General features: G+C 66.3%; 57 protein-coding genes, 1 tRNA gene and 3 riboswitches (2 of these 61 running past the window's edge). Of the genes, 39 read left to right on the forward strand and 19 right to left on the reverse strand.

The annotated features are described in order from the left end of the window. The 7 genes in view from topA to WJU17_RS00305 are tightly spaced (at most 42 nt apart) and all read right to left on the reverse strand, a layout consistent with a single transcriptional unit that may run on beyond the window. Window positions 1-95 carry the start of a type I DNA topoisomerase gene (gene topA, locus WJU17_RS00275; RefSeq protein WP_346325347.1) on the reverse strand. Its footprint begins 2,551 nt before the window's first position, so the window shows 95 of its 2,646 coding nt (coding positions 1-95); the start codon lies at window positions 93-95; its stop codon lies off the left edge, out of view. Between the two features lie 30 nt (window positions 96-125). Beyond that, window positions 126-1,229 carry a DNA-processing protein DprA gene (gene dprA, locus WJU17_RS00280; protein ID WP_346325348.1) on the reverse strand — a complete coding sequence of 368 codons (1,104 nt, stop codon included), beginning with the start codon at window positions 1,227-1,229 and terminating at the stop codon, window positions 126-128. A 3-nt stretch (window positions 1,230-1,232) separates the two neighbouring features. After that, complete coding sequence (gene plsY / locus WJU17_RS00285) at window positions 1,233-1,823, reverse strand: glycerol-3-phosphate 1-O-acyltransferase PlsY (protein WP_346325349.1); 591 nt, start codon at window positions 1,821-1,823, stop codon at window positions 1,233-1,235. A gap of 1 nt (window position 1,824) precedes the next feature. Next, on the reverse strand, window positions 1,825-3,099 hold the full coding sequence (gene pyrC, locus WJU17_RS00290; RefSeq protein WP_346325350.1) for a dihydroorotase: 1,275 nt from the start codon (window positions 3,097-3,099) through the stop codon (window positions 1,825-1,827). Further along, a complete protein-coding gene (locus WJU17_RS00295) occupies window positions 3,099-4,046 on the reverse strand; it encodes an aspartate carbamoyltransferase catalytic subunit (protein WP_346325351.1) in 948 nt (315 codons plus the stop codon). Before WJU17_RS00295 ends, pyrC begins: the two co-directional genes overlap by 1 nt. A 42-nt stretch (window positions 4,047-4,088) precedes the next feature. Beyond that, entirely contained in the window at window positions 4,089-4,553 is a 465-nt protein-coding gene (gene ruvX / locus WJU17_RS00300; RefSeq protein ID WP_346325352.1) for a Holliday junction resolvase RuvX, read from the reverse strand. After that, the gene (locus WJU17_RS00305; RefSeq protein WP_346325353.1) at window positions 4,546-5,094 is read right to left on the reverse strand and encodes a GrpB family protein; all 549 of its coding nucleotides are present in this window, start codon (window positions 5,092-5,094) and stop codon (window positions 4,546-4,548) included. Before WJU17_RS00305 ends, ruvX begins: the two co-directional genes overlap by 8 nt. A gap of 149 nt (window positions 5,095-5,243) precedes the next feature. Here WJU17_RS00305 and gatC point away from each other — a divergent pair, with 149 nt between their 5' ends. From gatC to WJU17_RS00325, 4 genes are all read left to right on the forward strand, one after another. Further along, complete coding sequence (gene gatC, locus WJU17_RS00310) at window positions 5,244-5,531, forward strand: Asp-tRNA(Asn)/Glu-tRNA(Gln) amidotransferase subunit GatC (RefSeq protein ID WP_346325354.1); 288 nt, start codon at window positions 5,244-5,246, stop codon at window positions 5,529-5,531. Further along, on the forward strand, window positions 5,531-7,012 hold the full coding sequence (gene gatA / locus WJU17_RS00315) for an Asp-tRNA(Asn)/Glu-tRNA(Gln) amidotransferase subunit GatA (RefSeq protein WP_346325355.1): 1,482 nt from the start codon (window positions 5,531-5,533) through the stop codon (window positions 7,010-7,012). The genes gatC and gatA overlap by 1 nt, the downstream gene beginning before the upstream one ends. Next, window positions 7,012-8,466: an Asp-tRNA(Asn)/Glu-tRNA(Gln) amidotransferase subunit GatB gene (gene gatB, locus WJU17_RS00320; RefSeq protein ID WP_346325356.1), complete on the forward strand. Its 1,455-nt coding sequence runs from the start codon at window positions 7,012-7,014 to the stop codon at window positions 8,464-8,466. The genes gatA and gatB overlap by 1 nt, the downstream gene beginning before the upstream one ends. A 419-nt stretch (window positions 8,467-8,885) precedes the next feature. Then, window positions 8,886-9,344, forward strand: a complete 459-nt coding sequence (locus WJU17_RS00325) for a nuclear transport factor 2 family protein (protein ID WP_346325357.1) — start codon at window positions 8,886-8,888, stop codon at window positions 9,342-9,344. A 1-nt stretch (window position 9,345) separates the two neighbouring features. Here the strand turns inward: WJU17_RS00325 and WJU17_RS00330 are convergent, their stop codons facing one another. Further along, the gene (locus tag WJU17_RS00330; RefSeq protein ID WP_346327361.1) at window positions 9,346-10,701 is read right to left on the reverse strand and encodes an MBL fold metallo-hydrolase; all 1,356 of its coding nucleotides are present in this window, start codon (window positions 10,699-10,701) and stop codon (window positions 9,346-9,348) included. Between the two features lie 211 nt (window positions 10,702-10,912). Here WJU17_RS00330 and WJU17_RS00335 point away from each other — a divergent pair, with 211 nt between their 5' ends. The 10 genes from WJU17_RS00335 (at window position 10,913) to cobO (ending at window position 20,924) form a co-directional block, all read left to right on the forward strand. Continuing rightward, window positions 10,913-11,677, forward strand: a complete 765-nt coding sequence (locus WJU17_RS00335) for a glutathione binding-like protein (RefSeq protein WP_346325358.1) — start codon at window positions 10,913-10,915, stop codon at window positions 11,675-11,677. Window positions 11,678-11,827: 150 nt separating this feature from the next. Further along, the gene (locus WJU17_RS00340) at window positions 11,828-12,106 is read left to right on the forward strand and encodes an SEL1-like repeat protein (protein ID WP_346325359.1); all 279 of its coding nucleotides are present in this window, start codon (window positions 11,828-11,830) and stop codon (window positions 12,104-12,106) included. Between the two features lie 101 nt (window positions 12,107-12,207). Then, window positions 12,208-13,146 carry a methyltransferase gene (locus tag WJU17_RS00345; protein ID WP_346325360.1) on the forward strand — a complete coding sequence of 313 codons (939 nt, stop codon included), beginning with the start codon at window positions 12,208-12,210 and terminating at the stop codon, window positions 13,144-13,146. Window positions 13,147-13,157: 11 nt separating this feature from the next. Beyond that, window positions 13,158-13,589, forward strand: coding sequence for a DUF6524 family protein (locus tag WJU17_RS00350; RefSeq protein WP_346325361.1), 432 nt, complete (start codon window positions 13,158-13,160; stop codon window positions 13,587-13,589). A 60-nt stretch (window positions 13,590-13,649) separates the two neighbouring features. After that, window positions 13,650-13,742 (forward strand) — tRNA-Ser (locus tag WJU17_RS00355). Between the two features lie 223 nt (window positions 13,743-13,965). Next, window positions 13,966-14,547 (forward strand): histidine phosphatase family protein, encoded by a 582-nt coding sequence (locus WJU17_RS00360; RefSeq protein WP_346325362.1) that lies wholly within the window; start codon window positions 13,966-13,968, stop codon window positions 14,545-14,547. Next, complete coding sequence (bluB, locus tag WJU17_RS00365; RefSeq protein ID WP_346325363.1) at window positions 14,544-15,185, forward strand: 5,6-dimethylbenzimidazole synthase; 642 nt, start codon at window positions 14,544-14,546, stop codon at window positions 15,183-15,185. Before WJU17_RS00360 ends, bluB begins: the two co-directional genes overlap by 4 nt. A gap of 24 nt (window positions 15,186-15,209) precedes the next feature. Then, window positions 15,210-15,411, forward strand: a riboswitch (cobalamin riboswitch). 112 nt (window positions 15,412-15,523) lie between these two features. Then, a complete protein-coding gene (gene cobW / locus WJU17_RS00370) occupies window positions 15,524-16,561 on the forward strand; it encodes a cobalamin biosynthesis protein CobW (RefSeq protein WP_346325364.1) in 1,038 nt (345 codons plus the stop codon). Further along, window positions 16,561-20,310 (forward strand): cobaltochelatase subunit CobN, encoded by a 3,750-nt coding sequence (cobN, locus tag WJU17_RS00375; RefSeq protein ID WP_346325365.1) that lies wholly within the window; start codon window positions 16,561-16,563, stop codon window positions 20,308-20,310. Before cobW ends, cobN begins: the two co-directional genes overlap by 1 nt. Continuing rightward, on the forward strand, window positions 20,307-20,924 hold the full coding sequence (cobO, locus tag WJU17_RS00380; protein WP_346325366.1) for a cob(I)yrinic acid a,c-diamide adenosyltransferase: 618 nt from the start codon (window positions 20,307-20,309) through the stop codon (window positions 20,922-20,924). The genes cobN and cobO overlap by 4 nt, the downstream gene beginning before the upstream one ends. Here the strand turns inward: cobO and WJU17_RS00385 are convergent. Further along, complete coding sequence (locus tag WJU17_RS00385; RefSeq protein WP_346325367.1) at window positions 20,921-21,742, reverse strand: ABC transporter substrate-binding protein; 822 nt, start codon at window positions 21,740-21,742, stop codon at window positions 20,921-20,923. The genes cobO and WJU17_RS00385 overlap by 4 nt on opposite strands. Here WJU17_RS00385 and WJU17_RS00390 point away from each other — a divergent pair. The 10 genes from WJU17_RS00390 (at window position 21,741) to cbiB (ending at window position 32,162) form a co-directional block, all read left to right on the forward strand. Further along, window positions 21,741-22,760: an iron ABC transporter permease gene (locus WJU17_RS00390; protein ID WP_346325368.1), complete on the forward strand. Its 1,020-nt coding sequence runs from the start codon at window positions 21,741-21,743 to the stop codon at window positions 22,758-22,760. The two genes, WJU17_RS00385 and WJU17_RS00390, sit on opposite strands and share 2 nt — an antisense overlap. Before the next feature lie 59 nt (window positions 22,761-22,819). Then, a riboswitch (cobalamin riboswitch) is annotated at window positions 22,820-23,035 on the forward strand. A 174-nt stretch (window positions 23,036-23,209) separates the two neighbouring features. Next, entirely contained in the window at window positions 23,210-25,099 is a 1,890-nt protein-coding gene (locus tag WJU17_RS00395; protein ID WP_346325369.1) for a TonB-dependent receptor, read from the forward strand. A 17-nt stretch (window positions 25,100-25,116) separates the two neighbouring features. Then, window positions 25,117-25,692: a hypothetical protein gene (locus WJU17_RS00400; RefSeq protein WP_346325370.1), complete on the forward strand. Its 576-nt coding sequence runs from the start codon at window positions 25,117-25,119 to the stop codon at window positions 25,690-25,692. After that, the gene (locus WJU17_RS00405; protein WP_346325371.1) at window positions 25,685-26,533 is read left to right on the forward strand and encodes an ABC transporter substrate-binding protein; all 849 of its coding nucleotides are present in this window, start codon (window positions 25,685-25,687) and stop codon (window positions 26,531-26,533) included. Before WJU17_RS00400 ends, WJU17_RS00405 begins: the two co-directional genes overlap by 8 nt. Before the next feature lie 65 nt (window positions 26,534-26,598). Further along, entirely contained in the window at window positions 26,599-27,540 is a 942-nt protein-coding gene (locus WJU17_RS00410; RefSeq protein WP_346327362.1) for an iron ABC transporter permease, read from the forward strand. After that, entirely contained in the window at window positions 27,537-28,334 is a 798-nt protein-coding gene (locus WJU17_RS00415) for an ABC transporter ATP-binding protein (RefSeq protein ID WP_346325372.1), read from the forward strand. The genes WJU17_RS00410 and WJU17_RS00415 overlap by 4 nt, the downstream gene beginning before the upstream one ends. Beyond that, complete coding sequence (locus tag WJU17_RS00420; RefSeq protein ID WP_346325373.1) at window positions 28,334-28,732, forward strand: DUF1636 domain-containing protein; 399 nt, start codon at window positions 28,334-28,336, stop codon at window positions 28,730-28,732. The genes WJU17_RS00415 and WJU17_RS00420 overlap by 1 nt, the downstream gene beginning before the upstream one ends. A 3-nt stretch (window positions 28,733-28,735) precedes the next feature. Beyond that, complete coding sequence (cobD, locus tag WJU17_RS00425) at window positions 28,736-29,740, forward strand: threonine-phosphate decarboxylase CobD (protein ID WP_346325374.1); 1,005 nt, start codon at window positions 28,736-28,738, stop codon at window positions 29,738-29,740. After that, on the forward strand, window positions 29,737-31,221 hold the full coding sequence (locus WJU17_RS00430; protein WP_346325375.1) for a cobyric acid synthase: 1,485 nt from the start codon (window positions 29,737-29,739) through the stop codon (window positions 31,219-31,221). Before cobD ends, WJU17_RS00430 begins: the two co-directional genes overlap by 4 nt. Then, window positions 31,203-32,162 carry an adenosylcobinamide-phosphate synthase CbiB gene (gene cbiB / locus WJU17_RS00435; protein WP_346325376.1) on the forward strand — a complete coding sequence of 320 codons (960 nt, stop codon included), beginning with the start codon at window positions 31,203-31,205 and terminating at the stop codon, window positions 32,160-32,162. The genes WJU17_RS00430 and cbiB overlap by 19 nt, the downstream gene beginning before the upstream one ends. Here cbiB and cobU read toward each other — a convergent pair. The 8 genes from cobU to WJU17_RS00475 all read right to left on the reverse strand — a co-directional run bounded on the left by cobU (window position 32,146) and on the right by WJU17_RS00475 (window position 40,680). Beyond that, window positions 32,146-32,655: a bifunctional adenosylcobinamide kinase/adenosylcobinamide-phosphate guanylyltransferase gene (gene cobU, locus WJU17_RS00440; protein WP_346325377.1), complete on the reverse strand. Its 510-nt coding sequence runs from the start codon at window positions 32,653-32,655 to the stop codon at window positions 32,146-32,148. The genes cbiB and cobU overlap by 17 nt on opposite strands. Continuing rightward, entirely contained in the window at window positions 32,652-33,413 is a 762-nt protein-coding gene (gene cobS, locus WJU17_RS00445; RefSeq protein WP_346325378.1) for an adenosylcobinamide-GDP ribazoletransferase, read from the reverse strand. Before cobS ends, cobU begins: the two co-directional genes overlap by 4 nt. Further along, window positions 33,403-34,431 (reverse strand): nicotinate-nucleotide--dimethylbenzimidazole phosphoribosyltransferase, encoded by a 1,029-nt coding sequence (cobT, locus tag WJU17_RS00450; RefSeq protein ID WP_346325379.1) that lies wholly within the window; start codon window positions 34,429-34,431, stop codon window positions 33,403-33,405. Before cobT ends, cobS begins: the two co-directional genes overlap by 11 nt. After that, on the reverse strand, window positions 34,428-34,988 hold the full coding sequence (locus WJU17_RS00455) for a hypothetical protein (protein ID WP_346325380.1): 561 nt from the start codon (window positions 34,986-34,988) through the stop codon (window positions 34,428-34,430). Before WJU17_RS00455 ends, cobT begins: the two co-directional genes overlap by 4 nt. A 105-nt stretch (window positions 34,989-35,093) precedes the next feature. Next, window positions 35,094-35,305: riboswitch (cobalamin riboswitch) on the reverse strand. 126 nt (window positions 35,306-35,431) lie between these two features. Continuing rightward, a complete protein-coding gene (cysD, locus tag WJU17_RS00460) occupies window positions 35,432-36,352 on the reverse strand; it encodes a sulfate adenylyltransferase subunit CysD (RefSeq protein ID WP_346325381.1) in 921 nt (306 codons plus the stop codon). A gap of 46 nt (window positions 36,353-36,398) precedes the next feature. Beyond that, on the reverse strand, window positions 36,399-36,749 hold the full coding sequence (locus tag WJU17_RS00465) for a P-II family nitrogen regulator (RefSeq protein ID WP_346325382.1): 351 nt from the start codon (window positions 36,747-36,749) through the stop codon (window positions 36,399-36,401). A 2-nt stretch (window positions 36,750-36,751) separates the two neighbouring features. Then, window positions 36,752-39,304 carry a DUF2309 domain-containing protein gene (locus WJU17_RS00470; protein ID WP_346325383.1) on the reverse strand — a complete coding sequence of 851 codons (2,553 nt, stop codon included), beginning with the start codon at window positions 39,302-39,304 and terminating at the stop codon, window positions 36,752-36,754. Further along, on the reverse strand, window positions 39,301-40,680 hold the full coding sequence (locus WJU17_RS00475; RefSeq protein ID WP_346325384.1) for a proton-conducting transporter membrane subunit: 1,380 nt from the start codon (window positions 40,678-40,680) through the stop codon (window positions 39,301-39,303). Before WJU17_RS00475 ends, WJU17_RS00470 begins: the two co-directional genes overlap by 4 nt. A 108-nt stretch (window positions 40,681-40,788) precedes the next feature. Here WJU17_RS00475 and WJU17_RS00480 point away from each other — a divergent pair, with 108 nt between their 5' ends. The 10 genes from WJU17_RS00480 (at window position 40,789) to soxA (ending at window position 48,409) form a co-directional block, all read left to right on the forward strand. Continuing rightward, window positions 40,789-41,655 (forward strand): LysR substrate-binding domain-containing protein, encoded by an 867-nt coding sequence (locus WJU17_RS00480; protein ID WP_346325385.1) that lies wholly within the window; start codon window positions 40,789-40,791, stop codon window positions 41,653-41,655. A gap of 99 nt (window positions 41,656-41,754) precedes the next feature. Continuing rightward, window positions 41,755-41,916, forward strand: coding sequence for a hypothetical protein (locus tag WJU17_RS00485; RefSeq protein ID WP_346325386.1), 162 nt, complete (start codon window positions 41,755-41,757; stop codon window positions 41,914-41,916). A gap of 193 nt (window positions 41,917-42,109) precedes the next feature. Beyond that, complete coding sequence (locus tag WJU17_RS00490; RefSeq protein WP_346325387.1) at window positions 42,110-42,580, forward strand: (2Fe-2S)-binding protein; 471 nt, start codon at window positions 42,110-42,112, stop codon at window positions 42,578-42,580. Then, on the forward strand, window positions 42,577-44,763 hold the full coding sequence (locus WJU17_RS00495; protein WP_346325388.1) for a molybdopterin cofactor-binding domain-containing protein: 2,187 nt from the start codon (window positions 42,577-42,579) through the stop codon (window positions 44,761-44,763). The genes WJU17_RS00490 and WJU17_RS00495 overlap by 4 nt, the downstream gene beginning before the upstream one ends. Next, a complete protein-coding gene (locus WJU17_RS00500; protein WP_346325389.1) occupies window positions 44,760-45,095 on the forward strand; it encodes a cytochrome C in 336 nt (111 codons plus the stop codon). The genes WJU17_RS00495 and WJU17_RS00500 overlap by 4 nt, the downstream gene beginning before the upstream one ends. Window position 45,096: 1 nt before the next feature. After that, the gene (locus tag WJU17_RS00505) at window positions 45,097-46,359 is read left to right on the forward strand and encodes an FCSD flavin-binding domain-containing protein (RefSeq protein ID WP_346325390.1); all 1,263 of its coding nucleotides are present in this window, start codon (window positions 45,097-45,099) and stop codon (window positions 46,357-46,359) included. Further along, window positions 46,359-46,808: a sulfur oxidation c-type cytochrome SoxX gene (gene soxX / locus WJU17_RS00510; protein WP_346325391.1), complete on the forward strand. Its 450-nt coding sequence runs from the start codon at window positions 46,359-46,361 to the stop codon at window positions 46,806-46,808. Before WJU17_RS00505 ends, soxX begins: the two co-directional genes overlap by 1 nt. A 10-nt stretch (window positions 46,809-46,818) precedes the next feature. Then, on the forward strand, window positions 46,819-47,286 hold the full coding sequence (locus tag WJU17_RS00515) for a thiosulfate oxidation carrier protein SoxY (RefSeq protein WP_346325392.1): 468 nt from the start codon (window positions 46,819-46,821) through the stop codon (window positions 47,284-47,286). Between the two features lie 14 nt (window positions 47,287-47,300). Further along, a complete protein-coding gene (gene soxZ / locus WJU17_RS00520; protein ID WP_346325393.1) occupies window positions 47,301-47,624 on the forward strand; it encodes a thiosulfate oxidation carrier complex protein SoxZ in 324 nt (107 codons plus the stop codon). Next, window positions 47,621-48,409 (forward strand): sulfur oxidation c-type cytochrome SoxA, encoded by a 789-nt coding sequence (soxA, locus tag WJU17_RS00525; RefSeq protein WP_346325394.1) that lies wholly within the window; start codon window positions 47,621-47,623, stop codon window positions 48,407-48,409. Before soxZ ends, soxA begins: the two co-directional genes overlap by 4 nt. Window positions 48,410-48,474: 65 nt before the next feature. On the opposite strand, the gene WJU17_RS00530 is transcribed toward soxA, so the two are convergent. Continuing rightward, window positions 48,475-49,458: a calcium/sodium antiporter gene (locus WJU17_RS00530; protein ID WP_346325395.1), complete on the reverse strand. Its 984-nt coding sequence runs from the start codon at window positions 49,456-49,458 to the stop codon at window positions 48,475-48,477. Between the two features lie 355 nt (window positions 49,459-49,813). Here WJU17_RS00530 and WJU17_RS00535 point away from each other — a divergent pair, with 355 nt between their 5' ends. After that, window positions 49,814-50,722: a YihY/virulence factor BrkB family protein gene (locus tag WJU17_RS00535; protein WP_346325396.1), complete on the forward strand. Its 909-nt coding sequence runs from the start codon at window positions 49,814-49,816 to the stop codon at window positions 50,720-50,722. 254 nt (window positions 50,723-50,976) lie between these two features. Continuing rightward, a complete protein-coding gene (locus tag WJU17_RS00540; RefSeq protein ID WP_346325397.1) occupies window positions 50,977-51,597 on the forward strand; it encodes a TIGR02281 family clan AA aspartic protease in 621 nt (206 codons plus the stop codon). A gap of 33 nt (window positions 51,598-51,630) precedes the next feature. Here the strand turns inward: WJU17_RS00540 and WJU17_RS00545 are convergent, their stop codons facing one another. Next, window positions 51,631-52,437 (reverse strand): TlpA disulfide reductase family protein, encoded by an 807-nt coding sequence (locus WJU17_RS00545; RefSeq protein WP_346325398.1) that lies wholly within the window; start codon window positions 52,435-52,437, stop codon window positions 51,631-51,633. A 232-nt stretch (window positions 52,438-52,669) separates the two neighbouring features. Here WJU17_RS00545 and WJU17_RS00550 point away from each other — a divergent pair, with 232 nt between their 5' ends. The 3 genes from WJU17_RS00550 to WJU17_RS00560 all read left to right on the forward strand — a co-directional run. Further along, complete coding sequence (locus WJU17_RS00550; protein WP_346325399.1) at window positions 52,670-53,098, forward strand: DUF2231 domain-containing protein; 429 nt, start codon at window positions 52,670-52,672, stop codon at window positions 53,096-53,098. Continuing rightward, window positions 53,098-54,438 carry a sorbosone dehydrogenase family protein gene (locus WJU17_RS00555; protein WP_346327363.1) on the forward strand — a complete coding sequence of 447 codons (1,341 nt, stop codon included), beginning with the start codon at window positions 53,098-53,100 and terminating at the stop codon, window positions 54,436-54,438. The genes WJU17_RS00550 and WJU17_RS00555 overlap by 1 nt, the downstream gene beginning before the upstream one ends. Window positions 54,439-54,580: 142 nt before the next feature. Next, window positions 54,581-54,862, forward strand: the beginning of a protein-coding gene (locus tag WJU17_RS00560; protein ID WP_346325400.1) for a DUF2786 domain-containing protein. The gene runs 435 nt beyond the window's last position; only the first 282 of its 717 coding nucleotides appear in the window; the start codon lies at window positions 54,581-54,583; its stop codon lies beyond the right edge, outside the window.

Consider the following 54,862-nt stretch of genomic DNA (forward strand, 5'->3'; position numbering starts at 1 on the left):
ACGTGACCGAAACTGGCCAGCACCTTGAAGTTGCTGCCCAGATATTTGTTGATGGTCTTGGCCTTCGCCGGGGATTCGACGACAACGAGATTCATGAATTTCCGTTCTTGTCCGCTCGCCTGGGCTCAGGCCAGCGAGACTTTGTTCCCTGCATGCCGGTCGAGGCGACCGGCTAATTCGAGTTCCAGCAAAATGGTCAAAACCAACTCGGGTGTCAAACCGCTTTGCCGGATGACCTCGTCGACCTCGGTGGGCGTGGGCCCTAGTTTCTCCAGCACCGCGGCCCGCGCGGTGTCGTCCGCCTCGGCCGCGACTGGCGCGGGACCAAGGGAAAGCTCCTGCTGGCGCGGTATCGAAATGGCCCTCGGCGCCAGATTTTCCAGAATGTCTCCGATGCCTTCCGTCAGCACGGCGCCCTGACGGATCAGGTTGTTCGTTCCCCGGCAGCGCGGGTCCAGCGGCGATCCCGGCACGGCGAAGACTTCACGACCTTGCTCGAGCGCGTAGTTGGCGGTAATCAGCGAACCGGACTTCAAGGCCGCCTCGATCACGACCACGCCCAGCGACAGCCCCGAGATCAGCCGGTTGCGGCGGGGGAAGTGCCGTGCCTGCGGCTTCGTCCCCATCGGCATTTCGCACACCAGCGCGCCCTGGGCCGCCATGCTTTCATACAGGGCCTGGTTCTCGGGCGGATAGACGACGTCGATACCGCCGGCCATCGCGGCGACCGTACCCGTCGCCAGCGCGGCGCCGTGCGCCGCCGTATCGATGCCCCGGGCCAGGCCTGAGACCACCACATAGCCCTGCGCGCCCAGATCCTCGGCCAGCTGACGGGTAAAACGGATACCGGCCGCCGATGCATTGCGCGCGCCCACCACGCCGATGGCCGGCGCGCCGAGCAGCGCCGTGTTGCCCCGCACGGTCAGGATCGGCGGTGCTGTCGACAGGTCCGCGAGCAGCGGCGGATAGTCGGGCTGGTCGAAATGCAGCAGGACCGCGCCAAGCTTGCCGAGGGCGGCGATCTCGTCTTCCGCTTCATCCGCCGAGCAGAGCGTCATGCCCTGTCCATGGCCACCGCGCCGGATGAGATCGGGCAGGGCCTCGAGCGCCTTGGCCGCCGTGCCATAGCGCCCCAGCAACTGCCGGAAGACGATCGGTCCCACATTGGAGCTGCGAATCAGCCTCAGTCGGTCGCGCTGTTCCTTGTCCGAAAGCGCGGCGCCGGGCATGGACTATTTCTGCCCGATCTTGGGTTCCTCGCCGCGCAGCAGGCGGCGGATGTTCGAGGTGTGGCGGAGGAAGATCATCAGCGCGAGCAGGATGAACAGCACCCCCTCCAGCAGGCCGACGAGGGCCATGGCATAGACGGGGGCGATGGCCGCCGCCGCCAGCGCCGCCACCGAGGAATAGCGGAACATCACGCCGGTCAGCAGCCAGACGCCACAGCACAGCAGGCCGAGCCACAGATTGATGGCGAGCGCGATGCCGAGGAAGACGGCGACGCCCTTGCCACCCCTGAAATTGAGCCACATGGGATGCAGATGGCCAAAAAAAGCGGCGGCCGCGGCGATCAGCACGGCATCCGGCGTGATCGAGCGGGCAATGAAAACCGCCGCCGCGCCCTTGCCCGCATCCAGCAGCAGGGTGGCGAGCGCGAGCCACTTGTTGCCCGTCCGCAGAACGTTGGTGGCGCCGATATTGCCCGAGCCGATGCCCCTTATGTCGCCGAGCCCGGCTGCCTTGGTCAGCAGCAGACCGAACGGGATCGAGCCGAGCAGATACCCGACGAAGGCCGCGAGGATGACCCCTGGAATGCCGTCCATCTCAACCTGCCTGATACACGGTGCGCCCGCCGACGATGGTGCGCACGACCTTGCCCTGGGCGGGCCTGCCTTCGAACGGGCTGTTCTTTGCCTTGCTGTGGAACGCGGCGGGGTCGATGACCAGCGGCGCGTTGGGATCGAACAAGACCAGATCCGCGATCTCGCCCTTGCACAGCCGGCCGCCGGTGATACCGAGGATTTCCGCGGGCCTGGACGTCAGCGCCGCCAGCAGCCGCATGAGCGGCACGTGCCCGCCATGCAGCAGTTCCATCGCCATGGGCAGGATCGTCTCCAGCCCGATCACGCCGGACGCCGCCAGATCGAACGGCAGCCGCTTGCTTTCCACATCATGCGGATCGTGCGAGCTGACGATCACGTCGATGGTGCCGTCCGCCAGTCCCTCGACCACCGCCCGACGGTCCGCTTCCGCGCGCAGCGGCGGCGACGTGCGGGCGAAGGTGCGGTACTCGGCGATGGCGAGCTCGTTCAGGGCGAAATAGTGCGGCGCGGTGCCGCAGGTCACGGGCAGCCCCTCGGCCTTCGCCCGCCGGATCGCGGCCACGGCGGCGGCGGTCGTCACCAGCGCGACGTGATAGCGCCCGCCGGTCAGTCCGACGAGCCGCAGATCCCGTTCGATCATGATCACTTCGGCTTCGGCGGGAATCCCCGGCAGGCCCAGCCGCGTGGCGATCTCGCCCTCGTTCATCACCCCTTCGCGAGCCAGCGCCGGATCCTCGGCGTGCTGGATGACGAGCGAATCGTGCGCGCCGGCATAGGTCAGGATACGGCGCATCACCTGGGAATCGGCGATCGCCTTGCGGCCGTCGCTGAAGGCGAGGGCGCCTGCCTCGCGCAGCAGGCCGATCTCGGTCATCTCCTCGCCGCCCAGATCCTTGGTCGCGGCGGCGATGGGATGGATGCGCACGCTGGCGTCGCGCGCCAGCCGCTGGATGTAGTCCACGAGGGAAACCCGGTCGAGAAGCGGGTTCATGTTGGGCATGGCGGCGATGGTCGTGACGCCGCCGGCGGCGGCCGCCCTCGCGGTGGTCTCCACCGACTCGCCCAGGAAGACCTGCATGTCGATGAAGCCCGGTGCCAGGCACAGGCCCCGGCAATCGACCACTTCGCTGCCGTCCGTGATGCCGTCGGCGAACAGGTCGGCGCCCACGTCCCAGATCTTGCCGCCCACGGTCAGCAGCGCGCCGCGCTCATCCCGGCCGCTCGCGGGATCGAGCAACCGGGCGTTCATGTAGACGACGCGGCGGTCGGCGGCCATCACTCGTCCTCCTCCGCGTCCAGGTCGCGGCACAGGGCGTCCAGACAGGCCATGCGCACGGCCACGCCCGTCTCCACCTGTTCGCGGATTGCGCTCCGGTCGATGTCGTCGGCGACGTCCGTGTCGATCTCCACGCCCCGGTTCATCGGCCCCGGATGCATGATCAGCGCGTCGGGCTTGGCGGCGGCCAGCTTTTCCGCGTCCAGCCCGTAGAAATGGAAGTACTCGCGCGGCGAGGGGACGAAGGCGCCCTTCATGCGCTCGGTCTGCAGGCGCAGCATCATGACGATGTCGACGCCGTCCAGGCCGCTGCGCATGTCGTGAAACACATCGACGCCCAGCCGGTCGACGGCCACCGGCAGCAGGGTCGGCGGCGCGACCACCCGGACGCGCGCGCCCATGGTGTTCAGCAGATGGATGTTCGAGCGCGCCACCCGGCTGTGCAGGATGTCGCCGCAGATGGCGACCTTCAGCCCCTCGATCCGGCCCTTGCGGCGGCGGATGGTCAGCGCGTCGAGCAGTGCCTGTGTCGGGTGCTCGTGGCGGCCGTCGCCCGCGTTGATCACCGAGCAGTTGACCTTCTGCGACAACAGCAGCGCCGCGCCGGATGACGAATGCCGCACCACCAGAAGGCTCGGCCGCATGGCGTTCAGCGTCATCGCCGTGTCGATGAGCGTCTCGCCCTTCTTGATCGAGGATGTGGAGGTGACCATGTTGATCACGTCGGCGCCCAGCCGTTTGCCGGCCAGCTCGAACGAGGTCGACGTCCGGGTCGATTCCTCGAAGAACAGATTGATCTGGGTACGGTTCTTCAGGACCTTCTTGATCTTCCGGCCGCCCCTGTAGCGCTCCAGATAGGAATCGCCCAGGTCCAGGAGAGCGTTGATCTCCTGCGCTTTCATCCCCTCGATGCCGAGAAGATGTCTGATGCCGTCGGTTTTGGTCATTGGGGCCGGGTGTATAGGCGCACGTCGGGTCTCCGGCAAGCGTCAGTTACGGCGCAAGAAATCGAGCGCGCCCTGCAGAATATACCCGGCGGCCATCTGGTCAACGACCTTGGCGCGCTTGGCGCGGGTCAGGTCGGCGTCGATCATGGCGCGCTGCACGGCGGCGGTGGAAAGCCGCTCGTCCCAATAGGCGACAGCCACGTCGCGGACCCCCAGCAGATTGCGCACGAACTGGCGGGTCGACTGGCACCGTGGCCCTTCCGTACCGTCCATGTTGACAGGAAGGCCGATGACGAAACCGGCGATCTTGCGCTCGTCGGCGATAGCCAGCAGCCGCGCCGCGTCGGCGGTGAACTTGGTGCGCCTGATCGTCTCGATCGGGCTCGCCACCATCAGCGCGCCATCGCTGACGGCGAGGCCGATGGTCTTGGTCCCCAGGTCGAGACCCAGCAGCCGCCCGGCGCGGGGCAGCGCGGCTTTCAGCTCGGGCAGGCTCAGTTCAGGCAATGGACGTGCTTTCTCTTCCGGCCCATGCCAGCGCGCGGGCTTCCTCACGCGCCACCCAATCCCATTTCTCGCGATTGTACGCCATGGAATCTTGCGGATGAAGCGCGGCGGCGCGGCGTTTCTCGGCATCATAGGCGCGCGCCCTGTCGGGATGCGCGCGCAGATAGTCCCGGAAGATCAGATGGCGTGCGATCTGCGGCGAATCCTGCTGGAAGAAATGCAGATGGACCGCGGGCCTGCCCTCTTTCATCAGGATGCAGAAGCGGCGCCCTTCGATGCCGAACGCGCCGAACCAGTCATAGCCCAGCGCCTCGATCCTGGGCCGTTGCCAGTCCAGATCCTCAAGGCTGGCGACCACCGGAAGCAGATCGACGATCGGCTTGGCCGCGAGGCCGGGCACCGAGGTGGATCCCATATGCTCGGTTCGGAGCAGGTTGGATGTCAGTGCCGCGGTCAGCCGCGCCGCCTCGAACGCCGCCAACGCGGGCCATTCGGGGTCGTAGGGGGCAATATGGACGTCATGGGGTGCCGGTTCGCGCATGGCGTGACCATAACCCCACTTGCCGTGCCGGAGAAAGCCGCCCGGTTTCCGGCCACCACCCTGGCACCTTGCCGCGCGGTGCCATCCGGGCTAATTTCCGCGCCTTCGGAACACGGGGGCGCCAGCGCCCCAGACAATGTGGAACATCCATGTCGGTTGATACGAAAACGGTCGCACGCATCGCCCATCTGGCGCGCCTGAAACTGCCGGAAGAAAAACTGGAGCCGCTCGCGGGCGAGCTCAACCAGTTGCTGGCGTGGGTCGAGCAATTGTCCGAGGTGAATACGGATAATGTGGCGCCGCTGACCAGCGTCGTGCACGTCAAGCTGCCGCAGCGCCCCGACGCCGTCACCGATGGCGACCGCCGCGACGATGTCCTGTCCAATGCCCCGGATGCGCAGAACGGCTTTTTCGCCGTCCCCAAGGTGATCGAATAATGAGCAATCTGACCGACCTGACCATCGCCGCCGCCCTGTCCGGGCTGGAAAAAGGCGAGTTCACCGCGCGCGAGCTGACCCAGGCCTATGTGACCGAGGTCGAGAAGGGCCGCGCCCTCAACGCCTACACCACCGAGACGCCCGAGAAGGCGCTGGAGATGGCCGACGCCGCCGACGCGGCGCGCCGCGCTGGCACGGCCGGGCCGCTCAGCGGCATTCCGCTCGCCATCAAGGACCTGTTCTGCACCAAGGACGTGCTGACCACGGCCTCGAGCCACATCCTTGACGGCTTCAAGCCGCCTTATGAATCGTCGGTCACGGCCAATCTCTGGCGCGATGGCGCGGTGATGCTGGGCAAGGTCAGCCTGGACGAATTCGCCATGGGCTCGTCCAACGAAACCAGTTTCTACGGCCCGGTGGAAAATCCGTGGCGCACCACCGACGGCAAGTCCCGCGTCCCGGGCGGCTCGTCGGGCGGCTCGGCCGCCGCCGTCGCCGCCCATCTGGCGGCCGCCGCCACCGGTACCGACACCGGCGGCTCGATCCGCCAGCCGGCCAGCTTCTGCGGCCTTGCCGGCATCAAGCCGACCTATGGCCGATGCTCGCGCTGGGGCATCATCGCCTTCGCGTCGTCCCTCGACCAGGCCGGCCCCATCGCCCGCACCGTCGAGGACGCGGCGATCATGCTGCGCTCCATGGCGGGCTACGATCCCAAGGATTCCACCTCCATCGACACACCCGTGCCCGACTATGCCCGGGCGCTGACCGGCGACATTCGCGGCCTGCGCATCGGCATTCCCCGGGAATACCGCATGGACGGCACGCCGCCGGAGATTCTCGACCTGTGGGATCGCGGCATCCAGTGGATGAAGGACGCGGGCGCCCAGATCGTCGACATCTCGCTGCCCCACACCAAATACGCGTTGGCGACCTACTATATCGTCGCCCCCGCCGAAGCCAGCTCCAACCTGGCGCGCTATGACGGCGTGCGCTACGGCCTGCGCGAGCAGGGCGGCAGCCTCAACCAGATGTACGAGAACACGCGCGGCGCCGGCTTCGGTCACGAGGTGCAGCGCCGCATTCTGATCGGCACCTACGTGCTGTCGGCTGGTTACTATGACGCCTACTACCTGAAGGCGCAGAAGGTCCGCACCCTGATCGCCCAGGATTTCGAGCAGGCCTTCGGCAAGGTCGATGCGATCCTGACCCCGACCGCGCCATGCTCGGCCTTCTCGCCGGGCGAGAAGTCGGCTGATCCCATCTCCATGTATCTCAACGACGTCTTCACCGTGCCGGCCTCGCTGGCCGGCATCCCCGGCATGTCGGTGCCCGCGGGCGTCTGCGGCCAGGGCCTGCCGCTCGGCCTGCAGATCCTCGGCCGTCCGTTCGAGGAGGAAACCGTGCTCAAGGTCGGTCACGTCATCGAGCAGGCCGCCGCCTTCGCCGGCCGGCCCACTGCCTGGTGGAAGGAGGCCGCGTGATGTCCAAGCTCATTTCTGGCGCCACGGGTGATTGGGAAGTCGTTCTGGGTCTCGAGGTTCACGCCCAGGTTACCTCCAACTCGAAACTGTTCTCCGGCGCGGCCACCGAATTCGGCGCTGAACCGAACACCCAGGTCAGCCTGGTCGACGCGGCCATGCCCGGCATGCTGCCCGTCATCAACCACTATTGCGTCGAGCAGGCCGTGCGCACCGGCCTGGCGCTCAACGCCCAGATCAATCACTACTCCATCTTCGACCGGAAGAACTACTTCTACGCCGACCTGCCGCAGGGCTATCAGATTTCCCAGTACAAGCAGCCCATCGTGGGCGAGGGCATCGTCACCCTCGACCTGAAGGACGGCGAGACCAAGGAAGTCGGCATCGAACGCCTGCATCTGGAGCAGGACGCGGGCAAGTCCATGCACGACCAGCATCCGACCATGACCTATGTCGACCTGAACCGGTCGGGCGTGGCGCTGATGGAGATCGTGTCCAAGCCGGACATGCGTTCGTCGGAGGAAGCCGGCGCCTATCTGAAGAAGCTGCGCACCATCCTGCGCTATATCGGCACCTGCGACGGCAACATGGAGCAGGGCTCCATGCGCGCCGACGTCAACGTGTCCGTGCGCAGGCCCGGCGGCCCGCTGGGCACGCGCTGCGAGATCAAGAACGTCAACTCGGTGCGCTTCGTCCAGCAGGCCATCGAGTACGAGGCGCGCCGCCAGATCGACATCCTCGAGGATGGCGGCACCATCGTGCAGGAAACCCGCCTCTATGACGTGGCGCAGGGCGTGACCCGCTCCATGCGCTCGAAGGAAGAGGCCCACGACTACCGCTATTTCCCCGATCCGGACCTGCTGCCGCTGGAGCTCGATCCCGCCTGGGTCGAGACCATCAAGGCCGGCCTGCCCGAGCTGCCCGACGACAAGAAGAACCGGCTGATGCGCGATTTCGGCCTGTCCGTCTATGACGCCGGCGTCATGGTGTCCGAGCCCGAGATCGGCGTCTATTTCGAGGAAGTGGCCAAGGGCCGCGATCCCAAGCAGGCGTCCAACTGGGTGACCGGCAGCCTGTTCGCCGCGCTCAACGCCAAGGGTGTCTCCATCACCGAAAGCCCGGTCAGCGCCGCCAATCTGGGCAAGCTGATCGACCTGATCGCCGACAACACCATCTCGGGCCGCATCGCCAAGGACGTGTTCGAGATCATGGTCGAAACCGGCGGCGACCCGGCGGTCATCGTCGAGGAAAAAGGCCTGAAGCAGATCACCGACACCGGCTTCATCGAAGGCATCGTCGACCGGATCATCGCCGAGAACCCCGGCCAGGTCGCCCAGTACGACGGCGGCGCCAACCCAAAGGTCATCGGCTGGTTCGTGGGCCAGGTCATGAAGCAGAGCCAGGGCAAGGCAAACCCGGCCCAGGTGAACGAGCTGCTGAAGAAGAAGCTGGGGTGACTTGCCTCTTCAGCCGTCGTCCCGGCGAAGGCCGGGACCCAGACTAGACAGTCCGGCGCGCTTCGCGCCGGCCTTTTTAGCCGGGACTGGATACCGCCCTTCGGCGGTATGACGATTGTTATGAGGCCGCTGCAAATGTCTCCGAGAACTCGATCAGTCTTGACGCCATTGATGACCAGGCAACGCAGAAATCGCCGGAAGACCGAGAATCCGACGTCTCCCCAAACAGGAGGTGGTCTTGCGGGTGCTTTTTGGGCCTTGGCCAATCTTCCAGAAGACTTTCCGGCTCGTGTAGACGACCCGCCTCAATAGCGGGAATTGGAATAGACACGGCGGCCCCCGTGAAAATTCACGCGTGAAGGCTTGGCCCGCTTCCGTCCATGCGGTAGGCTCCCCGCCGCATTGAAGGGGAGCGACCCATGACCATCGAGGAACTGCTGGAGATCGAGGCCATCAAGCAGATGCGCCATCTCTATTCCCACTATTACGACGGCAACAAGCTGGACGAGCTGGTCAGCCTGTTCACCGACGACGCCATCTGCGAGTTCGGCCCCAATTTCGGTGGCGACTGGGTCGGCAAGGATCACATCCGCGCCCGCTATCACGATTTCCTTTATGGCAGCGGCCGGCTGGAGCATTCCCAGATGCACGCCGTGACCAATCCGTGGATCAGGCTGATCAACGAGGACACCGCCAATGGCCGCTGGTACCAGCTCAACCTGAACGTGTCGCCCGGCGCGCCCAATCCACTCACGCTGTTCGGCGTCTATGACGACGTCTACAAGAAGGTGAACGGCGAGTGGAAGATCCACCGCACCCGCATCGACTTCCTGTGGCCCAAGCGAGAGTTCTACGGCATCCGCGACAGTTTCGACTGAGTTAGGCCAAATCGTAGCGGTCCCGGTAGTCCGGGACCATGCACGTCCAGCCGAGCTGTTCCTCGATCCGGTGGCGCAGGGCATCCGACGCCGCCGGTTCGCCATGGGTGACGAAGGTCATCTTCGGCGGCTGGCGGAACTGCCCCAGCCAGCCCATGATCTCGTCCGCGTCCGCATGGGCCGAGAACATGTCCATGTTTCTCACCTCGGCCTTCACCGGCACATAGCGGCCGAAGATCTTGACCTCCTCGGCGCCGGCCACCATCGCCGCGCCGCGCGTGCCGCCGGCCTGATAGCCGGCGAACACGATGGTGTTGCGCGGGTCGGGCGCGAAGCGGATCAGATGGTGCAGCACCCGACCGCCCGTCGCCATGCCGCTGGCCGATACCAGGATCATCGGCATGTTCGACCGGTCGAGCGCCTGCGAGTCCTCCGGGCTATGCACATAGGTGGCGCCGCGAAAGGCATGGCGGCATTCCTCACGGCTCAGCTTGTGGTCGCCCATGTGACGCGCGAACAGTTCCGTGGCGTCGATGGCCATCGGACTGTCTAGGAACACCGGCAGGTCCGGAATGCGTGCCGACTGCTTCAGCCGCCAGATATGGTAGAGCAGCGTCTGCGCCCGGCCCACGGCGAAGGCCGGCATCACCACCGTGCCGCCCCGGCCGCATGTCTTGTTGATGATCGCGGCCAGCTCTTCCTCGGGGTCGCCTGTGTCGTGACGCCGATCGCCATAGGTGGATTCCACCACCAGATAGTCGGCGGCCTCCACCGTCGCGGGTGGCGGCATCGTCGCCGACTCCAGTCGCCCCAGATCGCCGGAAAACTGGATGCTGGTGCCTTTCCAGCTCAACCGGGCGAGGGACGAGCCCAGGATGTGACCAGCCGGGTCCAGCCGTAGCGTCACCCCGCCGATCCGCGTCTCCTCGCCATAGTCCACCACCCGCAGCTGGGTCAGCGCCCGCTCGGCGTCCTTGCGTGTATAGAGCGGCTGTGCCGGCTTGTGCCGCGAGGTGCCGTGCCGGTTGGCGAACTCGGCATCCTTCTCCTGCAGCATGGCGCTGTCGGGAAGCAGGATGTGGCAAAGATCGATGGTGCCGGGCGTGGCGAGGACCGGCCCGCGAAAGCCGTTGCGCACCAGCAGCGGCAGATAGCCGGAATGATCCAGATGCGCATGGGTCAGCACGACCGCGTCCAGCGACGCCGGATCGAGCGGCAGGGACGCCCAGTTGCGCAGGCGCAGATTCTTGAAGCCCTGGAACAGGCCGCAATCCACCAGGATCCGCGCCTTGCCCGCCCGCACCAGATACTTCGATCCCGTGACGGTGCCGACGGCGCCCAGGAAGGTGATCCGCATCGATCCGGTGGCTGGCATGCTGTAACCCCAGGTAGGACAGGGGCGCAGTATGCGTTGCCCGCCCGGCACCACCAAGCGCCATGGCGTTGCCCGCGCATCGCCGCACCCGGTCATTGCGAGCCTGCACGGGTGAAGGTTCTCGCTCCGGTTGCCAGCATCGGCCTGGTCGGCCATCCTGTCGCCCGAGACAGACCTTTATCGGGAGCGATCCATGATCGATGTACATTACTGGCCGACGCCGAATGGCTTCAAGGTCACCATCATGCTTGAGGAGACCGGACTGGACTATCGTATCGTCCCGGTCGACATCGGCGCCGGCGATCAGTTCAAGGCCGAATTCCTGCGCATCTGCCCCAACAACCGCATGCCCGCCATCATCGACCACGATCCCATCGGCGGCGGCGCGCCGCTGTCCATCTTCGAATCCGGGGCGATCCTGGAATATCTGGCGGACAAGACCGGCCAGTTCCTGCCCAAGACCGGGCCCGAGCGCTACAAGGTGCTGCAATGGGTGCACTGGCAGATGGCCAATCTCGGCCCGATGATGGGCAATGCCAACCACTTCAAGAACTACGCCAAGAACCTGATCGACGACGCCTCGCAGCTGGAATATGGCACGAAGCGTTTCGTGGGCGAGGTCGACCGGCTGTCGGGCGTCATGGATGCCCAGCTGTCGGTGAACAGATATCTCGCCGGCGCCGACTACAGCATCGCCGACATGATCGCCTGGCCCTGGGCCATGCTGCTGCCCCGTCTGATTCAGGAAGACGTGCTGAAGGATTTCCCCCATCTGAAACGCTGGATCGACGAAGTCGCCGAACGTCCCGCGGTGCAGAAGGGCCGTAAGGTCGGCAAGGAACTCACCGAGCGCAAGCTGACCGAGGAGGAAGAGGCCGCGCGCCGTAAGCTCCTGTTCAACCAGACCAATGACAAGGTTCGGGCGGCACGCGAGGCGGCGGCCAAGGCCGTAGCCTGATACCTTCAACCATCGCGGTCGGAATGGCGGGCTCGGGGCCCGCCATTTTTTTTGCGCGGCGCTGCAAAAAGTCGTTTCGTTAACATTCCGTTCAGGCTGGCGGCCCCAAAGTCTCCTTGTTGTTGAATCGAAGACACGGAGACATCAGTCATGTTCGATACAACCCACAGCTTCTCGCACAGCGCCCCCGCGGCGCCGGCGCCCTCGACCCTGGACGGCGCCGAGGCGCTCTTCGAGCTGGGCCTGGCCTACGCCACGGGTCACGGCGAGCCGGTCGATTACGTGCGCGCCCACAAATGGTTCAACCTCGCCGCCATGATGGGCGACGAGCGGGCCCGTGAGGAACGCGCCGACCTCGCTGAACTGATGAACCCGGCCGAAATCGCCGAGGCACAGCGCCTGGCCCGGGAATGGGTCCTGCACCACTGAGCGCGAATTGGCCGGCGCCATCCGGGGAAGCCCACCCGGGTGGCGCGTCGGCGGCTGGCGGAGTATGCTCCTGGATCTGAACGGCAAGAACGGGAAGATCCATGCATAAATCGCTTAGTTTCGCCGCCCTGCTCGCGGCCTCGCTCCTCGTAGCCTGCGACAATGGCGCGGACGACGCCAAGCCTGGCGATGCGCCTCCTGCCGGCCCGGCCGCCACGGACACCTCAGGCGCGGTCAGCGGCTCGAGCGTCACGCCCGCCGCGCCACCCGCTGCCGGGTCGCTTGAGGCCGTGATCGCCGGCAAGCACCGCCTCCCCGAGGACACGGCGCGCGACAAGTACCGGCACCCTGAACAGACCTTGGCCTTTTTCGGACTGCAGCCCACCATGAATGTCGTCGAGATCTGGCCGGGACGCGGCTGGTACACCGACATTCTCGCGCCTTACGTGGCGGGGAAGGGCAAGTACACCGCCGCCATCTTCGACGAGGGCGATGGCACCGGTTATGGCCCCAAGCTGAACAAGGCACTGAAGGACCGTGTCGCCGCCGATCCGGCGCTGTATGGCACTGTGACCTTCACCGCGTTCGGCCCGGGCAAGACCGATATCGCGCCCGAGGGCTCCGCCGACATGGTGCTCACCTTCCGCAACGTCCACAACTGGATGGCCAGCAATTTCGCGGCCGAGGCCTTCGCCGCCATGTTCAAGGCACTGAAGCCGGGCGGCGTGCTCGGTGTCGTCGAGCATCGGGGCGATCCCGAACTGCCGCAGGACCCGGTGGCCGCCAATGGCTACGTCACCGAAGAGACGGTGATCAAGCTGGCCGAGAGCGCCGGCTTCCAGACCGCCGAACGGTCCGAGATCAACGCCAATCCGCTGGACACCAAGGATCACCCCAAGGGTGTGTGGACCCTGCCGCCCAGCTTCCGGCTCGGCGATCAGGACCGCGAACGCTACATGGCCGTCGGCGAAAGCGACCGCATGACCCTGAAGTTCGTCAAGCCCACCACGACGGGAATGGCCTCCGCCGACTCGCAATAAGGATCAGCGCCATGGCCGCCAGCGGACTTTCCTGGAAAGGTTTCCTCATCCGCTGGCTGGCCGCCGCGGTGCTTGTCTTCGCCACGTTCAACCCCTTTGGCCTGTCCTATTTCCATTGGGTCAGCGCCTTCGGAGAGGCCGAGGGCAGTGGGGACATTCCGCTCAAGATACTGATCGGCCTGCTTTTGGTCGCCGGCTTTGGCATTTACTTCCGCGCCACCTGGCTGTCGCTCGGGCCGATGGGTATCGCCCTGATCGTGGCGGTGTTCGCCGTCTTCATCTGGCTCCTCGTCGATTATCGGATGTTGGACGTGGAGACGCCCTGGGTGCTCGCCTTCCTGATTCAGATCGTTCTCAGCATCGTCATGGCGGTCGGCATGTCCTGGTCCCACGTACAGCGCCGGCTCAGCGGACAGGTCGATGTGGACGATATCGAGCCCTGATCCTGCATTCGCTCGGCTAAACCGTTGACACCCCGCCGCCTCTTGAGTACGAACGGCGGTGGAGAGGTGGCCGAGTGGCCGAAGGCGGCGGTTTGCTAAACCGTTATACGGTCAAAAGCCGTATCGTGGGTTCGAATCCCATCCTCTCCGCCATTCCCCCTGCCTGCTAACTCGTGGTTTTTGCTGCGTAATGTCTACGGTTGGTGGGCGTATCTCTCGATCTCGGATCAGCGTCGCCGGCCCAGCCACCTTGCGTGAGTCCATGCCAGCGCTGTCTCAGAATCGGTTCAGTTTTCTCGCCTGATCACGCCATCCGCGTCATGTCGCGTCAGCGTGGCGTCGTGAAGGTGCGAACGGTTCAAAAGAAGGACGTCCGGTGTCAGCCACCAGATGGATATGGTTTCGCCATGCGGCGACGGCGCCCTCTGCCGGCTTCTGCGGCAGACTGGACGTGGATGTCCTTCCGTTTCAGGCCACCCTCGTCGGCGAATGGGCCGTATCCCGGCCTGATGCTCTGCTGGTCAGCCCGCTCCGGCGCGCCCGCTCCACGGCGGCGGTGATCTGCCAATCCCTCGGCTTGCCGCAGGACCTTCGCGACGGCTTGGTCGAGCAGTCGTTCGGTGACTGGGAGGGGAGGGACTACACGGTGTCGCAGGGGCTGATGCCGGATACTCTCGATGGCATGGCCGCGTTTCGGCCGCCAGCCGGAGAAAGCTTCGACGACGTGGTCGCGCGTGTCAGGGCCGCCATGCGGGAGATCGAGGCCGATCATGCGGGCAGGACGCTATGGCTGATCGCCCACGCCGGAACCATCCGCGCCGCGCTCGCCGTCGCCCTCGATATGCCCGCGGGCAGGGCGCTCGGCTTCGCCGTCGATCATTTGTCGGCTACCGCCATGACCTCGTTCGGCGGCGCGGGTTGGCGAGTCGACTACGTGAACCGGCCCGCTTGCGCATGACCGCCAGGGAACCCGGTCCCGGACAGGATGCTCTTGAGAACCTGGAATCGCTCCTTGCCTGGCGTCGTGACGTCAGGCGGTTCCGGACCGATCCGGTGCCGGATATGCTGGTGCGGCATCTGCTCGACTTGGCGGCGCTCGCTCCCAGCGTGGGCAACAGCCAGCCCTGGCGCTTCGTCCGCGTGACGACGCCTGCGCTCCGCGAGGCGGTAGCCGAGAATTTCCGCGCCGCCAACTATGCCGCGTTGGCCGGCTACGAGGGCGAGAAGGCGGCGCTCTACCAGTCCCTGAAGCTTGCTGGCCTCGATGCGCCTGTTCATCTGGCGGTGTTCACCGACATGGAGCCGCGGGCCGGGCACGGTCTCGGTCGCCGGACCATGCCGGAGACGCTGGTCCATTCGACCGTCTGCGCCATCCACACGCTATGGCTGGCGGCTCGGGCGGCGGGGTTGGGTATCGGCTGGCTGTCCATCCTCGATCCGGAGCGTCTGGCCCGGGACCTTGCCATGCCCGCCGCGTGGCGCTTCACCGGCTATCTTTGCGTGGGTTATCCGGAAGAGGAACATCTCGACCCGGAGCTGGAGCGCCACGGTTGGCAGGCGCGAAACCCTGCCGAGACCTTCATCTTCGACGCCTAGATTGACCGCCCGGTGCTGCCGGGCGTATGACTGAAGCATTCGAGCGGACGGAAACGTCCAACGGGAATGCGGTGCGCGACGAGGGTCGCAATGCCGCGGCTGCCCCCGCAACTGTAAGCGGATAGCCATTCTGCCGTGGATGCCACTGGCGCGCAGGCGCTGGGAAGGCGGGCAGGGTGGCCGTGACCCGCGAGCCAGGAGACCGGCTCGAATCATCGATAGCGTAAGGCCCGGGCGGGGTGCACCGGGGCACGTAGTGTCCATCGGTTGCCCGTGTCGCGGCGCCTTTGGTCCATGTGTCCCGTCCTTTCCCATGCCGTTCATGAAGGACAGGACGAATGACCGCCAAGATCCCCGCCACCGTCATCACCGGCTTCCTCGGCGCCGGCAAGACAACGCTGATCCGGAACCTGCTGCGGAACGCGGGCGGTCGCCGCCTGGCACTGATCGTCAACGAATTCGGCGACGTGGGTATCGATGGCGATCTGCTCAAGGGCTGTGGCGAGGAGACCTGCCGCGACGAGGACATCGTCGAACTGGCCAACGGATGCATCTGCTGTACCGTCGCCGATGATTTCCTGCCCACGATCCAGATGTTGCTGGACCGCGCCGCGCCGCCCGATCACATCATCATCGAAACGTCGGGCCTCGCCCTGCCAAAGCCACTGGTGCGCGCTTTCAACTGGCCCGAAATCCGCACCCGGGTCACCGTGGACGGCGTGGTGACCGTGGTCGACGCGGCGGCTGTTTCCGAGGGCCGCTTCGCGGATGACGAGGACGCACTGGCGGCCCAGCGCGCGGCCGACGGCGCGCTGGATCACGACAATCCGCTGGAGGAACTGTTCGAGGACCAGTTGGCCTGCGCGGATCTGGTCCTGCTCAACAAGACGGATCTGCTGCAACACGCCCCGCTGGAGGACACGCGCGCCCTGTTGCGCACGATGCTGCCCCCCTCGGTCAAGCTGCTCTCCGTGGTCCAGGGCAAGCTCGACGCGGATGTACTGCTCGGGCTGAAGGCCGGGGCCGAGGACGATCTGGACTCTCGCCCCTCCCATCACGACGCCGACGGCGATCACGACCATGATGATTTCGACAGCTTCGTGCTGGAGGGCGGCACGGTCGCCGATCCGGCAAGGCTGATCGCGGCGATGCAAACGGTTATCGAGACCCATGACATCCTTCGCCTCAAAGGCTTCGCCGCCGTGGCGGGGCGGGACATGCGGATGGTGATCCAGGCTGTCGGCTCGCGTATCCAGCATCATTACGACCGGAGCTGGGACCCGAGAGAGATGCGCACGACCCGCCTGGTCGTGATCGGTGAAACCGGTCTCGAGCGCGATGTCATCAGCGCGGCGCTGTTGGCCGCGATGACCTGATGCATCTTCTTGCGACACAGCCAGGGACCGTGGACGACGGCGCCGAGGCGGTCGATCTGGGGCAGACACGGGGCGATATCGTCGTGTTGTCCGCCGCTGATACCGAACTGGCGTGCCTAGCGCGCGCGGCGGACGATCTGGGCGACGGGTTCCCCCGGGTGCGCCTCGCGAACCTGCTGCGCCTGCGGCACAATCTGTCGGTCGATCTCTACGTCGAAAGCGTGATCGTCCATGCCCGTCTTGTTGTCGTGCATCTTCTCGGAGGTCGTTCCTACTGGCCCTATGGCCTCGAGCAGCTCGCCGACGCCTGCCGCGCCCGCGACATCGTTTTCCTGGCCTTGCCGGGCGACGACCGGCCGGAACCGGAATTCGAGGCCATGTCCAGCCTTCAGGGCGCGCCGTATCAGCGCTTGTGGGCCTATCTGCGCCATGGTGGCATTCGTAACGCGGGAGAATTTTTGCGGTATGCCGCCGCTCTGGCGGGATGCGCCGCGGGCCCGTGGCTTGAACCGGCGCCGCTTCCCAATGCCGGCTTGTACTGGCCGGGCGAGGGCCAGCCTGATCGCGACGCTCTCGAGGCGCGCTGGATCGGCGGTGGCGGCCGGGTGCCGGTGCTGTTCTATCGCGCGCTGGTGCAGGCGGGGAACACGGAGGCCATCGACGCGCTGATCTCGGCGCTCGTTGCGAGAGGCCTCGATCCGGTGCCCGTGTTTCTCCAGGGGTTACGGGACCCGGAGTCGGCGGCGATCCTGCGTGATCTGCTTACCCAATGGCCACCCTCGGCGGTGCTGAACTGCACCTCCTTCGCAGTCTCGGCGCCGGGTGGCGCGCGCGGCATGTCGCCGCTGGACGACACCGATTGCCCCGTGTTGCAGGTCATTCTCTCAGGCGGCTCGGAAGTGGCCTGGGCCTCAGGCAATCAGGGTGTGTCGCCCCGCGACATGGCCATGAACGTCGCCTTGCCCGAGGTGGATGGACGGATCATCAGCCGGGCCGTCGCTTTCAAGGCTGAAACGCGGTTCGATGCGCGCACCCAGTGCCCCATCGTCGCCCACAGGCCGCTTGCGGACCGCGTCGATTTCGTCGCCGATCTCGCCCTGGCCTGGACAAGGCTCGCGGCGACGCCCGCGCCCTCGCGCCGCGTGGCGCTGATCCTCGCGAACTACCCCAATCGCGATGGCCGGCTGGGCAATGGGGTAGGGCTCGATACCCCGCAAAGCGCCGTGGTCATCCTCCGGGCGATGGCCGATGCTGGTTACGATGTGCCTGACGTTCCCGCGAGCGGAACGGCGCTGATGGCGCTGCTGTCGCGTGGTCCGACCAACGCGCTGCCTGACCGTGCGACACGCGAGGGCGGCGTCTTTTATCCGCTGACGGCGTACCAGGCGTTCTTCGCCGGTCTTCCCGGCTCCAGCCAGGCGGAGGTGGCCAGCCGCTGGGGCGCGCCGGAGAGCGACCCGTTCTTCAGCGAACGGCATGGAGAGCCCGGCTTCGTCCTGTCCGTGCTCATGTTCGGCTCGGTGGCGGTCTGCGTGCAGCCCGCGCGCGGCTACAACACCGATCCGGCAGCGACCTATCACGACCCCGATCTGGTGCCGCCGCACAACTATCTGGCCTTTCATGCGTGGTTGCGCCACGAGTACCGCGCCCATGCGGCCGTTCACTTGGGCAAGCACGGCAATCTGGAATGGCTGCCGGGCAAGGCGGTGTCGCTCTCCGCCGGTTGCTGGCCGGAGGCTGCGCTGGGGCCCATGCCCAATCTTTATCCGTTCATCGTCAACGACCCGGGCGAGGGAACCCAGGCCAAACGCCGCGCTGGCGCCGTCATCATCGATCATCTGACGCCGCCGCTGACCCGGGCCGAGAGTTACGGAGCGCTGAAGGACCTGGAAGCGCTGGTGGACGAATATTACGAGGCGTCGGGCATGGACCCGCGCCGCCTCAAGATCCTGCGCCGTGACATCCTCGATCTGGCCGCGCGTAGCGGCCTCGACAAGGACTGTGGCGCCGTGGGCGACGGAGACGAGGCATTGGCCGCGCTGGACAATTACCTGTGCGAGCTGAAGGAACTGCAGATCCGCGACGGCCTGCACATATTCGGCAGGGCGCCGGACGGCCGGCAGCGGGTGGACCTGCTCGTTGCCCTCATGAGGACGCCGCGGCTGGATGGCAAGGGCGCCAACATGTCCTTGTTGCGGGCGATGGCCGGCGATCTGGGACTGGCCGGGTTCGATCCGCTCGACTGCGTGATGGGCGATCCGTGGTTTGGCCCAAGGCCTGACATCCTGCGGGCCCTGACCGCGGCGCCCTGGCGGACGTGCGGCGATACGGTAGAGCGGCTGGAACTACTGGCGAGCGGCCTGGTGTCCGGCTGCCCCATCCCGCCGGAGTGGAACGCCACGACCGCGGTTCTCGGTTGGCTGGAGCAGGTGCTGGCGCCTTCCGTCGCGGCCTGCGGCGAGGCCGAACTGGATGGCCTGTTGCGGGGACTGGATGGGCGCTTCGTGCCGCCCGGGCCGTCCGGCGCGCCGACGCGCGGCCGGCCCGACGTGCTGCCGACCGGGCGCAATTTCTATTCGGTGGACACCCGCGCCGTTCCCACGCAGGCCGCCTGGGCGCTGGGGTGGAAGTCAGCGCAGATGCTGGTCGAGGATTTCCGCCAGCGCGAGGGCGCATGGCCGCGTGCCATGGCGATTTCGGCCTGGGGAACCTCCAACATGCGGACCGGTGGCGACGATATCGCGCAGGCCCTCGCGCTGATGGGCGTCCGGCCGACCTGGGACGACACCACCCGCAAGCTTACCGGTTTCGAAATCATGCCCCAGACGGTGCTGGGGCGCCCGCGGGTGGATGTGACGTTCCGGGTATCGGGCTTCTTTCGCGACGCCTTCGGGGCGCAGATCGACCTGCTGGACTCCGCCGCGCGTGCGGTGATGAACCTGGACGAGTCCGACGAGGCCAATCCGCTCGCGGCGTGCTTCCGTCGGGATCGCGATGCACGCGTCGCGGCGGGGCAGTATCCCGCGCTGGCGGAGCGCCGGGCGGGATACAGGGTCTTCGGGTCGAAGCCGGGCGCCTATGGCGCAGGCCTCCAGGCGCTGATCGACGAGAAGATCTGGGACACCCAGGCGGATCTTGCCGATGCCTATCTGGAATGGGGCGCCTGGGCCTATGGAGCGGGCAGTGAGGGCGTCGCCGACCGTCAAGGGTTCGAGACACGGCTCGCCGCCGCCGAAGCGGTCATCCAGAACCAGGACAATCGCGAGCACGACCTGCTGGACTCCGATGATTACTACCAGTTCGAAGGCGGCATCGCCGCGGCGGTAAGCGCCCTGCGCGGCGGTGAACCCGTGATCTACCACAATGACCATTCCCGCCCCGAGACACCCCGGATACGAACCCTGGCCGACGAGCTCGGGCGCATCGTCCGGGGCCGCGCGGCCAACCCCAAATGGATCGAGGGCGTCATGCGCCATGGATTCAAGGGCGGTTTCGAAATGGCGGCCACGGTCGATTATCTGTTCGGCTTCGCGGCGACGACCCGGGCGGTGAAGGACCACCATTTCGACCAGTTGTTCGATGCCTACCTGGCCGAGCCGGCGGTGCTGGACTTCCTGCGCGGACACAATCCCGCTGCCTTGCGCGAAATGGCCGAGCGTTTCAGAGAGGCGCTGGACCGCCATCTCTGGAAACCGGCCCGGAACGATACGCGCCTTTTGCTCGACCACATCAACGGAGATATCTCATGAGCCATGTCGACGACGCGGCGGCGAACGACCGCCACAACCAGAAGATGCGCAAGCTCAAGGCCTCCCACGACAAGATCGTCGCAGGCAAGACCATCGAGAAGGGCTTGCTGATCGTTCACACCGGCGCGGGCAAGGGCAAGACGACGGCCGCGCTGGGCATGGTCTGCCGGGCTATCGGCCACGGCTTCAAGGTCGGTGTCGTTCAGTTCGTCAAAGGGGCGTGGGACACGGGAGAGATGGCGGTGCTGAACGCCTTTCCCGATCAGGTCACGGTCAAGGTGCTGGGCGAGGGCTTCACCTGGGACACGCAGGACCGCGCCAAGGACATCGCTTCGGCCCGCCGCGCATGGGACGAGGCCAAGGCCATGATCATGGACCCGGCCAACAAGCTGGTGCTGTGCGACGAACTCAACATCGTGCTCCGCTACGAGTACCTGCCGCTCGAGGAAGTCATCGATTTCCTGCGCCGCAAGCCGGCGGATACCCACGTCATCGTGACCGGACGCAATGCCAAGGCCGAACTGATGGAAATCGCCGACCTGGTCACCGAGATGACGCTGGTGAAGCATCCGTTCCGTGCCGGCGTCAAGGCGCAGCCCGGAATCGAATTCTAGGAGTGCAGCTGACGGTGCAGCACGCGTACGGCGTCGGGAAACGACGGGCCGCCACACATGGTGAGCGCCTGCGGCACATAGAGTCGCCGCGAGGGGCCATATCGTTCCATCAGCGCCGGGTGGAGCAGCAGGTCCGTTCCCATATCCGTGCCCGGGGCGGGCTGTTCGGTGTAGAGGAGGTAGTCGGGCCGCGCGGTCAGGATTTCCTCCAGCGTGATCCGGGAGACGGCGCTTCGGCCCAGGCGTCGGGCCAGATTGTCCGCGCCGGCCCGGGTCATGACCTCGTCGAGCAGCGTGCCGGTACCGGTAACGAATCCCCGGCGCTGGTAGTGCGCGACGACGGGAGCCCGGCGGTCCGGCGCCGGTATGGCCGCCAGTTCGGCGCGCATGCGCGCGATCAGCGCCTCGCCCCGTTCGGGATGACCGATGGCGGCGGCGATTTCCCGCGTCTGGTCGATGATATCCTCGAAGTTCCGCGCGGGCCTCAGCTCGATGGTCGTGTAGCCATAGGGCTTGAGAATGGACTGGGTCTCCTGGCGCCGGAACCTGTTCACGATGACCAGATCGGGCTTCAGGGTCATGACCGCTTCCGCCGCGCCCGTCGCGACCGGGTACGATCTGGCGGCCTCGGACTGGTACGACATGGCCGGATCGCGCGCCCATTCGGAGAGCGCGGCGATCTGATCCCTGTCGGCCAGCGCGATCAGATACTGGTCGGCGCACATGTTGAGCGACACGATACGCTGCGGGGCGCCGAAGGCGGGCGCCGCGACCGCGAGGAGCGCCGTGGAACAGATGACGGCAAGGAGGGTTTTCATGACGCCTCCTGATACCCCTGTTTCGCCGCGGCGCTCAAGCGGCATCGGCATTCTGGTTCTGGTCGCGCTGTGCATTTTTGCAGCGGGGCTGTCCCTCGTCACGGGACCCGCGCCGATTGGCTGGGGCGACGTGTCGCGGGCGGTGCTGGGCCAGGGCGATCCCGTGATCCGGTCGGTGGTCATGGAAATCCGCTTGCCTCGATTGATCCTGTCGCTGTCGGTGGGCGCGACGCTGGCGCTGACGGGCGCCGCCCTGCAAGGCTATCTGCGCAATCCCCTGGCTGATCCATCGGTGCTTGGCGCCTCGGGCGCGGCCGCGCTCGGCGCGGTGGTGGCGCTATATTTCGGCCTCGCGGCCGTCACACCCGCCGCGCTGCCGTTGATGGCCATCGGCAGCGCCGTCATCGGCCTGTCTTTCGTGATGGCCCTGTCGCGGCGGGCGGACAGCCCGCTGACCCTGATTTTGGCTGGTATCGCGGTGGGCACGCTGTCGGGCGCGGCGATTTCCCTGGCGCTGAACCTGTCCGCTAACCCGTTCTCGGGCATGGAGATCACGTTCTGGCTGCTCGGCTCCCTGGAGGACCGGAGCATGACCCATGTGGCGCTGGCGCTGCCGTCCATGGTCGCGGGCTGCGCCCTGCTGATGTGGGACGGGCGCGGTCTGGATGCGCTGGCGCTTGGCGAGGACGCGGCCGAGGCCCTGGGTTTCAATCTGAGCCATGTCCAGTGGCGGGTCGTGGCGGGCGTCGCCCTGGCGGTCGGCGGCGCGGTCGCGGTTTCAGGCACTATCGGATTCGTCGGCCTCGTCGTGCCGCATATCATCCGCCTGCTCGGCAACGTGCCGCCCTCGCGCATATTGCTGCCCTCGGCGCTCGCCGGCGCGGCCCTGCTCACCGTGGCGGATGTGGCCGTCCGTCTCGTGCCGGCGACCACGGAACTGCGGCTTGGCGTCGTGACCGCCATGCTCGGCGTGCCCTTCTTCCTGCACCTGCTGACGCGCCGCCGCGCGCCGGCGTGAGGCGGTATCGACGCCGCGACGCTGTGCAAAAATCCACATTGCCCGTGTTTGCAAATGTACGTAACGTTGATGCCGGTGGTCCTCCGAGAGGAGGTTCAAAAGGGAACTCAGAACACGACGCCGCATCGCGTGCGGTCAAGTGAAGCTGGGGCTGTACCCGCAACTGTGATCGGGGAGCTTCCGTCACACGCAGCCACTGGGGCTTTTGCCCTGGGAAGGCGTGACGAAGTGAAGATCCGAGAGCCAGGAGACCTGCCACCTTCGTCGCTCGTCTTTCGGTCGGGAAGAACTGGAAGAGCGGTCCTCCGTAGAGGCGACACCTTGTGTAACTGCGGGTGGGCCGTGCGGACGTCTGGCTTGAAAGGCCGTTTCGTACTCCTTCCATGAACCATCGTTGGCTCAGTCCGTCCCGCGACTGATAACGGGGCGTCGCCCCCGATGGAGGAACTATGACTGCGCGTTCAATGCGAGCGCGGGCAGCGGGGTATTCGTGCGCCCTGATCGCTCTCGCCATGCCGGGTACGGGATTTGCTCAGACCCTCGATACGACAGCGTTGGAAGAAGTGGTGGTGAGCGCGAGCCGCACCGGCCTCAAGCCGCGCGAGATCGGCAGCTCGTTCAGCGTCATCGATGCCGAAGACCTGCAGGCCAACCAGGTAACGGTGCTGCGCGATCTGCTGCAGGATCTGCCGGGTATCCAGATCAGCAACAATCGCCCCGGCGGTTTTTCGAACCTCAGCATCCGGGGCTCGGACAATGATCAGGTTCTCGTGCTGATCGACGGCATCGAGCTGGGCGATCCCAGCAGCACCAGCACCCAGTTCCAGATGGACCATCTGACCGCGCTCGACGTGTCTCGTATCGAGGTGCTGCGCGGCAATCAGAGTTCGCTCTATGGCAGCGATGCGATCGGCGGTGTCATCAACATCGTCACCAGGCGTGCGACCGAGGACGGCCTTACCCTGAACGGCGAAATGGAGGGCGGCTCCTTCGGCACCTTCAACGGCGGCGCGTCGCTGTACGGCAAGACCGGGCCGCTCGATGTGCGTCTTTCGGTGACCGGCCATCGCAATGACGGTCCGTCGCTGGCGGCGCCGACGGCCGGTCCGTCGGTCGAGCCTGATGCCTATAGCCGCTACGGCTTCAGTGGCCGCATCGGATACCAGATCACCGATAATCTGGAAATCGTCGCGACGGGGTTCCTCAGCCGGACGGATTCCGATCTCGATGGCACTGGCACCGATGTGTCGAGCAATGACAACGTGGAGAAGGACGAGGACGCGGCGGCCATCCAGGTCAATCACAAGGCCTTCGACGGAAGATGGCGCAACAGTCTGCTTGCCAGTTACTACCAGGCCGAGCGCCTCTATTTCGGCCGGTCTACCCGGCCTGAAGGCGATCAGTATCTCGGCAAGAAGCGTAACCTCAACTACACCAGCGCCTTCGATGCGACGGAATGGCTCAGCGTCGTCGTGGGCGGTAACCTGGAAGAGGAATCCACCGACCAGATCACGTCCTTCTCCGGTGACTTCATCGAGAAAGTCGATACCAAATCCGTGTTCGGGGAAGTGGCGCTGAAGCCACTCGAAAACCTGACCCTCACCGGCGCCTTCCGATATGACGACAACAGCCAGTTCGGCGGTTTCGACACCTACCGCGGCACCGTCGCCTATGTGTTGCCGGCGGCGCTGGCAGGCGGCGATCTCAAGCTGCGGGCGAGCTATGGCACCGGGGCCAAGGCGCCGGGCCTGTACCAGCTCTATGATCCGACTTACGGCAATCCGAACCTGACCGTGGAAGAGAGCCAGGGATGGGACGCCGGATTCGACCTGAATTGGGCCGACCCTCAGATCAATCTGACGGTGAACTATTTCGAAAGCCACGTCGAGGATGAGATCGAGTTCATTCTGAACGGCTATCGGATGGGCGGCGAGTCCAAGTCGAAAGGCGTCGAGTTCGGCGCCACCGCGCAGATCACGCCCTGGCTGAGCGTCAGCCAGAGTTACACCTACCTCAGCTCGCGCAAGCTGCCGGCGAACACCTGGAAGGGCCGGCCGCGTCATTCGGGAGCGACCTCGGTGACCATCTATCCGCTGGAGGACCTGTCGATCACTGCACGCGCGCGGTTCAAGAGCGAAAACCTGTCGAGCGGCGTCAATCGGCCGGTCGACGGCTTCGTCACCGTGGACCTGCTGGTGAGCTACCGGGTCAACGACCAGCTCGAGCTCTATGGCCGCGTCGTGAACCTGTTCGACAAGGATTACATGCTCAACTGGGGCAACAGCACCTATGGGCTGAGTGGTTTCGTCGGCGTCCGCGCGTCGCTCAACGTCCTGTAACGAGGGAGAACAGATCCATGACCCAGCCCATTCCCATGGTGTCGATCATCGAAAGCGGGGCGACGGAACAGGTTTGGCCGTTGCCGTTGGACGAAGCGTTCCTCGAGCGGCTGCTCAGGGATCTGTTCGAAAACCATTACGCTGCCTTGACGTTCGGGCCGCTGATTCCCGGCGCCGCCTATGAAATGAAGGCGCCGGGCGCGCCGGAGCGCGTCAGCTGCCAGGGCGGATATCTCACCGTTCACTGGGGCGGCAAAGGGCATTTCCATCTGTGCATCGGCACCAATCGGGGGCCTGCCAGCAACCCCAATCCGCCGGAGCTGATTGCCCACCGGCGGCCCAGCCGGGCGGAATTCTTCCGCCGGCTGGACAAGCAGGGTCATCCCGTTTCCTGGGGCTACCGGATGTTCAACGGCAAGGGCGAGCCCCAGATCACCATCTTCTTCGCCAACCCGTTCATCACCGACGCGGATCAGCTCGCGGATGCGCCCGACTGGTCGCGGCTGGCGACCTGGGACGCGATCATGGCCGACTACGCGGGCCACCAGCCGGACGGGCTGGATCGGCTTGGCAAGGGGTTCCGGGGTGCGTGACACCTCGCGGCTCGCGGTGGCCATCGGGGTTGCGGTCGCCACCCTTTGCGGCGGCGCGTCGGCGCTGCCGCGGGTCGCATCGACCACCATATGCGGCGACCAGCTTGTTCTGACGTTGGCGGACCGGGCGCAGATCGCATCGGTCAGTCAGGAAGCGACCGGGCCACTGTCCCTTCACGCCGACGAGGCGGCGGGTCTGCCGCGCAACCGGAAGACAGCGGAGGAACTGCTGGGGGTTGGCGCCGACGTGGTGCTGATGGATGCGCGCGGCGAACCCAAGCTGGAAGAGATGCTCACGCGCCTCGGTATCCGCGTGATCCGGCTGAACCTCAGTTCGGAATTCGCCGACATCGAGGAGACCGTGATGCATGTGGCCGAGGCCTTCGGCCAGCGTGCGCGGGGACTGGCGATGGTGGCGGATATGCGCCGCCGGCGCGCGGCGGTCGCCGCAACCGTGCCGCCAGGACCGCGTCCGCGCTTCGTCTATTACCGCCCCGATGGCGGCAGCGCCGGGCTGAACACCTTCGTCGATACGGCCATGCGGGCAAGCGGCTTCGACAATTTCCAGGCGGATCGCGGCCAGGTCGGCTGGGGAACCCTGCCCCTCGAGGTGCTGGTCAACGATCCGCCTGACGGCTTCGTCGTCAGCTTCTTCGACACGTCGCAAAGTTCGATCCGCCGCACCTTCATGACGCATGCCTATCTGCACCGGCTCATGGACGAGAAGCCTGTAATCGGCGTGCCCGGCAAGCTCTGGCCTTGTGCCGGGCCCATGGTCGTCGATGCCGCCGAGCTGCTCGCATCCGAGCGCGTCCGGGGCATGCCGGAGGAAAGACCGTGAAGGCGCCGCTGTCGCTCCATTACGTCGTGCTGCTCAATGTTTCTCTGACACTGGTGGCGCTGGGCATGGCCATCATGTCGCTGCGTTTCGGCTATGTGCCATTGCCTGCATCGGATGTTCTCGCGGGACTGCTGGGCAGCGCGGACGAAAAAATCGTCACCATCATTCGCGACCTGCGCCTTCCCAGGACCATACTGGCCTTGCTGATCGGCGCGGCCACCGGATTGGCGGGCGCCGTGCTGCAAAGCCTGCTGCGCAATCCGCTGGCCGAGCCGAGCGTGGTCGGCATTACCGGCGGCGCGAGTCTCGGGGCCGTGATCGCCCTCTACTTTGGTTTGTCGGCGGTCTTCCCGTTCGCCTTGCCGCTGTCCGCGCTGACGGGCGCCGCCATCGCGACCATCGTGCTCTATCTGGTCGCGGCGCGGGATTCGAGCACGCTGACCCTCATTCTCGTCGGCATGGCGATTGGCGGCATTTCCCTGTCGTTGATTTCGCTCGCCATGAACCTCTCGCCCAATCCCTGGGCGGTGAGCGAGATCATCTTCTGGCTGCTGGGCTCCGTCCGTGACCGCAGCTTTGCCGATGTGACGCTGGCGGCGCCCTTTATCGTCACCGGCATCGCGGTGCTGTTGACCCTGGGAAAGCCGCTCGATGCGCTCAGCCTGGGCGAGGAAGCGGCGCAGAGTCTTGGCATGGACCTCACGCGAGTGCGGGTGCTGGCGATCGTCGGCACCAGTCTGGCGGTTGGTGCCTCGGTCGCGGTCGCCGGAACGATCGGGTTCGTGGGACTGGTGGTACCGCATCTGCTGCGTCCATTGGTCGGGCAGATGCCCAGCCGCCTGCTGTTGCCGAGCGCGCTGGGCGGGGCGGCGCTGCTGGCCGCCGCGGATGTGGTGGTGCGCCTTATTACCGTGGGACCGGAGCTGCATCTGGGCATCGTCACCTCGCTGATCGGTGCGCCGTTCTTCCTTTACCTGATCCTCAAGACCAGAAAGATCGTGCGATGACCGAACTGACGGCTCACGGGATCGATGTGTCGATCAATGGCAAACCGATCCTCGAGGATATCGGCTTCACGGTGGGCTCCGGCGGGCTGATGGGACTGATCGGTCCCAACGGGGCGGGCAAATCCACGCTGATCCGTGCGCTCGCGCGCCTGCAACAGATGGTGCGCGGCACCGTATCGATCGACGGCAAGAGCATCGCGGATCTGCCGCGCAAGGAACTGGCGCGGCGGATCGCCTACCTGCCTCAGGGGCATACCGTGCACTGGCCGCTCGATGTCTATCATCTTGTGGCGCTCGGCCGGCTGCCGCACCTGTCGCCCCTCGCACGCGTGTCCGCGCGGGATGACGCGGCCATCATGAGCGCCATGGAGCGTGCCGATGTGACCCGGTTCGCCGACCGCACTGTGACGACCTTGTCCGGCGGCGAGCGGGCGCGTGTCATGCTGGCGCGGGCGCTGGCGGTCGAGACGCCGATTCTGCTCGCCGACGAACCGGTCGCTTCGCTCGACCCGTTTCATCAGCTTCAGGTCATGGAACTGCTGCGGGGCATTGCCGAGGATGGCCGCCTCGTCATCGCCGTCCTGCACGATTTGCCGCTGGCGGCCCGGTTCTGCCGCCGGTTGTTGCTGATGGAAGGTGGGCGTCTTGTGGCGGATGGGACGCCCGAGGCGGTGCTGGCGCAGAACCATCTGCGCGACGCCTACGCCATCGAAGGCATTCATGGCGCGGAGCAGGGCGAGCACTTCGTCCTGCCCTGGCGCCGTCTGGGTCACAACGGCGCGAGGATCGGCTGATGTTGAAGAAGATTGGCGGTGAGGCTTCCATCATTGTCTGTTCCACCTGCCGCTATACGGCGGATGAGCGCGACAGTCCCGACGGCGTGCGCGGCGGGGTCCTGATGGCGCGGGCCGTGCGAGAGGCTGCCGCGGCACATGATGACGTCGAGGTGCAGGAGATGGCCTGCCTCTTCGCCTGTTCCCAGCGCTGCGCGGTCCATCTGCGCGCCGCGGGCAAGATCGGCTATGTGCTGGGCAAGTTCGAGCCATCGCCCGAGGCGGCACGGGCGATCGTCGATTATTTCCGCCTCTACACCGCGTCCGATGAAGGCGTGGTGCCCTACAAGGACTGGCCTGAGGAGATCAAGGGGCACTTTCTGGTCCGCGTGCCGCCCGCTGGTTTCGTGACGGATTAACCCGTGCCGCCCTTGTTTCCGACGGGTCATCATGGGGGTTCGGGCGCGGACTATCTCCGCCGCTTTCACCCCGGCGCGCCGCGGCCCTGGCTGGATCTGTCGACGGGCATCAACCCTTTTCCGTACCCTGTCGGTACCATCGGGACGGCGGCCTGGACCGCATTGCCGTCGCCCGAGGCCGAGCACGCCTGCCGCATGGCCATGGCGGCCTATCTGGGCACCGCGCCGGACGCGCTGGCGCTCTTGCCCGGCTCCCAGGCGGGCATCGCCCTTGTCCCCCGCCTGTTCGCCCGAGGAGACGTGGACATCGTCGAACCCACCTATAACGAACACGCGCGGGCCTGGCGTGACGCGGGACACGACGTCCGGGGCATTTCTGTGGAAGAGATGGCGGGCAGCACGGCCGCTGTGCTGGTGGTGGTCAATCCCAACAATCCCGATGGCCGGGTTTACAGCGCCGAGGCGTTGCTCGTGCTGGCGCGGCACCGGTCGGCCGCCGGGCGCTGGCTGGTGGTCGATGAGGCGTTCGCCGACCTGACTCCAGAGCACGCCGTCGCGTCCGATGCGCGGGCGCTGAACCTGATCGTCTTGCGGTCTTTCGGCAAGTTCTTCGGCCTGGCGGGTGTCCGCCTGGGCGCGGTCGCCGCGCCGCCTTCGGTGGTGGCGCGGCTCGAGCGCCTGATCGGTCCCTGGGCGGTTTCCGGCCCGGCGCTCGAAATCGGCGCGCGCGCCTATGCCGATACGGTCTGGCATGAGATGGCGAGACGTGCGCTGGGCCAGCGGGCGCGACAGATGCGAGAACTCCTGGCCGCCGCGCGACTTCAACTGCTCGGCGGCACCGACCTGTTCCATCTCACGGGCCATGACCAGGCCCCGATCATTTTCGAGCGGCTCGCGAACGCCGGCATCTATGTCCGGCGGTTCCGGCGCAATCCCCGGTGGCTGCGCTTCGGCCTGCCGCCCGACGAGATGGCGCAGGTCCGGCTCGCGGAAGCCCTCGCGCCATGACCGCGCGGGCGCTGATGTTCCAGGGTACCGGTTCGGACGTGGGCAAGTCGGTGATTGTCGCCGGCCTGTGCCGTGCCTTGCGGCTGCGCGGCATGCGTGTAGTGCCGTTCAAGCCGCAGAACATGTCCAACAATGCCGCAGTGACGGCGGAGGGCGGCGAGATCGGGCGGGCACAGGCGTTGCAGGCGCGCGCGGCGGGCATTGCGGCCAGCGTGCACATGAATCCAGTGCTGCTGAAGCCGGAAGGGGATCGGGGCTCGCAGGTCGTGATCCACGGGCGGGTATCGGGCGCGATCGCGTCGCGCGACTGGTCGAGCCGGCGCGACCGCTTCATGACGCCCATTCTCGACAGTTTCGGGCAGCTCGCGTCGTCTCATGAGATGATCCTGGTGGAAGGCGCGGGCAGCCCGGCCGAGACCAATCTGCGGGCCGGCGACGTGGCCAATATGGGGTTTGCCCGCGCCGCCGGTGTGCCGGTGGTCTTGATCGGCGATATCGACCGGGGCGGGGTCATCGCCAGCCTGATCGGCACGCATGCGGTGCTCGATGATGCGGACCGCGCGCATATCCGCGCCTTCATGGTCAACAAGTTCCGGGGCGATCCGGCCCTGTTCGCCGATGGGCTGCGAACAGTGGCCGAGATGACGGGCTGGCATTCCATGGGCATCGTGCCGTGGCTTGCCGCTGTATCCCGGCTGCCCGCCGAGGATGCTGTCCCGCTGGAACAAGGGGCGATCAGCGCGGCGCATGGTCTGAAGATCGCCGTCCCGATGCTGTCGCGCATCGCGAATTTCGACGATCTCGATCCGCTGCGCGCGGAACCGGGTGTCAGTATCGTCTTCGTGCCGCCGGGCACGCCGCTGCCGCTCGACGCCGACGCCGTCATCCTGCCGGGAACGAAATCCACCTTGGCTGATCTTGCCATGCTCCGCGCCCAGGGCTGGGACACCGACATCCTCGCGCTGGCGCGGGCGGGGCGCCGCGTTCTGGGCCTGTGCGGCGGCTTCCAGCTGCTAGGACGCACCATCCGCGACGGGCACGGGCTGGATGGTGCGCCGGGCGAGGCGGCGGGACTTGGTCTTCTTGATGTAACCACGGAGATGGCCGGGGAGAAGACGGTGCGCGAGGCCGCCGGCGTCTCGCCTGCCTATGGCGCGCCGGTACGCGGCTATGAAATCCATCTGGGCGTCACCGAAGGGCCGGATTGCCGCCGTCCCCTCACCATGCTGGACGGGCAGGGCGATGGCGCCCGTTCGCCGAATGGTTTGGTTGAGGGCAGCTATCTCCACGGTCTGTTTCACGCCGACGGCTTTCGCCGGGCATGGCTGGCATCCTTTGGCGACGGCGTGGCGTCAACTCTCGCGTTCGAGGCGCAGGTCGACGCGGCACTCGACAGCCTCGCCGCGGATCTCGAGAAGCATCTCGACATGGATGGGCTCGTCAATCTATCGGAGCCGGCGGGATGGACGCCCCGGCGCTGACGCTCATGGCCATCGCGCTGCTGATCGACGCCCTGGGCGGTGATCCGCGCATTCTCTATCGCCACGTGCCGCATCCGGTGACCATGATGGGCTGGGGGATCGCCTTTCTGGACAACGCCTTGAATTCCCCCGCGCGGCCCGTGGAATACCGGCGTCTGGCGGGCGCCGTGTCACTGGGGCTGCTGATCATCGCCACCGCCGCCGTGGCCTGGAGCGTCCACGGGCTGCTCGCCAGGGTAACGGGCGGCTGGCTGGTGGAGGCCGTGCTGGCCAGCACGCTGCTCGCCCAGCGCAGCCTTTACGATCATGTGGCGGCCGTTCACCGTGCGCTGATCCATGAAGGGCTTGAGGGCGGTCGCGCCGCGGTCTCCATGATCGTCGGGCGCGACGTGCGCGGTCTGGATGAAGCGGGCGTGCGCCGCGCCGCCATCGAGAGCCTGGCCGAGAACCTGTCGGACGGCGTGGTTGCCCCGCTGTTCTGGGGCTGCCTGTTCGGCCTGCCGGGGATCGCCGTGTACAAGCTGGTCAATACCGCCGATTCCATGATCGGCCACCGCACGCCGCGTCACGAGGCCTATGGCTGGGCGGCGGCACGAATGGATGACGCCCTCAACTGGATTCCGGCGCGGTTAAGCGGCGTGTTGATCGCCCTCTGCGCCGGCGCGACCGCGGCAAGGGCGCTTCGCGTGATGCGCCGCGACGCGCGGCACCATCGGTCCCCCAATGCGGGCTGGCCCGAAGCGGCGATGGCCGGAGCGCTGGGTGTGCGTCTGTCTGGCCCGCGCCTCTATGCCGGCAGAATGTCGGCCGAGCCCTGGCTGGGCGTGGACGGCGCCGATCCAGGCGGCCACCATATGCAAAGGGCGCTCGCCATCACGGTCAGGGTGTTCGTGTTGCTCTTCGTCCTGGTCGCGGCGGCGGCGCTTATCCTTTCAGTCTGAGCGGCAGGCCGGCGGCGATGAATTCGACGGTGCTCACCCTGGCGGCGACCGCCTGATTGAGGCGGCCCTGCGCGTCGCGGAAGGCCCGGCCCAGCGGCGTCTCGGGCACAAGTCCCAGGCCGACCTCGTTGGAGACCAGAATGACGCGGCCTGGACAGTCGGCGAGCGCCTGGACGAGGCGCCGGGTTTCCGCCTCGATATCCCGTCCGGCTTCCATGAGGTTGGAAAGCCACAGCGTCAGACAATCCACCAGCAAGGCCCGCTCTGGGCGTGTCTCGCGCCGAAGGACCTGGGCCAGCTCCAGCGGTTCCTCCACCGTGCGCCAGTGGGGGCCGCGCTCGGCCCGGTGCCGGGCGATACGGTCCGTCATTTCGCCGTCCCGTGCTTCGGCGGTCGCGAGGTAGATCGGCGACGGCATGGCGTCGGCCAGGGCCAGTGCCCGGCGCGTCTTGCCGGAACGGGCGCCGCCGAGGATGAGGAAACTGTCCGTCATAGCGTCACCCAGAGGCTCGAGGCGACGACCAGGCAGGCGATTTCGGCGGCTTGCGCCGCCGCGCCGAGCGCATCGCCCGTGTACCCGCCCAGATGCCGGCGGGACAGCAGCATCACGGCAAGGCTGGCCACCAGCGCCGCGATGACCAGGATGAGACCGCTGGCGCCCAGGGCGGCGAGAGTGATGAGCGTCGTCGCGGCCCAGCCCGCGATGAGCGACGGCAGCGGCGGCGCTCCGGCGCTCCGGGCCAGGCCATCCTCGCGGGCGGCGGGCAGGACGGCGAGCAGCAGCAGCGCCCCACCGCGCGCCAGCGCGCCGGCGGCGATCCAGACCGCGAGGACCATGGGCGGCGCCATGGCCGCGAGCGCTGCGGCACGCAGCCCCAATGAGAGGATGAGGGCGGCGCCTCCATAGGTGCCGATCCTGCTGTCGCGCATGATCTCCAGCTTGCGCTCACGGGTGCGCCCGCCGCCGATGCCATCGCAGAAATCCGCCAGACCGTCCTCGTGGAAGCAGCCGGTCGCCAGCAGAGTCGCCGCCAGCCCGAGCAGAACCGCGACCAGCAACGACAGGCCAGCCCACTGCGCGATCAGGGCGGTGACTCCGCCAATGCCGCCGATCACCGCGCCGACCACAGGATAGGCCCAGACGGCGCGGGCGGTCAGGCCCTCATCATGGCCCGGGACGGGCCAGGCGGGCAGTCGCGTCAGCAGCATGATGGCCGCCGCCAGCTCGTCGCGGCGACGGCTAATCCACATGGCCGTCTTCGCTGCTGACACCGGCTTCCGCGAAGGTCGCCATGCCGTTGTGCGTGGCGACCGCGCCGCGCAGCACCGAGACGGCCAGCAGGGCGCCCGTTCCTTCGCCAAGACGCATGCGCAGGGACAGCAGCGGCGTCAGCCCGAAAGCGGCAAGCAGTTTCCGGTGGCCCGGTTCCGCCGACACATGTCCCGCGATGCAATGGGCGAGGATATCGGGCGAGTGCGCGGCCAGTGGCGCGAGCGCGGCGCAGACGACGAATCCGTCGAGCAGCACGGGTACGCGGCGCAGCCGCGCGGCCACGATGGCGCCCGCGATAGCGCATAGTTCACGCCCGCCCAGGCTCGCGAGGGTCTGGAACGGATCTCGCGCCGCCGTGCCGTGTCGCGCCAGCGCGCGATCGACGATCGCGGCCTTGTGGGCGACGCCCTTGCCCGTCATGCCGGTGCCGGGACCCGCCCAGTCCGCGCCTGCGCCGCCGTAGCTGGCCGCGCACAGGGCCGCCGCCACCGTGGTGTTGCCGATGCCCATTTCGCCGAGCACGAGAATATCCGTGCCTTCATCCACGGCGGCCGCGCCGCTGTTCAGGGCGGCCAGAACCTCGTCATCCGAGAGCGCCGGCATTTCCGAGATATCGCCCGTCGGCCTGTCGAGCTCCAACGCCACGACCGAAAGGTCGGCGCCGACCGTGCCGGCCAGCGCGTTGACCGCCGCGCCGCCCGACCTGAAATTGGCGACCATCTGGGCGGTCACCGCGGCGGGAAAGGGCGAGATGCCCTGCGCCGTCACGCCGTGATTGCCGGCGAAGACAATGGCCTGAACCCGGTCGGCGCGCGGCGTTCCCTGCCAGCCCGCCATGAACAGGGCCAGTCCCTCGAGGCGCCCCAGCGCGCCGGGCGGTTTGGTCAGCTGACCCTGCCGCCCGGCGGCTCTCTCGATGGACGCCGGATCCGCCCCGGGCAGCTGGCGCAACAGGTGCGCCAGCGTTTCCGGTGTCTCGAACAGGCGGTTGCTCACGCCCGCGCCGTTCCCGTCAGGGCGTGCCGGGCGCGCGGCGCGATGCCCAACCGTTGTCCGGCATACTGCAGGCCGAGGAGGAGCAGCAGTGATCCCGCGTTGATGGCCACCATGTTGGCGATGATCCGGCCGTTGAACGCGCCATGCGGCGAGAGCATGGCGGCGGTCACCGACATCGTCGCCTGCCAGACGAGGCAGGCCGCGGTGAATGTCAGGAGGACGCGCAGCAGGGGCGATTTGCCGGCGGCGTATCGCGCCGTCTCGAACGCGGCCCAGACCGCGAGCATGCAGCCGATACCCATGGCCACGCCCCACGCGATAGTACTGAACTTCAGGGAATAGCCCAGGAAGCCGAAGCCGGTGGCCTGATTGGCCAGAAAGACGGCGCCCGCGAGCAGGAACGCATCGGTTCGGTTCATGTTGAGCCCCGCCAGCGTCACGAGCGCCACGAAGGGCGCCACGCAGGAGAAGGGAAGGCTGAGAAGGACACTGGCGGTGTTGAGCAGAGCAAGCCAGGCCCACCGCCTGGCATCGTCATTGTCATGAAGGTAGTTCATTGTTCTCTCCGGTTGCGGCGGACTGCCGGCCGGAAAGGATGCCAGGACTGGACGGCACGGCAGGCGCCGGCCACCAGAACGCAACCCACCGGGACACCCCGCCCGTAGACGTTCATGGATACCGGCAGGTCTCCTGGCTCGCGGGTCGCCGCCATCCCGTCCGCCTTCCCGGCTCGCGCCAGTGGCATGGATCGACAGGATGGCTCGCCGCTTACAGTTGCGGGGGCAGCCCCGGCTTTGCCTCGTCACCAAGGCGCACCGGGTTCCCTCTTAGCTCCGGCCATGGCGACCGGAGAACCGAACCCGCGCCTATGTTGCAGGACCGGCGGCGCCGGTCAAACTCTTCCTGCGCGCGACGGTGATGCGCGGGCCCCTCGCTCGGCATCGAGACCCGGACCGACCACACAGCCGAGCTGGCGGATGGGAGGCCGCTCCGTCACCACTCAGAAGTACCCGACCTGCTTCTTCTTCTCCATCGACGCCGCCTCGTCATGATCGACGGCGCGGCCTTGGCGCTCGGAGGTTTTCGCGAGCAGCATCTCCTGGATGACCTGGGTAAGGTTCTGTGCGGCGCTTTCGGTCGCACCTGTCAGCGGATAGCACCCGAGTGTACGGAACCGGACGCGGCGCTGCGTGATCACGTCCTCGGGGCCAAGGCGCATGCGATGGTCGTCGACAACCAGCAACAGGCCATCACGCTCGATCGTCGGACGTTCCTCCGCGAGATAGAGGGGAACGATCGGGATCTTTTCGCGCAGGATGTATTGCCAGATGTCCAGCTCCGTCCAGTTGGAGATTGGAAAGACCCGGATGGTTTCGCCTTTGGCTTTTCGCGTGTTGTAGAGCGCCCAGAGTTCGGGCCGCTGGTTTTTCGGATCCCAGCCATGGCTTGCCGAGCGGAACGAAAAGATGCGTTCCTTGGCACGTGCCTTTTCCTCGTCCCGACGGGCGCCGCCAAAGGCCACGTCAAAGCCATGCCGGTCGAGCGCGGCCTTGAGCGGATCGATCAACATCATCTGGGCGTAGATACCGGTGGGCGTGTCGAACGGGTTGATGCCAAGCCGCTCGGCGTCCTCGTTACGCTCGACCAGAAGTTGAAGTCCATATCGTTCCGCCATTCCGTCGCGGTGGGTCAGCAGGTCGCGGAAATCCCATCCGGACTCGATGTGCAGAAAGGGAAATGGCGGCGGTGAGGGAAAGAAGGCCTTCACCGCGAGGTGAAGCATCACCGAGCTGTCCTTGCCGACGGAATACAGGAAGACGGGGTTTTCGGCCCCGGCCGCTACTTCGCGCATGATGTGGATGGACTCGGCTTCGAGCCGGTCAAGATGCGTCAGGGTCATTACCGCACTCTCACGTTGCACGCATGGCGATGGTGACAATGAAACCGCCCGTCGTGGTTCATCGCGCTCACGCCGGTGACTTCGCGAAGTAGTCGGAGCGCATGACCTCCACATCGGACAGAAATGTCACGCCCGGACGCTTCTCGAACAGGCGCGCGAGACCTCGCGCGACCTCGGAGATGATCTTTTCCTCCGCGACCCCGACGAACATGACGAGCCCGCTTTGATCATTGAAGATCGTTTTGCCCTGATGAAAGCCGCTGTGGCCCATACCGGCGACGTCGCGGATCATGCTCCACCCGCCGACACCAGCGGTCTTGAGCAGATCTTCAACGAGGAGGCGGTCTTCGGCGAGGAGCACGATTTCGATCTTCTTGAGCCGGTGCAGCCTGAGCTCACCGAAAGTGGCGTCGGTCATGGTCAAATCTCCAGTTCATGGATTGTGGGAGCGACGGAGAGCTCCGCGTCCCGTTCATCATCGGGCAGCCAGCGAAGCGCCTTGCCGGTGTGCGGGTCCATGACCACCAGCGTGACCCAGCCATTGCCGAATAGCCGGTCCAGAATGTCATTCGATTTCACCACGCGCTCGACCCGGTCGACGGGAGCGAGAACGACTGTGAGCAGCCGCTGGGGAACGTGAAAGGGCGTCCCGTTATCGGTGAACAGCGACTGTTTCGGCAGACCGATCCTCAGATCGCCTCCGTTGCCCTGCAGGACACCGATGCCGCCGACCACATTCTGGGTGACCTTGTCGCCCGAACCGTAGCGGTCGTTGTCCACGGTCGAGAACAGGTACTGGCAGTTGATCCACTGGGCGACCACCATGGGCGCGGTCAGGATCGTGGTCAGCGCCGTTCCGTCTGGATCCTTCTTCCAGTCATAGCTGTGCAGAAAGGCCCGTCCCTCCAGGTCGATCTCGCGAGTCAACCTGCGCGGGCCGACGATGAAGGCCGCATTGCCCGCCAGTCCCCATTCCGGCCGGACCTCGCCCCAGTGCATGGCGCCGGTGAGCAGGTCCTTGGCCGTTCTGCCGAGCAGTGCCGCCCGCCGGTCCCGATTGGCTGCCCCGGCCTTGGCGAGACTTTCAACCAATCTCGCCAGGTCATCGCCATGGCTCTCGGGCACGGAATGCTTGTCGAAGATGATGACCTCATCGGTCGTCGTGTTGTGTTCGGCGGCAATGAACCAGGTCTCGGCGGGAATCCTGATATCCTTCAGGGCCAACCCGGCGCGCACGTCCGGGTCATTGAGGAATGACGCCAGCACGCGCGCGTTCGACCCACCCGCGTGGCCGCCACAGGCGCCGCAATCGAGTGCCGATGCGTAGGGATTGTTGGTTGCGCTGCCGCCGTGGCCGACCAGCGCCACCAGCCGGGCCGTCTGCGCGGAAAGGCCCGTCAGCTTGAACAGCGCGAGAGCGAACCCGACCTTGTCGGACAAGCTGAAGGTGGGATGCCAGGCATGATCCCTGTGCTGCCCTGACGCGGGAGCCAGGACATCCTCTCTGGAGGGCGACAGGACGGCGTTTACCCGCTTGACCAGTCCGGGCGTCAACGTGCGTGCCGCCATCAGCACTCCGGCAATCGAACCGGTGGCCTCGGCGGTCGCGAAGGCCGTTGCGGTGCCCTGTTTGCCGGCATTGAACAGCATGGATGTCCGCCGCGCCTGTTCCTGACCAGCAGCCAGCGACAGAGCGTCCTGCTCCCGCCCGGGAGCAGGCGCTTCGACCACATCATGCTGCGGCGAGAGGAGCACGGGTAGAAGCCGTCTCCGCCGCATGTCGCCAAACCTGTGCAAGGCGATGGGCAAACCGAAGAACCCCGCATAACCGAACGTCTCGTAGCGCCCCTGCGCTTCCAGCAGGCGCCGGAAGGGCTCCGACCGGACGTCGATGCAGAAGATCAACTGGGCATCCGGTGCCTCGCACGAGACGGGATTGGCCGCGGCCGACTGGAGTTTGGTCGCGAGTCCGCTGCGGTAAGTCCATTCCGCGGCAATCTGGAACACGCCGCCCAGTGCTCCCTCATCCATGGTGGCGATCTCGGCGAACCGCTTCCTACCCTTCTCAGGGAGACTGGCCAACGTAGCGCGGGTCAGCCCGAACTGTGCCAGGAGCTGTGCCGTGACATCCGGTTCACCGGTGGACCGAGGAGGCGTCACGACCGCGCCGGCCCGGTCCAGCAGCAGCCACAGCGCCAGCAGATCGGCCATGCCGGCCGGGGCGCCGTCTGAAATATCGGCATCCGCGTTCTCGGTGCGCCACCGGATGTGTCCCGCCCAACCCGGCAGCCGGGCGACGAGATCCGCAAGCTTGCCCTCTTCCTCGCTGCGCGGGATGCCGAGGACAACCAGGCCTTCCGCGATGGCGTCGAGAGGATCACGCGGCACGCTGAGGAGCAGGTGGTGCCCGGCCGCGCCCGTTAGCGCCCTAAACTCGGGGTCGTGGGCGATGACCGCCAGAGCCGCGCGATAGAGGCCAAGCTCGCGGTGTGGCATAGCGAACGCCGCCTGGCCCTGGTCGAAGAAGGCGGCGCACCATTTGGCGATGAACGCGGCATCGGGCGTGAGGGCATCGGGCGTCGCTTCTTCGTTCTCGACGGGCAGGTGCGACAGCCGCGCCATCAGCAAATCCAGCCGCGAGATATCGGGACCGATGAGCTCAAAGGCGGGATCGAGGCCGCCCAGTTTGTGGATCGCGGCATCCCGCAGAAATCGTTCCTCGACCTTGCCGAGGGCCAGTAGCGCGCGCCACTGGGCGAGCGGCAGGTTCCGGCGTGCCCGGAAGAGCGGGGCCGCTCGTCCGACGGCTTCTTCGAAGGGAAGGTTCTCGAAACCCGCGAGCGGGTTCACCGCAATCGCGCTTTCGAGTGGCCAGAGGGGCGGGACGGTACGGGCGGCGAGAGCCACCAGGCCAGCCACCTCTGTCCGGCTCAGGATGGGAGCACCTGGGCTGAGAGGAGCAATCATGTTCATTTCTCTTCTCCTTTGCCGGCGGCGGGGAGCGCCCCGGCGTTCATGAGGTGGACATAAAGACGCAGGGGAAGGCCGCAGCCGGTCGAGACGCGCTGCTGTTGCCAGGTCCAGGCGCCGAGAAAGACAACCAGCAGCAAGAGCAAGGCCCAGTCCGGCATGAGCGGGGGCGAGGAGTCGTCGACCACCAGCCCTGCAAACATCAGCCCACCGCCGTGCAGGATGATCAGCGCGGCGAGTATCAGCAGCAGGACCAGCTTGCTGCGCACCGGGATGTTTCCGCCAAGCGACGCAACCAGGGTCGCGGTTGCCGTGGCGAAACCGAGCAGCAACGGGACGAGATCGGCGCGCCCATCGCCGACTACGAGAACGAAGAGCGCGGCGCCGACAGTCGCTGCCGCGATGGCCAGGGTCATCCGGCCTGACAGCGGAGCGACCCCTTTGCCGACCTTCATGCCGATCGTCGACCCCGAGCCGAGGAAGAGCCAGGCCTTGAAAAGACCGTGGGCGATGAGGTGCCACAGCGCTGCGGCGTAGGCGCCGAGACCGCAGCTCATGATCATGAAGCCCATCTGCGAGACCGTGGAGCCTGCGAGGGAACGCTTCACATCAGGCCGCACCATCATGATGCCGATGCCGTAGATCGCGCCGCACAACCCGATCACCACCGCCACCGCGCGGGCTGAAGGCGCCGCTTCGAGGACCGGCGCGAACCGGATCAGCAGGAAGCCGCCGGCGTTTACAAGGCCGGCATGCATTAGGGCCGAGACCGGCGTCGGCGCGGTCATTGACGAGAGCAGCCAGCCCGAAAATGGCGGCAGGGCGCAGCGGGCGGCGGCCGCGACGACCAACAGCAGCGCCGCCACCGCGGCCAATGGAGCTGGCAGCGTAACCGCGCTGGCGAGAACGGCGGCGACCTCCGACGATTGGGCGTGCCAGCCCAGAATGCCCAGCGCTGTGATCAGTGCGGCGTCGCCGAGGAAAAAGGCGTGCCGCGCGCGCCGAGCGGCGGCATGGGCCTCGGCCCAGCGCCCCGAGTGTCCGATCAGTGACGCCAGCAGCCATCCGCTGGCACACCAGGCCGCTGCGAGAACGAGCAGGTTCTGGGTGAACAGCAGGGTCAGGACAGAGGTGACCAGGGCACCCAGCGTCAGGAAAAATCGTGTCGGATGACGGTCGGAGCGCATGTAGCGCAGGGAAAAACTGGCGACGATCGCCGCGACGAACAGCGTCAGCAGCCCGATCGCGAGCGCCGCGCCGTCTTCCGAAGGGAAGGAGGACATCGCCATGATCCAGGCGGCTGCGCCGAGGCTCAGCCAGACCAAGCCTGTAATCAGCAGGCCCCGATTGTTGTATGTTTCAAGTCGTAAAAGCTGCATGGAAGGCCCCTTTCAGGGCTTGGTATGCCGCGCGGCGTATCATTGTTGAAACGAGTTATTGAAATACCAATCATTGACAAATGACATGATATGAGGTGATCTGGTCTCATGCCCGGCACCCGAACACTCGATCTCGATCTGCTCCGCTGTTTCGTGACGATCGCGGAAACCGGAAGCTTCACGCGCGCCGGCGACCGGCTGGGCCGGACGCAATCCACCATCAGCCTTCAGGTCAAGCGTCTTGAGGATCAGATCGGCCGCGCCGTTTTTGTGCGCACCCCCCGGTCACTCAGCCTGACTCCGGAAGGAGAACGCCTCCTCGGGCCCGCGCGCCAGCTCCTGCGTCTCAATGATGCAGCGATTGCCGAACTGTTCGAACCTGACATGACGGGGCGCGTGCGGATTGGCGTGCCCGAGGATTTTGCGACGGCTCACCTGCCGGCCGTGCTCTCCGCCTTTGCGAAAGCGCACCCGCTGGTGGAGCTGGAGGTGACCTGCGATCTCACGCTGAACTTGCTTGACCGTTTCCACGGCGGCGCCTTCGATCTCGTCCTCGTCAAGCGGGAACCGTCCGCCAGGCTGGAAGGTGTGCGTGTCTGGCGGGAACCCTTGGTCTGGGTTGCCCGCGATCAGCTCGCGGCCGCGGGTCTGGAGACGGTTCCCTTGGTGGTGTCGCCCGAGCCTTGCGTGTATCGCAAGCGGGCCATTGACGCTCTGGAGGCCGTTGGGCGGAAATGGCGGGTCGCCTACACATCGACAAGTCTCGCCGGCAGCCAGTCCGCCGTCAACGCGGGTCTCGGAATCACCGTGTTGCCCCGGGAGATGGTGCCGCCCTACCTGACGCCGATCATCGATGATGCTGGATTGCCGCCGCTCTACGACACGGAAATAGCCTTGATCGAAGCACCGGGCCTCTCCCAGACGGCACACCGGCTCGCGCAGCATATCGTTGCTGCGTTGGAACGGGGTGATTGAACTCAGGAATGCAGGCGGTCCGCGACTTGGTGTGGGGAACGAGCAAGCGCCACGACCGCGCCCACGCTATGATAGTTGCTTGAATTGGAGGGTGAGCCTGTGAAACGCATATGGATCGCGATCGGCGCCGTCCTGCTGGCATCGTGCCAGTCGCACGGGGCATCGACAGAGACTGCCAGGACCGACACGTCGCGTGACGCCGCCGAGCGGGACCGAAAGATCGATGCCGTCCAGGAGCAGATCCGGAACATGCAGCACTGATTCATGCTCCCGGACGCCGCGTCGCGGCGATCCAAATCCTGTAGCGGTCACGTACCTGCGCTGTGGCATCCTGTTCTGGTTTCTACGGGCCGCCATCTTCGATACACTTTCCATCGCGGGAAGATCGGGGCTGGCATCGCGGCGATTGGCCGGACCAGCTGCCCAGGACGTGCCAATGGCGGGGAGGCCAGGGATGAAGCAGCTCAAGGTGAATGGACAGGCCGTCGAGGTCGACGCCGATGAAAACACGCCGCTTCTTTGGGTGCTGCGTGAGCAGCTCGGCCTGACCGGCACGAAATATGGGTGCGGGGTCGCGCAATGCGGTGCCTGTACGGTGCACATCGGGGGCAGATCCGTCCGCGCCTGTGTCCACCCCCTGGCTGCGGTCGCGGACACCGATGAAATCACCACCATCGAAGGTCTGTCGCCGGACAGCAGTCACCCCGTGCAGCAGGCCTGGGCGGAGCTGGACGTTCCCCAATGTGGCTTTTGCCAGCCCGGGATGATCATGGCCGTTGCCGGCATGCTCAACCAGAACCCCGATCCCAGCGATGAAGACATCGACCTGGAGATTTCCAACATCTGCCGCTGCGGGACCCTGGCGCGCGTGCGCAAGGGCATTCATCTCGCCAAGACCAAGCTCTCTGAAGGAGAACGGTCATGAACCAGATGACAAGCCTTTCCCGGCGCGGCTTCATGATCGGCGTCGGCGCGGCCGGCGCGGGACTCACGATCTCCTTCATCGGCGTCTCCCGCCCGGCGCTGGCGAAGGACGCGGGCGTGGTGCCCGAGGTGAATGCCTGGGTGCATATCGGCCGCGACGATGTCGTCACCATCCGCATTGCCCGCTCGGAAATGGGGCAGGGGACCCTGACGGGGCTGGCCCAGCTCGTCGCGGAAGAGCTTCAGTGTGACTGGTCCAAGGTGGTGACCGAGTATCCGACGCCGGGTCAGAACCTGGCGCGTGACAATGCCTGGGGTGAAATGCTGACGGGCGGCAGCCGGGGCATTCGCAACAGTCATCAATATGTGCGCGAAGGCGGCGCGGCCGCTCGGATCATGCTGATTGAGGCCGCGGCCAACAGATGGAAGGTGCCCGTCGGCGAATGCACGGCCAGGGACAGCGTGATCACCCACGCCCCGACCGGCCGGACAGTCACCTTTGGCGCCGTGGCCGACGACGCGGCCAAGCTGGCGCCGCCGCTCGAGGTGCCGCTCAAGGACCCGGCGGATTGGACGATCGCCGGCAAGCCGCTTAAACGCCTCGACACGGCCGACAAGCTGAACGGTGCCCAGGTCTATGGCGCCGATCTCAAGCTGGACGGCATGCTGAATGCTTCGATCAAGGCGTGCCCAATTCGCGGCGGCAAGCTGAAGAGTTTCGACCAGAGCGCGGTCATGGGCATGCCCGGCGTCAGGAAGGTGCTCGCCGTCTATGATGACGCCGTCGCCGTCGTCGCCGATACCTGGTGGCAGGCGAATTCCGCGCTGGACGCGCTCCCCATCGAATGGGAAGGCGGCACCCCCTACGACAGCGCGGAGTTCGAGACGCAGCTGGAAGAAGGCCTGCGCGCCGAGCAGGCCTTCGTCGGCAACAAGCAGGGCGATGTCGAGGCTGCGTTTGCCTCGGCGGCGAAGATCGTCGAAGCGACCTATCGGGTCCCGCATCAGAATCACGCCTGCATGGAGCCGATGAACGCGACCGCCGTATGGACGAAAGACTCCTGCAAGGCGTGGATACCGACGCAGGACGGCATGTCGGCGCTCGCCGCCGTTGCCGAGGCCGCTGAATTGCCGGTCGCGCAGTGTGAAGTCTACAAGCTGCATCTCGGCGGCGGTTTCGGCCGGCGCGGCGGCAGCGGCGGCGACCATGTCGGCCAGGCCGTCAAGATCGCCAAGGCGATGCCCGGCACGCCGGTCAAGCTGATGTGGACCCGCGAAGAGGACATGCGCCACGGCTTCTATCATCCGACATCGCGCGCGCTGGTCCGGGGCGCGCTCGATGCGGAAGGCAATCTGACCGGCATGCACATCCGGATTTCCGGCCAGTCGATCCTCGCCGCGCTTCGGCCCGAGGCGCTCAAGGATGGGCTCGACATGGTGACGATGCAGGGACTGGCGCCCCCCGATCTGGCGCCGGGCATGGAAACGCAGGCGCTGAAATATACGTTTCCGAACCTGCTCGTCGACCACGCCATGCGCAACCCGCCCGTTCGCCCCGGCTTCTGGCGCGGGGTCTGCGCCAACCAGAACGCGATCTATCTCGACTGCGCGCTCGATGAGTTCGCCCATGCCGCCGGCCGGGACCCGCTCGAGTTCCGTCTGGCTTACATGACCGAGTCGCCTGAACTCCAGGCGGTCCTCAAGGCGGCGGCGGAGAAAAGCGGCTGGGGCAAGAATGACGGCGTTCACCGCGGGCTCAGCGCCTTCTACTCGTTCGGCGCCTATACTGCGGCCTGTGCCGAGGTCACGGTCGACGAAGCCGGCGCGCTCAAGATCAACCGGATCGTCGCGGCGACGGACCCGGGCATGGCGGTGAACCCGCAACAGATCGAGGCCCAGGTCGAGGGCTCGTTCGTCTATGGGCTTTCCGCGATGCTGTTCCAGGAGGTCACGTTCAAGGGCGGCGAGGTCCAGGAACTCAACTTCGACACCTACAATTCCATGCGGCTAGAGCACATGCCCCTGGTCGAGACCATCGTGATGCCGTCCGGCGGCTTCTGGGGCGGCGTCGGGGAGCCGACCATCGCCGTGGCCGCGCCGGCGGTCCTCAATGCCATCTTCGCGGCCACCGGCAAGCGCGTGCGCCACTTGCCGATCAAGGATCAGAACCTGAGAGAGCTGTGATCGCGGCCTCCCGCATCGCCGGTTTGGTGATAACGGTCGCCGTCCTCGCGGCCTTCGGCTGGATCGGACGGTACGCCGAAGCCGCCGCGCCGGAAGCGCCGGCCTTGGGCAGGGCGGCGACGCTGGCCGCTTCATGCGGCGGCTGTCACGCCAGGGACGGCGGTGCGATCGTCGGTCTGGATACCCGGGATGCCGGTCATATCCAGACCTCTCTCATGGCGTACAAGGCAGACGCGCAGGGCACGTCGGTCATGCACCGCATCGCCCGCGGCTACTCCGAGGCGGACATCCGGATGATCGCCGCCTATCTGGCGGCACGGGACGGTCGCTAGCATGGCCTTGCGCCCGGATCGCCGCGCGGTGCTGGCCGGGCTGGCGAGCCTCGCCGCCATGCCGAGCCTTGCCGCCGGAAAGCCGGCGCGGGTGGTGGTGGTCGGCGGCGGCTATGGCGGCGCGACGGCGGCCCGGTTCATCCATCGCCTGGCGCCGGAGATCAAGGTCACGCTGGTCGAACCGGCCACGACATTCACCGCCTGTCCGCTGAGCAATCTGGTGATCGCCGGCGCGCGCGACCTTGCCGCCCAGCAGTTCGGCTACCAGACGCTGATCCGCGAGGGCATCGAAATCGTCCACGACCGGGCCGTGGATGTGGACGCCTCGGCCCGGACGGTCGCGTTGGCGGGCGGCGCGACCTTGCCCTACGACCGGCTCGTTCTGTCGCCGGGGATCGATGTCGACTGGGGCGTGCTCGAAGGCTACGACCGGGGCGCCGCCGAAATCATGCCTCATGCCTGGAAAGCTGGCGAGCAGACCCTTCTGCTGCGCCGGCAACTCGCCGCCATGAAGGATGGCGGGCTTGTCGTCATCTCGGTGCCCCGGGCGCCGTTCCGCTGCCCGCCCGGCCCCTACGAGCGCGCCAGCCTGATCGCCCACTATCTCAGCCTGCGGAAACCTCGCTCCAAGGTGCTGATCCTCGACGCCAACGAACGCTTCTCGAAGCAGGCGCTGTTCCAGGCCGAATGGGCAGCGCGCTATGGCGACCTGATGGAATGGCGCGGGCCCTCCGACGGCGGACGGGTGGTGCGCGTCGATCCCGGGGCCATGACCCTGGAAACGGATTTCGAAGAAATTCGCGCCGATGTCGCCAACGTCATCCCGCCGCAAAAGGCTGGCGAGATCGCGGCGCGGGCAGGGGTGGCGGATGCGACCGGATGGTGTCCCATCGACGCCGTCACGTTCCAGTCCGTGCTTCAGCCCCACATCCATGTGATCGGCGACGCCACCATCGCGGCGCCCATGCCCAAGTCGGCGTTCGCCGCCAATCTGCAGGCCAAGGTCTGCGCCATTCAGCTTGTGCGGCTGCTGCGCGGCATGGACCCGGAACCGTCGGTCCTCGTCAACACCTGCTACTCCTACGTCTCGCCGGACGCCGCCATTTCGATCTCCGGGGTCTATGGCAACGAGGGCGGCGTGCTGAAGGATGTTCCCGGCGCCGGCGGCGTCAGCCCCGCGGCGCCCGATCCCCTCGGCCGCGAGCGGGAAGCCGCGCAGGCCTCTGACTGGTTCCGCGCCATCAACAGGGAAACCTTCGGCTGATGCGCGCTTTGGGAGCCGTCCTGCTGCTGGGACTGTCTGTCGCCGCGACAGGCTGCGGCGAACGCGAGTTGCTCGACCCGGATCAAGTGGTCGGCGACGCCATTCCCAACTCTCTGACGGGACTCCCCGGCGATCCCGAGACAGGCCGCGCGATCTTCGTGGCGCGCGAGAGCGGGCACTGCGTCCTTTGCCATGTGGTGGCCGATCTGGACGCGCCCTTTCAGGGCAATGTAGGCCCGGCGCTGTCGGACGTGGGAGCGCGTCTCACGCCGGGCCAGATCCGGCTTCGGATCGTCGACGCATCGCGGCTCAATCCGGACACGGTCATGCCACCCTATTACCGGGTCCACGGCCTTCACCAGGTCTCCCATGGCCTCGAGGGGAAACCCGTCCTATCCTCCCAACAGATCGAGGACCTTGTGGCATTCCTGGCGACCATGGATGGCTGAAGACGGTGACATGGCTCTGAACGGCGTTGTCGGCACCACCCGACGCGGCGTCGTGCTGGGCGGCGCCGTATGCCTGATCGCGGCCCTGATGCCGCTCGGTTCCCTGGCGGCGGAGGCCGACATGCGGGCGGCGATCACGGGCCTGTTCGGCGACAGGCCGCTGCGGGAGGGCGGGATTTCCCTGATCATCCCGCCGCTGGCCGAGAACGGCAATTCGGTGCCGCTCGCCATCAGTGTCGACAGCCCGATGACCGAGACCGACCATGTGCGGCGGATCGCCGTGTTCTCGCCCCTCAACCCATTGCCGGACATCATCCAGTTCGAGCTGGGCCCGCGCGCGGGAAAGGCGAGCGTCTCGACGCGCATCCGGCTCGCGAGAACGCAGGACATCCTGGTCGTGGCGGAACTGAGCGACGGCAGTTTGCGATCGGCGTCGGCCAGCATCATGGTCACCGTCGGCGCCTGCATCGTCGGGTAGGCGGAGCAAAGGCCATGAACACGATCCGCATCGCGGTACCGAAGACAGCCAAACGCGGCGAAATCATCGAGCTCAAGGCGCTGATCAGGCACCCAATGGAGAGCGGCTTCCGGCGCGGCGCGAGCGGCGAGGTGATCGCCCGCAACATCATCGTCGCCTTCGACTGTTTCTATAATGGTGAACGGGTCTTTGGCGCCAGGTTCTTTCCCGCGGTGTCGGCCAACCCGTTTCTCACCTTCCATACCGTGGCGACCGAGAGCGGCAGGCTGGAGTTCCGCTGGACCGACCAGCATGGCGCGGTGTTCTCGGACGGCGCGGAGCTGACGGTCGAGCCATGAGGCGCCGCTGTCTGGCGCTCGCTTTTCTTTTCCTCACGGCCTGCGGCGACGCCGAGCCCGGCCCCGACCGCGCCGATCTCGACCGCGATACCCTAGTGTCCGGCTACGCGTTCCTGACGCGCGAGACGCAGCGGGAGCAGGACGATGAATTCCTCAACCCCGGTTTCCTGTGGGTCGATCGCGGCGCCGGCCTGTTCAACAGCGCCGATGCGGTGCGCGCCAGCTGCGCCAGTTGTCACGGCGCCGGCGACAGACCGCTCGCCGGCGTCGCGGCGCGCTACCCCCGGATCGATGAGGAAACCGGCAAGCTGACCAACCTGGAGGGCCGGATCAATTTCTGCCGCATCCGCCATCAGGCCGCTGAGCCGCTTGCCCCCGAGAGCGAGGACCTGCTGGCGCTGTCCGCCTACGTGGCGAGCCTGTCGCGCGGCGTGCCGATCGGCATCGAGCCCGACGAGCGCCTTGCTCCCTATTATGCCAAGGGCCGCGACTACTTCTTCACCCGCCGCGGCCAGCTGAACCTGGCCTGCCATCACTGCCACGACCGCAACTGGGGCCGCGCCTTGCGCGGCGACACCATAAGCCAGGGACATGGCAACGGCTTTCCCGCCTACAGGCTCGAATGGCAGAGCCTGGGTTCGCTGCATCGCCGCTTCCGGGACTGCGACACGGGCGTGCGCGCGGCGCCCAGGCCGCTCCAGTCGGAAGATTATCTGGCGCTGGAACTCTACCTGGCCCAGCGCGCGTCAGGTCTGGCCGTTGAGACCCCCGCGATACGGCCTTAGCGAGCTGATCCACGACGGTCCAGGCTTTCGGCCACACCAGCCGGGACTCATGTCGGACCCGTGCGTCAGATCAGACCCGCGGTGTAGACCGTATAGGCGACATAGGTAGCGACGAGGACGGCGCCTTCTCTCCGGCTCAGCCGTCCTCCCGACCACGCGAACAGCATGATCAGCAACGAGGCGCCCAGCAACATCCAGAGGTCGAACGCCATGATGCTGGCCGGGATGTCGGTGGGTGCGACGGCGCCGGTGATGCCGCCGATGAACAGGATGTTGTAGATGTTGGAGCCGAGCACGTTGCCCAGCGCGATGTCCCCCGCCTTGCGGAAGGCGGCCATCGCCGACGTGACGAGTTCGGGAAGCGACGTCCCCACCGCCACGATCGTCAGCCCGATGACGGCGTCGCTCACGCCCAGCTGCTGCGCCATGGCGATGGCGCCGTCCACCAGAAGCGTGCCGCCGCCGACGATCAGGACCAGGCCCACGAGAAATAGCCCGATGGCGATCGCAAGACTGCCGCCGGGTTTGTCGTGCGGGACGAGGGCCGGATCGAAGTCCTCCATGGCTTGCGCGCGGTCATAGGCCGCGCTGTGGTCCGCGCCGGCCCGTTCCTGGCGATAGGCGTAATAAATGTATCCGGCCATCGCGATCAGAAACGCGATTCCGGCGCCGCGGGACAGGCCGATGGTCGCCCCGGCCGCGAGCAGCGCCACCACGGCGAGTGTGCCCACGCCGCCGTCGCGCCACAGCGCGCGGGTCTGAACGGCGATGGGGGCAATCAACGCGCTTGCTCCCAGAATCAGCAGGCCATTGGCGATGTTCGATCCGACAATATTGCCGATGGCGATGCCCGGTGAGCCTGCGAGGCTTGCCTGAACGCTGGCCGCGAGCTCGGGCATCGACGTGCCCATGCCGACCACCGTCAGGCCGATCAACATGGGCGAAAGCCGCAGTCTCTCGGCGATCCGGACGGCGCCGCGCACCAGGAGGTCACCTCCGGCGATCAGCAGGACGAGGCCGAGCAGCAGGAACAGCGATTCAGACATCATGATGGGGTAGAAGCCTTCGGGAAGAATTCATCTGTGGCCGCGTGCGTTGGCATGCTGGCGCAGGCTAAGGTGCGGACGCGGCCAGATCAATCGCCAAGGGCGCCCATCCCCTTCGCCCTCTCGTCCCACCGCAGTCGATGCCGGCCCGGTTCCAGGATTGAAAGAGGCTCGGCTGGACGCCGGGCGTCGAGTCAGGTCGACATGAAGAGCGGCCGGAACCATCATGCGAAGCGGTGAGGGTGGCCGGGAATGTTGGATCCTGTGGCTTCGGATCTATCTGGTCGCTGGTCAGGACCTCTGGTTCACCTGCAGGCGTTGGCAGAATTCATCGCGCGACGACGGAGGGCGGCCATACATGCAACGGACACAACGCTCGAGACGCACCGACGCCCCATTCGACATCCCCTTGACCGGCTGGAAATCCATCCTGCGTCGGCTCTACCAGGAGCTGTGGGACGACCGTGTTCTCCTGGCGGCGGCCGGCGTGACCTATTACGGTATCATGGCCCTGGTCCCCTCGCTGTCGGCGGTGGTCTCGATCTACGGTCTCTTCTTCGATGCGACCAGCGCGGCCGGGCACCTGCGGCATCTCGACTATGTCGTGCCAGGCGGCGCCATAGAAATCGCCCGCGAACAGGTTCTCCGGCTGGCCAGCGAGAAGAACGGTACACTGGGGACCGCGTTCGTGGTGTCGCTGGCGCTCGCTCTCTGGAGCGCCAATGCGGGGATGAAAGCGGTCTTCGAAGCCATGAACATCGCCTATGACCGCCCGGAAAAGCGGGGCTTTTTCAAACTGACCGCGATCACTCTGGCCTTCACCTTGGTCGGCATCGTGATCCTGCTCATGCTGGTCGGGGCGATCGTCGCCGTTCCGATCACAGTCCGCAATCTGGGCTTCGATGGTCCCTTCATGTGGGCGGTCGCGGCGGCGATCTACGCGGTGGCGCTGCTGTTGATCGCGATCGCCGTGACGGCGCTGTATCGATGGGGACCAAGCCGCCCGCGCGCCGGGATCCGGTGGATCGCTCCCGGCACCATCACCACCGTCGTGCTGGTGTCGATCCTGTCTGTCGGCTTCTCCTGGTACACCGCCAATTTCGGTTCGTATGACAAGATCTACGGCTCGCTCGGCGCCCTGATCGGCTTCATGAGCTGGATGTGGATGTCGATCGCGGTGCTGATCGTCGGCGGCGAACTCAACTCCGAGATCGAGCGGCACGCCAATGGCGCGGACGGCCGGGAGAACGACGAGCCGGCTGCCTGAAATCAACCGTCGGTCGCCATAATCGATATTATGCTTGCGGGCGATGGAATAGCGGATGTCTCCCGCCTACACGGTATAGGTCGCCGCCTTGTTCGCGCTGTCCTCGTCCATTCTGACTACGGTGACCTCGATTTCAGGCCGTTCAGGCATGCGACAGCAACAGGCTGCGGAAGGCGGTCAGAATCGACGCCGCGGGGAACATTCGGCGCGGGCTAATGGTTGATTACGGATCCTTGTTCCCTTCCGGAGGTTCAATGCCCGTCTCGATCAGCGCCGAATGGCAACAACTTTTGCTCTATGCGGCGGGTGCCGCGCTGCTGCTGATCGTGCTGTTCAACCTTCCGTACGTCGGGCGGTTTTTCCGGTTTCTGTTTTCCTTCGCGATCCTTGCCTTTTTCCTGTTCGTGCTGTTCCAGCAGGCGCCGTACGATCCAAACCTCTCGCGTGTCGTTACCAAACTGGGGCTCGACGACCAGCAGGTCGTCGGCGAGGAAGTGCGGATTCGAATGGCGCGGGATGGCCATTTCTGGGCGCAGGCGTCGGTGAATGGTGTCGAGCGGCGCATGCTGATCGACAGCGGCGCGACGGTGACCATGCTTTCGCGGAAGACGGCCGACCTCGCCAATGTCGATCTGGAAACCAACGTGCTCCCGGTGATCGTACAAACCGCGGCTGGCGCGGTGCAGGCCCGCACCAGCACCATCGACCGGCTTCAGCTCGGCAGCATCGAGGCGCGCAACCTCAAGATCGTCGTCTCAGCCGCCCTGGGCGAGGTCGACGTGATCGGCATGAACTTTCTGTCGCAGCTCGGTTCCTGGCGCGTCGAGGACCGCACGCTCTTTCTGGTGCCGCGGAACGGCGACGGCGCCGAGTGAGCCGGGGCGGGAGAGGGTATGTTTCAGTACCTCCTACCTTTCAGAAGATTTCAGTTCGCCAATGCCGGCGGTCAGCGCCGCGCGCGAGATCTCGCCCACGTGAACCCGCCGAATCTTGCCGTCGGCATCGATGAACAGGGTGGTCGGCAGCGCGGCGGAGCCGATCGCCTTGCCCAGCGCGCTGGTCGGGTCCAGCCGGACCGCGCCTGTCCGCAGCCCTTCCCGGGACAGGTATGACCGGATCGTCGATGCCGGCTCGCCCTGGTTGACAAGAAGAATGGGGACGGACGAGGTGCGGGCGACCTCGACGATCATGGGTATCTCCCGCCGGCAGGGCGGGCACCATGTGGCCCACAGGTTCACGACGAGGGGCGTGCCCTGCAGGGTCTCGAGCGGCATCGGTGCGCCGTTCAGGTTGGTCAGCACGATGCCCTGCGGCAACGGGCGCGGCTCGGGTGCGAGAAACTGGGTGGCGGCGAGGTGGACCAGCGCGAGCGCCGCGACAGCCCCGATCATCAGCGCCCCCGCCCGGCTGCGGCCCAGCATGACGGCGAGGGCCAGCGCGGCCGCCGCTACGCCGGCCCACGGCGAGAACCCGCCCTGCCACAGCGCGATCACCGACCATGGCTCGGCGCTGTAGGCCGCCGCGTTCGCCGTCACGAAACCGATCCGCGCCGCCAGGATGCCCGCAAGCAGCGCGATCCAGGTGGCCCTCGGCGCGCGTCTGTCCAGCCGCGTCGCACCGAGGGTTCCCAGGGCCAGGAAGGCCCACAGCAGCCCGATGGCGATGGCGCGGTCGCTGGCCATGGCGATGGGGCCGATCTGCAATATATCCGGCATGCGCCATTCACTTTCCGCTATCCGCTCGGCACTTGGCCTGACGGGTAAAACCCTGGGCACGGTTTGTCGATGCGCAAGGGCGGCGGTCGCGCCTCCACGGTCGTCATACCGGTTTACCGCTTTCTTGGAACCTTGTCGGCGGGGCGTGCGTTGCCGGTATGTAAGCCTGTCGCTTGCCGCGCCCAGAGCGAGAAGGGGTGCCTCGCCCATCGCCTAGACCGGGAGTTGATCCATGCATGCCACGATGGTCGGCCGACCTATCTTGCATCCCGTGCACGCCATTTTACTGGCATTTCCCGTCGCCCTGTTTCCCAGTGCGTTCATCGCCGACATCGCCTACCTGAATACCGCTGAAATCCAGTGGTCTAATTTTGCGGCTTGGGCGATCACCGGAGCGATGCTGTTTGGCGCCGCCGTCTTTATCTGGGAGATCGTGTCCCTGTTCTGGGGCAGGGCACGGCACGCCCGCAAGCCCGCGCTGGTGCTGTCGGCGCTTCTCGCGGTGATGCTGGTCGCCGGGCTGATCAACGCCCTTCAGCATAGCCGCGACGCGTGGAGTTCGGTCGGCGCGACCGGGCTGATCCTCTCGCTGCTGTGCACCCTGCTTGCCCTTGCGGCGGGTTGGATCGCCTATTCCGGCCCCAGGGAGATTGTCCAATGATGACCCGCTTATGCGCTGCCGCCGCCTTGGTCGTCGGGCTGGCCGCATGCGGCGACGATACCCGCGAGCTTGATCAGGCCGGACCCACCCCGACCTTGCCGGAGCGGTCCGAAACACTGCTGCCATCCATGACGATCGCGAAACCTGTCGGCTGGGATGGCGACCTGCCAACGGTACCCCAAGGCTTCCGGATCATGGCCATCGCCACCGATCTGAAGGTGCCGCGCCAGATTCTCGTCCTGCCCAACGGCGACATCCTGGTCGCCGAAGGCTCCGGCGGCAACGCGCCCAGCCTGCGGCCCAAGGACGTGATCGCCGGATACATCAAGAGCCTGGGGAAATCGGGCGTGGAAGGGGGCGATCGTATCACGCTCCTCCGCGACGAAGACGGCGACGGCATGCCCGATCTGCGGACCGTGTTCATCGACGATCTCAATGCGCCCTACGGGCTGGCCTTCGTCGATGGCAACCTTTACGTCGCCAATCAGGATGCCGTCCTCCGGTTTTCCTATCAGGAAGGGCAAACCAGTCTCTCCGGGCCGGGCGAGCTGGTGACCGAGCTGCCGTCCGCCATCAACCACCACTGGACGAAGGCCATGACCGCCAGTGCCGATGGTTCCCGGCTTTACGTTGGTATCGGCTCCAACAGCAATATCGGCGAGCGCGGCATGGAGGTCGAGGAACAGCGTGCCGTTATCTGGGAAATCGAGCGAACGACCGGCGCGCGCCTTACTTACGCCACGGGCATCCGCAATCCGACGGCGCTCGACATCAACCCCGTGACCGGGGCGCTGTGGACGGTGGTGAACGAAAGAGATGAATTGGGCGATCAGCTTGTTCCCGACTATCTGACCTCCGTTCAGCCGGGCGGATTCTATGGTTGGCCCTACAGCTACTGGGGTCAGCATGTGGACCCACGGGTGCGCCCGCAAAAACCGGACATGGTGCGCAAGGCGCTGACGCCCGACTATGCCCTCGGTTCGCATGTGGCGGCTCTAGGACTCTCCTTTGTTACCCAGGGCGGATTCGCCGGATACGAGGAAGGCGCCTTCGTCGGCGAGCACGGCAGCTGGAACAGGGATGACCTCGCGGGCTACAAGGTGGTCTGGGTACCGTTCGCTCAGGGCCGGCCGGCAGGGAAACCGCAGGACTTCGTGACCGGCTTTCTCGATGGCGACGGACAGGCCCGGGGACGCCCTGTAGGGGTCACCTTCGATCCCGGCACACGCGCGCTCCTGGTGGCGGATGACTTGTCCAACACGGTGTGGCGGGTCGTACCGGTTGCCGCGGCGAGTACGACGCAGGAAGAAGCCCCGGACTGGGAAGCCGACAACCGTTGAGCCATTCCGCGGGCTGGACGAATGCGGCCCGGTTGTATTTTGATCTGGCGGACTATGCGGTGATGGAGTCATACATCGGCGACCGGATGGCGGCCGAATACACCGTAACCGGCATGGTTGGGTAACCGGCAGGCCACAGGAATTGACCACCCACATCGACGGATCGGCCCTCGGCAAGCTCAGGCTTCGCATTCAGGCTCTACGGGCGAAAACCGTGGACAATGGGTGTACGGAGGACGAGGCGTTGGCGGCGGCGGCGAAAGTCGCCGAGTTGCTCGACCGCTACGATCTCGCCCTTACCGACGTCGAACTTCGTGAGGCCGCGTGCGAGCGGCTTGAATACGAGACGAACCGCAAGAAGCGGATACCGCTGGACGATTGTATCGGCGCGGTCGCCCACTTTTGTGATTGCAGGGTCTGGCGC

Source organism: Iodidimonas sp. SYSU 1G8 (assembly GCF_039655775.1).
Taxonomy (GTDB): Bacteria; Pseudomonadota; Alphaproteobacteria; order SMXS01; family SMXS01; genus RI-34.

Coding starts and splice junctions, on each gene's coding strand:
- dprA (WP_346325348.1), bottom strand. CDS start 1,229: ATGCCCGGCGCCGCGCTTTCGGACAAGGAACAGCGCGACCGACTGAGG.
- plsY (WP_346325349.1), bottom strand. CDS start 1,823: ATGGACGGCATTCCAGGGGTCATCCTCGCGGCCTTCGTCGGGTATCTG.
- pyrC (WP_346325350.1), bottom strand. CDS start 3,099: ATGGCCGCCGACCGCCGCGTCGTCTACATGAACGCCCGGTTGCTCGAT.
- WJU17_RS00295 (WP_346325351.1), bottom strand. CDS start 4,046: ATGACCAAAACCGACGGCATCAGACATCTTCTCGGCATCGAGGGGATG.
- WJU17_RS00305 (WP_346325353.1), bottom strand. CDS start 5,094: ATGCGCGAACCGGCACCCCATGACGTCCATATTGCCCCCTACGACCCC.
- gatC (WP_346325354.1), top strand. CDS start 5,244: ATGTCGGTTGATACGAAAACGGTCGCACGCATCGCCCATCTGGCGCGC.
- gatA (WP_346325355.1), top strand. CDS start 5,531: ATGAGCAATCTGACCGACCTGACCATCGCCGCCGCCCTGTCCGGGCTG.
- gatB (WP_346325356.1), top strand. CDS start 7,012: ATGTCCAAGCTCATTTCTGGCGCCACGGGTGATTGGGAAGTCGTTCTG.
- WJU17_RS00325 (WP_346325357.1), top strand. CDS start 8,886: ATGACCATCGAGGAACTGCTGGAGATCGAGGCCATCAAGCAGATGCGC.
- WJU17_RS00330 (WP_346327361.1), bottom strand. CDS start 10,701: ATGCGGATCACCTTCCTGGGCGCCGTCGGCACCGTCACGGGATCGAAG.
- WJU17_RS00335 (WP_346325358.1), top strand. CDS start 10,913: ATGATCGATGTACATTACTGGCCGACGCCGAATGGCTTCAAGGTCACC.
- WJU17_RS00340 (WP_346325359.1), top strand. CDS start 11,828: ATGTTCGATACAACCCACAGCTTCTCGCACAGCGCCCCCGCGGCGCCG.
- WJU17_RS00345 (WP_346325360.1), top strand. CDS start 12,208: ATGCATAAATCGCTTAGTTTCGCCGCCCTGCTCGCGGCCTCGCTCCTC.
- WJU17_RS00350 (WP_346325361.1), top strand. CDS start 13,158: ATGGCCGCCAGCGGACTTTCCTGGAAAGGTTTCCTCATCCGCTGGCTG.
- bluB (WP_346325363.1), top strand. CDS start 14,544: ATGACCGCCAGGGAACCCGGTCCCGGACAGGATGCTCTTGAGAACCTG.
- cobW (WP_346325364.1), top strand. CDS start 15,524: ATGACCGCCAAGATCCCCGCCACCGTCATCACCGGCTTCCTCGGCGCC.
- cobN (WP_346325365.1), top strand. CDS start 16,561: ATGCATCTTCTTGCGACACAGCCAGGGACCGTGGACGACGGCGCCGAG.
- cobO (WP_346325366.1), top strand. CDS start 20,307: ATGAGCCATGTCGACGACGCGGCGGCGAACGACCGCCACAACCAGAAG.
- WJU17_RS00390 (WP_346325368.1), top strand. CDS start 21,741: ATGACGCCTCCTGATACCCCTGTTTCGCCGCGGCGCTCAAGCGGCATC.
- WJU17_RS00385 (WP_346325367.1), bottom strand. CDS start 21,742: ATGAAAACCCTCCTTGCCGTCATCTGTTCCACGGCGCTCCTCGCGGTC.
- WJU17_RS00395 (WP_346325369.1), top strand. CDS start 23,210: ATGACTGCGCGTTCAATGCGAGCGCGGGCAGCGGGGTATTCGTGCGCC.
- WJU17_RS00400 (WP_346325370.1), top strand. CDS start 25,117: ATGACCCAGCCCATTCCCATGGTGTCGATCATCGAAAGCGGGGCGACG.
- WJU17_RS00410 (WP_346327362.1), top strand. CDS start 26,599: ATGGCCATCATGTCGCTGCGTTTCGGCTATGTGCCATTGCCTGCATCG.
- WJU17_RS00415 (WP_346325372.1), top strand. CDS start 27,537: ATGACCGAACTGACGGCTCACGGGATCGATGTGTCGATCAATGGCAAA.
- WJU17_RS00420 (WP_346325373.1), top strand. CDS start 28,334: ATGTTGAAGAAGATTGGCGGTGAGGCTTCCATCATTGTCTGTTCCACC.
- WJU17_RS00430 (WP_346325375.1), top strand. CDS start 29,737: ATGACCGCGCGGGCGCTGATGTTCCAGGGTACCGGTTCGGACGTGGGC.
- cbiB (WP_346325376.1), top strand. CDS start 31,203: ATGGACGCCCCGGCGCTGACGCTCATGGCCATCGCGCTGCTGATCGAC.
- cobU (WP_346325377.1), bottom strand. CDS start 32,655: ATGACGGACAGTTTCCTCATCCTCGGCGGCGCCCGTTCCGGCAAGACG.
- cobS (WP_346325378.1), bottom strand. CDS start 33,413: ATGTGGATTAGCCGTCGCCGCGACGAGCTGGCGGCGGCCATCATGCTG.
- WJU17_RS00455 (WP_346325380.1), bottom strand. CDS start 34,988: ATGAACTACCTTCATGACAATGACGATGCCAGGCGGTGGGCCTGGCTT.
- WJU17_RS00465 (WP_346325382.1), bottom strand. CDS start 36,749: ATGACCGACGCCACTTTCGGTGAGCTCAGGCTGCACCGGCTCAAGAAG.
- WJU17_RS00470 (WP_346325383.1), bottom strand. CDS start 39,304: ATGAACATGATTGCTCCTCTCAGCCCAGGTGCTCCCATCCTGAGCCGG.
- WJU17_RS00475 (WP_346325384.1), bottom strand. CDS start 40,680: ATGCAGCTTTTACGACTTGAAACATACAACAATCGGGGCCTGCTGATT.
- WJU17_RS00480 (WP_346325385.1), top strand. CDS start 40,789: ATGCCCGGCACCCGAACACTCGATCTCGATCTGCTCCGCTGTTTCGTG.
- WJU17_RS00490 (WP_346325387.1), top strand. CDS start 42,110: ATGAAGCAGCTCAAGGTGAATGGACAGGCCGTCGAGGTCGACGCCGAT.
- WJU17_RS00495 (WP_346325388.1), top strand. CDS start 42,577: ATGAACCAGATGACAAGCCTTTCCCGGCGCGGCTTCATGATCGGCGTC.
- WJU17_RS00505 (WP_346325390.1), top strand. CDS start 45,097: ATGGCCTTGCGCCCGGATCGCCGCGCGGTGCTGGCCGGGCTGGCGAGC.
- soxX (WP_346325391.1), top strand. CDS start 46,359: ATGCGCGCTTTGGGAGCCGTCCTGCTGCTGGGACTGTCTGTCGCCGCG.
- WJU17_RS00515 (WP_346325392.1), top strand. CDS start 46,819: ATGGCTCTGAACGGCGTTGTCGGCACCACCCGACGCGGCGTCGTGCTG.
- soxZ (WP_346325393.1), top strand. CDS start 47,301: ATGAACACGATCCGCATCGCGGTACCGAAGACAGCCAAACGCGGCGAA.
- soxA (WP_346325394.1), top strand. CDS start 47,621: ATGAGGCGCCGCTGTCTGGCGCTCGCTTTTCTTTTCCTCACGGCCTGC.
- WJU17_RS00530 (WP_346325395.1), bottom strand. CDS start 49,458: ATGATGTCTGAATCGCTGTTCCTGCTGCTCGGCCTCGTCCTGCTGATC.
- WJU17_RS00535 (WP_346325396.1), top strand. CDS start 49,814: ATGCAACGGACACAACGCTCGAGACGCACCGACGCCCCATTCGACATC.
- WJU17_RS00540 (WP_346325397.1), top strand. CDS start 50,977: ATGCCCGTCTCGATCAGCGCCGAATGGCAACAACTTTTGCTCTATGCG.
- WJU17_RS00545 (WP_346325398.1), bottom strand. CDS start 52,437: ATGCCGGATATATTGCAGATCGGCCCCATCGCCATGGCCAGCGACCGC.
- WJU17_RS00550 (WP_346325399.1), top strand. CDS start 52,670: ATGCATGCCACGATGGTCGGCCGACCTATCTTGCATCCCGTGCACGCC.
- WJU17_RS00555 (WP_346327363.1), top strand. CDS start 53,098: ATGACCCGCTTATGCGCTGCCGCCGCCTTGGTCGTCGGGCTGGCCGCA.